43 protein-coding genes and 1 pseudogene (1 of these 44 running past the window's edge) are annotated in these 57671 nt (G+C 73.2%); 36 read left to right on the forward strand and 8 right to left on the reverse strand.

Going from position 1 to position 57671, the window contains the following annotated elements:
* The first annotated feature begins 153 nt into the window (after positions 1 to 153).
* Positions 154 to 852: a hypothetical protein gene (locus tag ACFXHB_RS17870; protein WP_380575264.1), complete on the forward strand. Its 699-nt coding sequence runs from the start codon at positions 154 to 156 to the stop codon at positions 850 to 852.
* Between the two features lie 15 nt (positions 853 to 867).
* Here the strand turns inward: ACFXHB_RS17870 and ACFXHB_RS17875 are convergent, their stop codons facing one another.
* A complete protein-coding gene (locus ACFXHB_RS17875; RefSeq protein ID WP_380575266.1) occupies positions 868 to 1176 on the reverse strand; it encodes an antitoxin in 309 nt (102 codons plus the stop codon).
* A gap of 116 nt (positions 1177 to 1292) precedes the next feature.
* Here ACFXHB_RS17875 and miaA point away from each other — a divergent pair, with 116 nt between their 5' ends.
* From miaA to hflX, 5 genes are all read left to right on the forward strand, one after another.
* The gene (gene miaA / locus ACFXHB_RS17880; protein ID WP_380575267.1) at positions 1293 to 2258 is read left to right on the forward strand and encodes a tRNA (adenosine(37)-N6)-dimethylallyltransferase MiaA; all 966 of its coding nucleotides are present in this window, start codon (positions 1293 to 1295) and stop codon (positions 2256 to 2258) included.
* 230 nt (positions 2259 to 2488) lie between these two features.
* Entirely contained in the window at positions 2489 to 2998 is a 510-nt protein-coding gene (locus ACFXHB_RS17885) for a hypothetical protein (RefSeq protein WP_380575269.1), read from the forward strand.
* Between the two features lie 81 nt (positions 2999 to 3079).
* Positions 3080 to 3988, forward strand: coding sequence for a diaminopimelate epimerase (gene dapF / locus ACFXHB_RS17890; protein ID WP_380575270.1), 909 nt, complete (start codon positions 3080 to 3082; stop codon positions 3986 to 3988).
* A 153-nt stretch (positions 3989 to 4141) separates the two neighbouring features.
* Positions 4142 to 6445, forward strand: a complete 2304-nt coding sequence (locus tag ACFXHB_RS17895; RefSeq protein WP_380575271.1) for a RelA/SpoT family protein — start codon at positions 4142 to 4144, stop codon at positions 6443 to 6445.
* Between the two features lie 150 nt (positions 6446 to 6595).
* Positions 6596 to 8104, forward strand: coding sequence for a GTPase HflX (gene hflX, locus ACFXHB_RS17900; RefSeq protein WP_380575273.1), 1509 nt, complete (start codon positions 6596 to 6598; stop codon positions 8102 to 8104).
* Between the two features lie 92 nt (positions 8105 to 8196).
* On the opposite strand, the gene ACFXHB_RS17905 is transcribed toward hflX, so the two are convergent.
* Positions 8197 to 9351 (reverse strand): trypsin-like serine peptidase, encoded by a 1155-nt coding sequence (locus ACFXHB_RS17905; protein ID WP_380575275.1) that lies wholly within the window; start codon positions 9349 to 9351, stop codon positions 8197 to 8199.
* Between the two features lie 56 nt (positions 9352 to 9407).
* Positions 9408 to 10580 carry a trypsin-like serine peptidase gene (locus tag ACFXHB_RS17910; protein ID WP_380575276.1) on the reverse strand — a complete coding sequence of 391 codons (1173 nt, stop codon included), beginning with the start codon at positions 10578 to 10580 and terminating at the stop codon, positions 9408 to 9410.
* Positions 10581 to 10920: 340 nt separating this feature from the next.
* On the opposite strand from ACFXHB_RS17910, the gene ACFXHB_RS17915 reads away from it, so the two are divergent.
* From ACFXHB_RS17915 to ACFXHB_RS17935, 5 genes are all read left to right on the forward strand, one after another.
* Positions 10921 to 12900, forward strand: a complete 1980-nt coding sequence (locus ACFXHB_RS17915; protein ID WP_380575277.1) for an IucA/IucC family protein — start codon at positions 10921 to 10923, stop codon at positions 12898 to 12900.
* Positions 12792 to 13520, forward strand: coding sequence for a GNAT family N-acetyltransferase (locus ACFXHB_RS17920; protein WP_380575368.1), 729 nt, complete (start codon positions 12792 to 12794; stop codon positions 13518 to 13520). The genes ACFXHB_RS17915 and ACFXHB_RS17920 overlap by 109 nt, the downstream gene beginning before the upstream one ends.
* 138 nt (positions 13521 to 13658) lie before the next feature.
* A complete protein-coding gene (locus ACFXHB_RS17925; RefSeq protein WP_380575279.1) occupies positions 13659 to 15110 on the forward strand; it encodes a lysine N(6)-hydroxylase/L-ornithine N(5)-oxygenase family protein in 1452 nt (483 codons plus the stop codon).
* Positions 15088 to 16911 carry an IucA/IucC family protein gene (locus ACFXHB_RS17930; RefSeq protein WP_380575280.1) on the forward strand — a complete coding sequence of 608 codons (1824 nt, stop codon included), beginning with the start codon at positions 15088 to 15090 and terminating at the stop codon, positions 16909 to 16911. The genes ACFXHB_RS17925 and ACFXHB_RS17930 overlap by 23 nt, the downstream gene beginning before the upstream one ends.
* A 12-nt stretch (positions 16912 to 16923) precedes the next feature.
* Positions 16924 to 19044 (forward strand): ATP-dependent DNA helicase, encoded by a 2121-nt coding sequence (locus tag ACFXHB_RS17935; RefSeq protein ID WP_380575281.1) that lies wholly within the window; start codon positions 16924 to 16926, stop codon positions 19042 to 19044.
* Between the two features lie 169 nt (positions 19045 to 19213).
* Here ACFXHB_RS17935 and lexA read toward each other — a convergent pair whose 3' ends face one another.
* Positions 19214 to 19876, reverse strand: a complete 663-nt coding sequence (lexA, locus tag ACFXHB_RS17940) for a transcriptional repressor LexA (protein ID WP_224281048.1) — start codon at positions 19874 to 19876, stop codon at positions 19214 to 19216.
* Between the two features lie 560 nt (positions 19877 to 20436).
* Between lexA and nrdR the strand changes: the two genes are divergently transcribed.
* From nrdR to ACFXHB_RS18040, 20 genes and pseudogenes are all read left to right on the forward strand, one after another.
* On the forward strand, positions 20437 to 20934 hold the full coding sequence (nrdR, locus tag ACFXHB_RS17945; protein ID WP_380575283.1) for a transcriptional regulator NrdR: 498 nt from the start codon (positions 20437 to 20439) through the stop codon (positions 20932 to 20934).
* A 233-nt stretch (positions 20935 to 21167) separates the two neighbouring features.
* The gene (locus ACFXHB_RS17950; RefSeq protein ID WP_380575284.1) at positions 21168 to 24059 is read left to right on the forward strand and encodes a vitamin B12-dependent ribonucleotide reductase; all 2892 of its coding nucleotides are present in this window, start codon (positions 21168 to 21170) and stop codon (positions 24057 to 24059) included.
* A 277-nt stretch (positions 24060 to 24336) separates the two neighbouring features.
* Positions 24337 to 24603, forward strand: coding sequence for a hypothetical protein (locus tag ACFXHB_RS17955; protein ID WP_380575285.1), 267 nt, complete (start codon positions 24337 to 24339; stop codon positions 24601 to 24603).
* A gap of 433 nt (positions 24604 to 25036) precedes the next feature.
* Positions 25037 to 25882: a tyrosine-type recombinase/integrase gene (locus tag ACFXHB_RS17960; RefSeq protein WP_380575287.1), complete on the forward strand. Its 846-nt coding sequence runs from the start codon at positions 25037 to 25039 to the stop codon at positions 25880 to 25882.
* Positions 25879 to 26149, forward strand: a pseudogene (locus tag ACFXHB_RS17965) (helix-turn-helix domain-containing protein). Before ACFXHB_RS17960 ends, ACFXHB_RS17965 begins: the two are co-directional and overlap by 4 nt.
* 146 nt (positions 26150 to 26295) lie before the next feature.
* Entirely contained in the window at positions 26296 to 28503 is a 2208-nt protein-coding gene (locus ACFXHB_RS17970) for a hypothetical protein (protein WP_380575288.1), read from the forward strand.
* 26 nt (positions 28504 to 28529) lie between these two features.
* Complete coding sequence (locus ACFXHB_RS17975) at positions 28530 to 29393, forward strand: DUF4238 domain-containing protein (RefSeq protein ID WP_380575289.1); 864 nt, start codon at positions 28530 to 28532, stop codon at positions 29391 to 29393.
* Positions 29394 to 29657: 264 nt separating this feature from the next.
* The gene (locus tag ACFXHB_RS17980) at positions 29658 to 29903 is read left to right on the forward strand and encodes an RNA polymerase subunit sigma-70 (protein ID WP_380575291.1); all 246 of its coding nucleotides are present in this window, start codon (positions 29658 to 29660) and stop codon (positions 29901 to 29903) included.
* Positions 29904 to 29906: 3 nt separating this feature from the next.
* The gene (locus ACFXHB_RS17985; protein WP_380575293.1) at positions 29907 to 30473 is read left to right on the forward strand and encodes a Clp protease N-terminal domain-containing protein; all 567 of its coding nucleotides are present in this window, start codon (positions 29907 to 29909) and stop codon (positions 30471 to 30473) included.
* Between the two features lie 228 nt (positions 30474 to 30701).
* A complete protein-coding gene (locus tag ACFXHB_RS17990) occupies positions 30702 to 32459 on the forward strand; it encodes an ATP-binding protein (RefSeq protein ID WP_380575295.1) in 1758 nt (585 codons plus the stop codon).
* Complete coding sequence (locus ACFXHB_RS17995) at positions 32459 to 32911, forward strand: roadblock/LC7 domain-containing protein (RefSeq protein ID WP_380575296.1); 453 nt, start codon at positions 32459 to 32461, stop codon at positions 32909 to 32911. Before ACFXHB_RS17990 ends, ACFXHB_RS17995 begins: the two co-directional genes overlap by 1 nt.
* Complete coding sequence (locus tag ACFXHB_RS18000; RefSeq protein ID WP_380575297.1) at positions 32908 to 33276, forward strand: DUF742 domain-containing protein; 369 nt, start codon at positions 32908 to 32910, stop codon at positions 33274 to 33276. The genes ACFXHB_RS17995 and ACFXHB_RS18000 overlap by 4 nt, the downstream gene beginning before the upstream one ends.
* On the forward strand, positions 33257 to 33973 hold the full coding sequence (locus ACFXHB_RS18005; RefSeq protein ID WP_380575298.1) for an ATP/GTP-binding protein: 717 nt from the start codon (positions 33257 to 33259) through the stop codon (positions 33971 to 33973). Before ACFXHB_RS18000 ends, ACFXHB_RS18005 begins: the two co-directional genes overlap by 20 nt.
* Positions 33970 to 35214 (forward strand): cytochrome P450, encoded by a 1245-nt coding sequence (locus tag ACFXHB_RS18010; RefSeq protein ID WP_380575299.1) that lies wholly within the window; start codon positions 33970 to 33972, stop codon positions 35212 to 35214. Before ACFXHB_RS18005 ends, ACFXHB_RS18010 begins: the two co-directional genes overlap by 4 nt.
* Before the next feature lie 108 nt (positions 35215 to 35322).
* Positions 35323 to 36528 carry a cytochrome P450 gene (locus ACFXHB_RS18015; protein WP_380575300.1) on the forward strand — a complete coding sequence of 402 codons (1206 nt, stop codon included), beginning with the start codon at positions 35323 to 35325 and terminating at the stop codon, positions 36526 to 36528.
* Positions 36529 to 36811: 283 nt separating this feature from the next.
* Positions 36812 to 38194 (forward strand): ABC transporter substrate-binding protein, encoded by a 1383-nt coding sequence (locus ACFXHB_RS18020; RefSeq protein ID WP_380575301.1) that lies wholly within the window; start codon positions 36812 to 36814, stop codon positions 38192 to 38194.
* A 103-nt stretch (positions 38195 to 38297) separates the two neighbouring features.
* On the forward strand, positions 38298 to 39305 hold the full coding sequence (locus ACFXHB_RS18025; RefSeq protein ID WP_380575302.1) for a carbohydrate ABC transporter permease: 1008 nt from the start codon (positions 38298 to 38300) through the stop codon (positions 39303 to 39305).
* Positions 39302 to 40369 carry a carbohydrate ABC transporter permease gene (locus ACFXHB_RS18030; RefSeq protein WP_380575303.1) on the forward strand — a complete coding sequence of 356 codons (1068 nt, stop codon included), beginning with the start codon at positions 39302 to 39304 and terminating at the stop codon, positions 40367 to 40369. The genes ACFXHB_RS18025 and ACFXHB_RS18030 overlap by 4 nt, the downstream gene beginning before the upstream one ends.
* A gap of 97 nt (positions 40370 to 40466) precedes the next feature.
* Entirely contained in the window at positions 40467 to 43613 is a 3147-nt protein-coding gene (locus ACFXHB_RS18035; RefSeq protein ID WP_380575304.1) for an Ig-like domain-containing protein, read from the forward strand.
* Positions 43614 to 43821: 208 nt separating this feature from the next.
* Positions 43822 to 45624 (forward strand): DUF4153 domain-containing protein, encoded by a 1803-nt coding sequence (locus ACFXHB_RS18040; protein WP_380575305.1) that lies wholly within the window; start codon positions 43822 to 43824, stop codon positions 45622 to 45624.
* Between the two features lie 179 nt (positions 45625 to 45803).
* Here the strand turns inward: ACFXHB_RS18040 and ACFXHB_RS18045 are convergent, their stop codons facing one another.
* The gene (locus ACFXHB_RS18045) at positions 45804 to 47351 is read right to left on the reverse strand and encodes an MFS transporter (RefSeq protein WP_380575306.1); all 1548 of its coding nucleotides are present in this window, start codon (positions 47349 to 47351) and stop codon (positions 45804 to 45806) included.
* A gap of 172 nt (positions 47352 to 47523) precedes the next feature.
* Here ACFXHB_RS18045 and ACFXHB_RS18050 point away from each other — a divergent pair, with 172 nt between their 5' ends.
* The 3 genes from ACFXHB_RS18050 (at position 47524) to ACFXHB_RS18060 (ending at position 50010) form a co-directional block, all read left to right on the forward strand.
* Entirely contained in the window at positions 47524 to 48318 is a 795-nt protein-coding gene (locus ACFXHB_RS18050; protein ID WP_380575308.1) for a TetR/AcrR family transcriptional regulator, read from the forward strand.
* A 196-nt stretch (positions 48319 to 48514) separates the two neighbouring features.
* Positions 48515 to 49225, forward strand: a complete 711-nt coding sequence (locus ACFXHB_RS18055) for a ribonuclease HII (protein ID WP_380575309.1) — start codon at positions 48515 to 48517, stop codon at positions 49223 to 49225.
* 101 nt (positions 49226 to 49326) lie between these two features.
* Complete coding sequence (locus ACFXHB_RS18060; protein WP_380575310.1) at positions 49327 to 50010, forward strand: hypothetical protein; 684 nt, start codon at positions 49327 to 49329, stop codon at positions 50008 to 50010.
* Positions 50011 to 50198: 188 nt separating this feature from the next.
* Here the strand turns inward: ACFXHB_RS18060 and ACFXHB_RS18065 are convergent, their stop codons facing one another.
* Positions 50199 to 50798: a hypothetical protein gene (locus ACFXHB_RS18065; RefSeq protein ID WP_380575369.1), complete on the reverse strand. Its 600-nt coding sequence runs from the start codon at positions 50796 to 50798 to the stop codon at positions 50199 to 50201.
* 509 nt (positions 50799 to 51307) lie between these two features.
* Positions 51308 to 53542 carry a RecQ family ATP-dependent DNA helicase gene (locus tag ACFXHB_RS18070; RefSeq protein ID WP_380575311.1) on the reverse strand — a complete coding sequence of 745 codons (2235 nt, stop codon included), beginning with the start codon at positions 53540 to 53542 and terminating at the stop codon, positions 51308 to 51310.
* Positions 53543 to 53771: 229 nt separating this feature from the next.
* On the opposite strand from ACFXHB_RS18070, the gene ACFXHB_RS18075 reads away from it, so the two are divergent.
* Complete coding sequence (locus tag ACFXHB_RS18075) at positions 53772 to 55352, forward strand: DUF4192 domain-containing protein (protein WP_380575312.1); 1581 nt, start codon at positions 53772 to 53774, stop codon at positions 55350 to 55352.
* A 118-nt stretch (positions 55353 to 55470) separates the two neighbouring features.
* Here the strand turns inward: ACFXHB_RS18075 and ACFXHB_RS18080 are convergent, their stop codons facing one another.
* Positions 55471 to 56784: an alpha/beta fold hydrolase gene (locus ACFXHB_RS18080; RefSeq protein ID WP_380575313.1), complete on the reverse strand. Its 1314-nt coding sequence runs from the start codon at positions 56782 to 56784 to the stop codon at positions 55471 to 55473.
* A 757-nt stretch (positions 56785 to 57541) separates the two neighbouring features.
* On the opposite strand from ACFXHB_RS18080, the gene ACFXHB_RS18085 reads away from it, so the two are divergent.
* Positions 57542 to 57671: the 5' portion of a glycogen debranching N-terminal domain-containing protein gene (locus ACFXHB_RS18085; RefSeq protein WP_380575371.1), read on the forward strand. 2021 nt of this gene lie beyond the right edge of the window; only the first 130 of its 2151 coding nucleotides appear in the window; the start codon lies at positions 57542 to 57544; its stop codon lies beyond the right edge, outside the window.

Here is a 57671-nt window from a genome sequence, read left to right on the forward strand (position 1 = left end):
GGCGGGCGCCGGGGCGGGGCGCCCCCCCCGCGCGGGGGGCGCCGGGGCGCGGCCCCCCGGGCGTGCCGGCGCCGGGGGGGCGGGCGCGCCCCCCCCGCGGCCCCGCCCCCGTCCGCCGCCGAACGGCTCTCCCTCTTCGTTAGAGTGATCCACATGCTGGTTGCCGCTGCCGTCTGCCCCTGCCCGCCGCTGCTCGTCCCGGAGGTCGCCGCCGGCGCGGCCGCCGAGCTGGAGCCGCTGCGCGCGGCCTGCGACGAGGCGCTCGCCGCGCTGCTCGCGGCCGGGCCGGAGCTGGTCGTGGTGGTCGGTACCGGGACCGAGCCCGAGGTGTGGACCGAGGGCGGCGCGGGTTCGTTCCACCGGTACGGGGTGCCGCTGGTGGCGAAGCTGCCGTCCGGCCGGATCGAGGGGCCGGAGCTGTCCCCCTCGCTGACCGTCGGCGCCTGGCTGCTGGAGCGGGCCGGGGCGACCCTGCCGACGCACGCCTGCGCGGTGCCCGCCGACGCGCCCGCCGAGCGGATGCTCGGGCTGGGCCAGGGCCTGGCCGGGCTGGCCGACCGGGTCGGGCTGCTGGTGATGGGCGACGGCAGCGCCTGCCGCTCGGTGAAGGCACCGGGTTATCTGGACGAGCGGGCCGAGGGCTTCGACGCGGTCATCGCGGACGCGCTGGCCTCGGCGGACGTGGCGGCGCTGGCCGCCGTGGACCCGGGGCTGGCCGGCGAGCTGCTGGCCGAGGGCCGCGCCCCCTGGCAGGTGCTGGCCGGCGCCGCCGAGGGCGCCGGCCTCACCGCGCGGCTGGGCTACCGGGACGCGCCGTACGGGGTCGGGTACGTCGTCGCCTCCTGGAGCTGACGCCCGGAGCCCGGTTCAGGGCGTCGGGCCCTTTCCGGCGCCGCCGGTGCCGGGCTGACCGGGCTCGCCGGGCTTGTGGGCGAAGTCGTCCACCGCGCCCTTGGCCTTGCTGGCACCGTGCTCGATCTTCTCGCTGTACTTGCCCTTGGTCGCCTTGTCGATCGCGCCGCCGGCCTTGTCCACCACATTCTCGATCTGCCCGCTGTGCTTGCCGGCCAGTTCGCTCGCCTTCCCCTTGAGCTCCTCGGCCTTGCCCTTGAGGTTGTCCATCAGACCCATGGTGGTGTCACCGTTCCTCTCTGTTTCCTGCTCAACGTCCGTCACGGCCGAACCGTTCGCGGTCCGGCGAAAACATCCGCAATCGCTCATATCGTCGCTCCCCGGGGGCCGGGCGGACGGGGAGGTCACCGGCGCGGCGACGGTTTTGCGAGACTGGTCCGGTGAGCACCTCCCGTACCGTCCAGCCCCACGCCGCCCCGCCCCGTGTCGTCTCCGTGGTGGGCGCGACCGCCGCCGGCAAGTCCGACCTGGCCGTCGCCCTCGCCCGCGTGCTGGGCGGCGAAGTGATCAACACCGACTCGATGCAGCTCTACCGGGGCATGGACATCGGCACCGCCAAGCTCACCCCGCAGGAGCGCGGGGGCGTCCCGCACCACCTGCTGGACATCTGGGACGTCACCGAGGCCGCCAGCGTCGCCGAGTACCAGCGGCTGGCCCGGGCCGAGATCGACCGGCTGCTCGCGGCCGGCCGCACCCCGGTCCTGGTCGGGGGCTCCGGGCTCTACGTCCGGGCGGCGATCGACGAGATGGAGTTCCCCGGCACCGACCCCGAGGTCCGGGCCCGGCTGGAGGCCGAGCTGGAGCGGAGCGGCCCGTACGCCCTGCACCGGCGGCTGGCGGAGCTGGACCCGGCCGCCGCCGAGGCCATCCTGACCAGCAACGGCCGGCGGATCGTCCGGGCGCTGGAGGTCATCGAGATCACCGGGCAGCCGTTCACCGCCAACCTGCCGAGCAACACGGCCGTCTACGAGGCGGTCCAGATCGGCGTCGCGGTGCCCCGGCCCGAGCTGGACGAGCGGATCACCCTGCGGGTCGACCGGATGTGGCAGGCCGGACTCCCGGACGAGGTGCGGGAGCTGGAGAAGCTCGGCCTGCGCGAGGGCCGGACGGCCTCCCGGGCGCTCGGCTACCAGCAGGTGCTGGACCACTTCGCCGGTCTGTGCACCGAGGACGAGGCCCGGGCCGAGACGGTCCGGGCGACCAAGCGGTTCGCCCGCCGTCAGGAGTCCTGGTTCCGTCGCGACGACCGGATCCACTGGCTCTCCCGGCCGGCCGGTGCCGACCCGGCCGAGCTGCTCTCCCGCTCGCTGGAGCTGATCGACCGTCAGGAATCGGACGGGTCGTAGACCGTATCCGGCCAATCCGGCGGTGCACCTGCGCGCGCAGGTGGGCGTGCAGGACGAACCGGCGGTTACAGCCGGATCACGTGATGGCCACGGATCATTCGACGGCCCCGGTCAGGCCCGGAACGCTCCCCTGGACATGCCATCATCGATGCCATAAGGGTCGGCCCGGGCGGGTCGACCGTTGCCCGGCCGCGAGTCCGCACTCGTGTCGAACTGTCAGGGGAGGCCGCGTGTCGACGGGTACCGGCCCCGAAACCGGCCAGAGCGGGAGCACCACCGCCCAGGCCGACGGCCCCGACGCCTCGGCCCTGCCGGACCTGCCCGTACTGCCCGGCCTCGACGGTCCCACCTCCTACGCGCTCGCGCTGCCCGCGCTGGACACCAGCGCCCCGGCCGGCGCGGTGCACGAGCGGGAGATCCGGCCGCGCCGCCGGCTGCGCTGGTGGCAGACCCTGCCGATCGCGCTGCTGGCCACCGCCGGCTCGCTGATGTTCGCCTTCCCGCTCGCCTTCGCCTCGGCCGGGCCCGGCTCCGCGATGGTCGGCATGCTCGGCCTGCTGCTCACCGCGGCCTCGGTCGGCTGGGGCGCGATGGCCGCCCGGCACGCCGGGTACAAGTGGCCGGGCCTGCCGCGCCGGGGCTCCGGCCGGCGGGCCGGGTGGAAGGCGATCGTGATCTACACCGCGGTCGCGCTGGTCGCCTGCGCGCTGGCGCTGTGGCGGGTCGTCCACCTGCGCTGACCGTGCGGCGTCACCGCCCGGCGCGGTCCGCCCGCTGGTCCGCGGCGCTGCCGGGCGGGCCCGCTCAGTATCATCGGGAGGGTGAGCGACTCCTCCGTGACCCCCGCCGGCCTGCCCTTCCTGAAGGGGCACGGCACCCAGAACGACTTCATCATCGTGCCCGACCCGGACGGTCTGCTGACGATCGGTCCCGAGGCCGTCGCCGCGCTCTGCGACCGCCGGGCCGGCATCGGTGGCGACGGGCTGCTGCGGGTGGTGCGGTCGGCCGCCGACCCGGTCGCGGCCGACCAGGCGGACCGGGCCGAGTGGTTCATGGACTACCGCAACTCCGACGGTTCGATCGGCGAGATGTGCGGCAACGGCGTCCGGGTCTTCGCCCGCTACCTGGTCGAGGCCGGGCTGGCCGGGTCGGGCGAGCTGGCGGTCGCCACCCGGGCCGGGGTGCGGCGGGTGCGGGTGGGCGAGGACGCCGAGGACGGCACGCCCGGCGCGGTGACCGTGGACATGGGGCGCGCGGTGCTGCCCGGTCCGGACGGGATCGAGGTGGCGGTCGGCGCACGGCGCTGGCCGGCCCGCAACGTGAACATGGGCAACCCGCACGCGGTGGCCTTCGTGGACAGTCTCGACCAGGCCGGCGACCTGCTCGGCGCGCCGCTCACCAGCCCCGCGGACGCCTACCCGCAGGGCGTCAACGTCGAGTTCGTGGTGGACCGGGGGCCGCGCCACGTCGCGATGCGGGTGCACGAGCGCGGCTCGGGCGAGACCCGCTCCTGCGGCACCGGCGCCTGCGCGGTCGCGGTGGCCGCCGCCCGCCGGGACGGTGTCGACCCGGCCGTCACCGGCGAGGCCGTCACCTACACCGTGGACGTGCTGGGGGGCCGGCTGATGATCACCGAGTATCCGGACGGCCGGGTGGAGAAGACCGGTCCGGCGGTCATCGTGGCCCGCGGCGAACTCGACCCGCAGTGGCTCGCCACCGCCCAGCGGTAGCGGCCGGTTTGCCCATTTCGTACGGCGGCGAATCCCCCCGTTCGGGTGATCCCGATGACGGACGGGGAGCAGCGCGTCGCGGAACGTGCTCTGCTCGGTAGCATGGACCACCGGGTCGGCCAATGCTCCCGGTGACCGCTGCCGGAGGTGCCGATGACCATCGAAGCCGGGCAGCCCCTGGTGGGGCAGCCGACGTCCGCACGGCAGGCCGGGCCCAAGCGACCCCTGGGGGGCCTGGGCCGGGCCGCACTCGGCCGGGCCGGGCGGGCCGCCCTGCTGGCCACCGGCCGCACACCGGTGCCGGACGCGCTCGAACCACTGGTGCAGGCCCACCGCCGGCACCATCCGCAGGCCGACCTCGGCCTGCTCGGCCGGGCCTACCGGCTCGCCGAGGCGAGCCATCGCGGGCAGAAGCGGAAGAGCGGCGAGCCGTACATCACCCACCCGCTGGCCGTGACCATGATCCTGGCCCAACTCGGCGCCGGGACGACCACGTTGGTCGCCTCGATCCTGCACGACACCGTGGAGGACACCGAATTGACGCTGGAGCAGGTGGGGGCCGGGTTCGGGCCCGAAGTCGCCTACCTGGTCGACGGGGTGACGAAGCTGGAGAAGGTCGACTTCGGCGCGGCGGCCGAGGCGGAGACCTTCCGCAAGATGCTGGTCGCCACCGGGGACGACGTCCGGGTGATGGTCATCAAGCTCGCGGACCGGCTGCACAACATGCGCACCATCCGGCACATGAAGCCGGCCAGCCGGATCCGGATCGCCAAGGTCACCCGGGACGTGCTGATCCCGCTGGCCGAGCGGCTGGGCATCCAGGTGCTCAAGGCGGAGCTGGAGGACATCGTCTTCGCCACCCTGCACCCGGAGGAGTACGCCCGGACCAGGGCGCTGCTGGCCGGCCGCGAGGACCACCCCGACGCCCTGCTCGCCCCGTTCGCCCGGGCGCTGGCCCGCCAGCTCGCCGAGGCCGGGGTGGCCGCCGAGGTCACCGTCCGGCCGCGGCACTGCGTCTCGCTGCACCGGGTCCTGCTCAAGCGGGACGCCGCCGCCGGCCCGGACGGGCGGCCGCAGGGGCCCCAGCCCGCCGACTTCGGGCGGCTGCTCGTGGTGGTGGAGGAGAACGCGGACTGCTACGCCGTGCTCGGCGAGCTGCACACCTGCTGGACGCCGCTGCCGGGTGAGTTCAAGGACTTCGTGGCCGCCCCCAAGTTCAACCTCTACCAGTCGCTGCACACCGCGGTCGCCCTGGAGGGCGGCGAGGTGGTCGAGGTGCTGGTCCGCACCCGGCGGATGCACGAGGTGGCGGAGACCGGGGTGGTGGCCCTGGGCGATCCCCGCCAGCCCGGTACCGACCAGGGGAGGGACGAGCTGGACGGTACCGACCCGGCCCGGCCCGGATGGCTCAGCCGGCTGCTGGAGTGGCAGCAGGAGACGCCCGACCCGGACGCCTTCTGGTCCGCGCTGACCGCCGACCTCGCCGGGGACCGGGAGATCACCGTCGTCACCGAGGGCGGCGAAACGCTTCAGCTGCGGGCCGGTGCCAGCTGCGTCGACGCGGCCTACCAGCTCGGCGAGGAGACCGGCCACCGATGTATCGGCGCCCGGGTCAACGGCCGGCTGATCGCGCTGTCCACCGTGCTCCAGGACGGCGACCGGCTGGCCATCCTCACCGAGCAGGGAGACCCGGCCGCCCGCCCGTCCGGCCCGGCGCCCGAGTGGCTGGCGCACGCCCGTACACCGGCCGCCCGGCTGGCCATCGAGCGGTGGCTGGCGGACCACCCGCCGCGCGTCCCGGTGGTCCGCACCGGGCCCTCGGCCGGCCAGCCGGTGCCGCCCGCACACCGCACCGCCGAGCGCGGCGCGGCCCCGGTCGCGGTGGTCGGCCGGCCCGGCGCACCGGTCCGGCTGGCCCGCTGCTGCACCCCGGTGCCGCCGGACGAGGTCAGCGGCTTCGCGATCCGCGGCGGCGCGGTCGCCGTGCACCGCACCGGCTGCCCGGCGGGGGAGCGGATGCGGGCCGACGGGCGGGGCACACCGGAGATCCACTGGCAACCCGGCGGCGCGCCGCCGTCCGGCTACCGGGCCACCCTGCGGGCCGAGGCGCTGAACCGGCCCCGGCTGCTGGCGGACCTCACCGCGGCGATCTCGGAGCAGGGCGTCGGGATCGTCTCGGCCGAGGTGGAGCCGCCGCAGGAGCTGCGGGTCCGGCACACCTACACCGTCGAGCTGCCCGAGCCGGGCACGCTGCCCGCCGTGCTGCGGGCGATGCTGCGGGTCTCCGGGGTGTACGACGTGAGCCGGCCGCACGCCCCGGGCGGCGGCGGCGCCCGCACCCCGGCCGCCCGGCCCGGCGCGGCGCCCGCGGCGGGAAATGGGGATGACCGGTCCACATCCGGCGTGCGACCATCATGGGGAATTCACGGCCGGTCCGCGGCGTTCACTGGACACTGAACACCAGAGTCCCAGTGGGCTCCGTGGCCCTGCGGGGTAGCTCACCACTCGCCCGAGCGGTAGACGGGGCGGCAGCTGGGCAGACTCCGGGTGTGACCGTTCGCGCGGTCGCGCCCACAGGCCGTCCCACTCCTGCAGCCAAAGGACAGAATGACCTCCACGTCCGACACCCGCGACCACGCCGACGCCCCGCGCCGCTACGACGGTCCGCGGGCGGAAGCCCTCATGGACGAGGACCTCGCGGCCCGCGACGAGGACCTCGACCGCCACTACGACGGCGACCAGTACGACCGCAGTGAGCGAGCCGCCCTGCGTCGCGTCGCCGGCCTCTCCACCGAACTCCAGGACGTCACCGAGGTCGAGTACCGCCAGCTCCGTCTGGAGCGCGTGGTGCTCGTCGGCGTCTGGACCGACGGCACCGTCGAGGAGGCGGAGAACTCGCTGGCCGAGCTCGCCGCGCTCGCCGAGACCGCCGGCTCCGAGGTCCTGGACGGCGTCATCCAGCGCCGGGACAAGCCCGACGCCGCCACCTACATCGGCTCCGGCAAGGCCAAGGAGCTGCGCGACATCGTCGCGGCGACCGGCGCCGACACCGTGGTCTGCGACGGTGAGCTCACCCCGGGCCAGCTGATCCACCTGGAAGACGTGGTCAAGGTCAAGGTCGTCGACCGGACGGCCCTGATCCTGGACATCTTCGCCCAGCACGCCAAGTCCCGGGAGGGCAAGGCGCAGGTCTCGCTCGCGCAGATGCAGTACATGCTGCCGCGGCTGCGCGGCTGGGGTCAGTCGCTCTCCCGCCAGATGGGTGGTGGTGGCTCCGGCTCCTCCGGCGGCGGTATGGCCACCCGTGGCCCCGGTGAGACGAAGATCGAGACCGACCGGCGCCGGATCCGCGAGAAGATGGCGAAGCTCCGCCGGGAGATCGCCGACATGAAGAAGGGCCGCGACACCAAGCGCCAGGAGCGCAAGCGCCACCAGGTGCCGTCCGTGGCCATCGCCGGCTACACCAACGCCGGCAAGTCCTCGCTGCTCAACCGGCTCACCGGCGCGGGCGTGCTGGTGGAGAACTCGCTGTTCGCCACCCTGGACCCGACGGTGCGCCGGGCGCAGACCCCGAGCGGCCGGCTCTACACCCTGGCCGACACGGTCGGCTTCGTCCGGCACCTGCCGCACCACCTGGTCGAGGCGTTCCGCTCGACCATGGAGGAGGTCGCCGACGCGGACCTCATCCTGCACGTGGTGGACGGCTCGCACCCCGAGCCGGAGACGCAGCTGGCCGCCGTCCGCGAGGTGATCGTCTCGGTCGAGGCACAGAACGTGCCGGAGATCGTGGTGATCAACAAGGCCGACGCCGCCGACCCGCTGGTGCTGCAGCGCCTGCTGCGCCGCGAGCCGCACGCCATCGTGGTGTCGGCCCGCAGCGGCCTGGGCATCGAGGAGCTGCTGAAGCTCATCGACGACGAGCTGCCGCGCCCGGCGATCGAGGTGCACGTGCTGGTCCCGTACACCCAGGGCGGACTGGTCTCCCGGGTGCACGCCGAGGGCGAGCCGCTGTCCACCGAGCACACCGCCGAGGGCACCCTGCTGCACGCCAAGGTGCCGGCCGATCTGGCGGCCGAGCTGGAGCGCTACGCGGTGGCGCTGAGCGCGCGGAGCTGAGACAGGCGAGGCCGACGGGCCCCGGGCTTCCCCTCGCGGGGGAGCCCGGGGCCCGTCGTCGTCGCCGGTGGCCGGCCGAGCCGCGTGCCCGGTTACTTGGCGTTCTTGGAGAAGTAGTCGAACGCCTGCTTCGCCTGCTCCTGGAGCGAGGGGCCGGCCATGTACTCGGACGGGTTGCGGTTGCCGATCGAGTTGACGCTGATCAGGTTCGGCTTGCCGTCCTTGGTGATGAACCAGCCGCCGCCGCTGGACCCGCCGGTCATGGTGCAGCCGATCACGTACATCGGCGGGCGGGCCGGGTCGAAGGAGAGCCGGACCGGCCGGATCGCGGAGTCGCAGTGGTTGAGCTCCATACCGTCGAACGGCCGCTCGGCGGGGTAGCCGTAGGAGAAGGCCGAGGTGATCTGGTCCCGCGGGGCGTTGAACCAGACCGGGACGGAGCTGCCGACCGTCTCCTCCAGCGATCTGCCGGAGCCGTTCTCGTCGCGGACCCGGATGATCCCGTAGTCGAACTGGGAATTGGGGCCGACCCCGGTCTCCTTCACCCAGGTCGGCGGGACCAGGGCGCGCACCGCCGTCCACCGACCGTACGGGGAGACCTGCCGCTCGGTGTACGGCTTGCCCCGGCCGGCCTGGCCGTCCCGGTTGTAGCCGGGGACGAAGACGATGTTCTTCAGCCAGCTGCCGCCCTTGCCGTCGTGCAGGCAGTGCGCGGCGGTGTAGACGAGGTTGCTCCGGCCCGGGTTGGTGGGGTCGGAGACCACCGTGCCCGAGCACATCGAGTCGCCCTCGGGCGTGGACACGAAGATCTTGCCGACCACGGCGGTGGCCGGGGTGTAGGGGTGGGGCTGCGGCTTGGCCGCGATGGCCGTCGGCGGGTCGTCCCGCTGGACCGCGCTGCCCGTGCTGCCCGTGCTGCCCACCGCCTTGTGCGAGTACTCCGGGGTGGCCCGGCCCTTGGCGTTCTCCATCCTGGCGATCGACCAGAAGCCCTGGACGACCTCGTTGACGAACGCGTTGTCGCCGAGGAACCGTGCCCAGTCGTCGAGCTTCCAGTCGGCGAGTTCCTGCAGACTGCCGGGCAGCCCGGCGGCGGGCCTGCCGGTCGCGGGAGCGACGGTGGCGGCCGGGGTGGACGCGGCGTCGGTGCTGCCCGGGGTGTCCGGTCCGCAGGCGGTCGCGGCGAGGGCGAGCGCGGCGAGCACGGCGGCGGTGGCCGTCGCGGCGCGGCGCCTGGTCTGCTGCATGGTGATCGGTCCCGGTGTGCTCGTCGGCGCGGTGCCGGCCGCTTCCGCGGTGTCGGCTACTTCTGCTTCCTGGAGATGTAGTCCAGGGCCTGCTTGGCGACCGTCTCCAGGTACGGGCCGCTCAGCGAGGTGTGGTCCTGCGTGCCGATGGAGGTGTTGCTGACCAGGGCGGTCCGGCCGTCCGGCATCGGGGCGAACCAGCCGCCGCCGCTGGAACCCTGGGTCATGGTGCAGCCGATGGTGAGCATCGCCGGTCGCTTGGGGTCGAAGGAGAGCCGGGTGGGCTTCCCGCCCTCGCACTTGTACAACTCCTGCCCGTCGAAGGGCTTGTAGAGCGGGTAGCCCCAGGCCGCGGCGGAGATCCGGTCGCGCGGGGCGTCGAACCAGACCGGCACGGCCCCGCCGACCGTCTCCTCCAGCGACTTGCCGGTGTCGTTCTGGTTCTGCACCCGCATGACGGCGAAGTCGTACTGGCTGGCGGAGTCACCGGTGCCGCCGCCCTCGACCGTCCACTGCGGCGAGGTCACCACGTCCTTGGCCCACCAGGTGCCCAGCGGCGCCAGGTCCGCGAGCGGGGCCTTCCTGCCACCGCTGGAGGCACCGGAGTTGTTGTACGCGGGGACGAAGACGAGGTCCTTGTAGAAGGCCCCGCCCTTGCCCGGGTGCACGCAGTGTCCGGCCGTCCAGACCAGGTTGCTCTTTCCGGGGTGCGCCGGGTCGGCGACCACCGTGGCCGAGCAGTTGCCGCGGCCGCCGTCGGCGCTGAAGAACACCTTGCCGGACGGCTGCTTGGTGTACGGGCGGCCCACCGGAGTGGCCTTGACCGGCGCCGGCTCGGGATCGGTGACGCCGGCGTCACCGGTCGGCTTCGCGGTGGGCGGGGCCGGGTCGGCCGGCTTGGAGTCGCCCATCTTGTCCGGGTTCCAGAAGTCCTTGACCACCGGGTTGTTGAAGACGTGCTGGGAGGCCCAGTTGTCCCAGTCCTCGTACTTCCACTTCTTCAGGTCGTCCCAGCTCTTCGGCAGGCCCTCCAGCAGGCTGGTCGGGATGCCCGTGGGCAGGGTGATGCCGCCGATCACGCCACCGCCCCCGGTGGTGGCCGCGGTGGTGCTCGCCGAGGCCGGCGGCGGTGCGGCGGTGCCCTCGCCGGCGGGGCCGTCCGGCCCGCAGGCGGTCACGGCGAGCAGCGTTCCGGCGGCAAGGGCCGCGGCCATGGCTGACCGGTGCATCGATGACATGGTGTTCGCTTCCCCCTGATGGTCCTGCGCGGCGGCGGCCGGCCGCCTTGGAGTCTCCCACTGGCCATCAGGACGGCACCGGCCGACCCCCGGGTTGCGGCGCCGGCCGGAGGTCATCGATCTGTGACGTACGCGCGGCTGTCTCGTTGGCACGGCAGGTCCTCCCTCCTGAGTGTTGAACTATCACCGCTCTTCACCCGGACGAGTGAGCGGCTCTTGTGATCACCCGTCAGGGATAGGTAACCCTTACCTGACGCGACGGTGCGAGCGCCCGCCACACCCTCTCCACCATCAGCGCGCGTCCGCACCTCACGCGCCCCAAGGAGCAGCCTTGAGCACCGCCCTCACCGGAGCCCCGCCCGAAGCCCCGACGCGCCATCCCGCCCCGTCGCCGGCCGTCGCCGGCCCGGCCGTACTCGCCTCCGCCCAGCCCGGCCCGGCCGTACCCGCCTCCGCCCAGCCCGGCCCGGCCGTTCCCGTACTCGCCGCTGCCCAGCCCGGCCCGGCCGCACCCGTTCCCGTACCCGCCCCCGCGCAGCCCGGCCCGGCCCGGCCGGTCGCGGCCCGCCCGGCGCAGCCCGACCCGCTGCTCCACCCGGACCCGGCCGTCGCCGCGGAACAGGCCGGCCTGGAGGCCCTGTTGCGCTGCTGGGCCCGGGAGACCGGTGCCCTGCCCGGGGCGGACGGGCGGCTGCGGATCGCCGTCCTCGGCGGCGCCGCCCGACTGCTGGCCCCGGTCCGCTACTGGTCCCCGGCCGGCTGGCACCGCTTCGGTCCGGCGACCCTGGCGGTCGGCGAGGACACCGCCGCCACCCCGGTGGACGCCGTCACCGCCGCCGCCCTGCTCGCCGCCGCGGCCGCCACCCGACCCGACCCCGGCCAGGTCGCCGACCTCGCCGCCCGGGTCGCCGACTCGGTGGTCCGCACCGCCGACATCCTGGCCCACCGTCGCACCGCCGCCGCCCCCGGCGGTCCGGAGGGCTCGCAGTTCCTCGCCACCGAGCAGTCCCTGCTGCTCGGCCACCCGCTGCACCCCACCCCCAAGAGCCGTGACGGCCTCGGGCCCGCGCAGAGCGCCGCGTACTCGCCGGAACTCCACGGCTCCTTCCGGCTCCACTGGTACGCGGTCGACCGCGACCTGCTCGCCGCCGGCTCGGCCCTGACCGAGAGCGCCGACCGGATCACCGCCCAACTCCTCGGCGACCGCGACCTGCTGCCGCCCGGTACGGCCGCCCTGCCGCTGCACCCCTGGCAGGCCCGCGAGCTCGCGCTGCGTCCGACCGTCGCCGAACTGCTCGCCGACGGGCGGCTGCGCGACCTCGGCCCGGCCGGCGAGCCCTGGTACCCGACCTCCTCGGTGCGCACCGTCTACCGGCCCGGCACCCCCTGGATGCTGAAGCTCTCGCTCGGCCTGCGGATCACCAACTCCCGCCGGGAGAACCTTCGCAAGGAGCTCCACCGGGGCCTGGAGATGCACCGTCTGCTGGAGAGCGGCCTGGCGGCCGAGTGGCGGGCCGCCCACCCCGGCTTCGACATCGTCCGGGACCCGGCCTGGATCGGCCTCGACCACCCCGCGCTCGGCGACCCGGGAGGGCTGGACACCGTGCTGCGGGCCCAGCCCTTCGCCCCGGGCGACCGCGCCCTGTGCGTGGCCGGGTTGGTCGCCGAACAGCCGCTGGGCACCGGCGACACCGTGCCGTCGCGACTCGGCGACACCCTGCGCGCGCTCGCCGCGCGCTGCGACCGCCCGCTCGCCACGGTGGCCGCCGAATGGTTCCTGCGCTATCTGGACGCCGTCGTCCTGCCCGTCCTGTGGCTGGACGGACAGGCCGGCATCGCCCTGGAGGCGCACCAGCAGAACAGCCTCGTCCTGCTCGACGCCGACGGCTGGCCGCAGGGCGGCCGCTACCGCGACAACCAGGGCTTCTACTACCGGGAGAGCGCCGCCGACCGGCTCACCGCCCGGTTGCCCGGGCTCGGCGCCCGCAGTGACACCTTCCTCACCGACGAGGTGATCGACCACCACTTCGCCTACTACCTCGGCATCAACCACCTCCTCGGCCTGATCGGCGCCTTCGGCTCCCAGCGGCTGGCCGACGAGTCGGTGCTGCTGGCCGCCCTGCGCGGCTTCCTGTCCGGACCGCGCGCCGCGGCCACCGGCTCCACGCTGCCCGCGCTCCTGTTGGACGCCGCCACGCTGCCCTGCAAGGCCAACCTGCTCACCCGGATCAACGGCCTGGACGAACTGGTCGGGCCGGTGGCCACGCAGTCCGTCTACGTCGACATCCCCAACCCGGTGGCCGGCGCGTGACCTCCCCGGGGAGCGGCTCCGACGGCGGCCCCGACTGGGGGGCGATGCCCACCGGCGCCGGTGAGTTCCGGCTCCGCGCGGTCCGGCTGCCCGCCGACCTGGAGCTGCTCGCCGGGTGGATGAACGACCCCGAGACCGCCGCCTTCTGGGAGCTCGCCGGGTCGCCGGTCGTCACCGAACGGCATGTGCGCGCCCAACTCGCCGGCGACGGCCGCAGCCGGCCCTTCCTGGGACTGCTCGACGGCACCCCGATGAGCTACTGGGAGATCTACCGCGCCGACCTCGACCCGCTCGCCGCGCACTACCCCGCCCGGCCGCACGACACCGGACTCCACCTGCTGCTCGGCCCCGCCGACAGCCGGGGGCGGGGGCTGGGCGCCGTCCTGCTCGCCGCGCTGGCCGACCGCGTCCTGCGGGCCCGGCCGCGCTGCGAGCGGGTGGTCGCCGAACCCGACGTCCGGAACCTGCGCTCGGTCCGGGCGTTCGAGCGGGCCGGCTTCACCCGGGCCGCCGAACTCGACCTGCCGGACAAGCGCGCGGTGCTGATGGTCCGCGAGCGTGACCGGGACCGTCACCGTCCCCGGGACCGCGAGCCGTCGTGGCCGGCCCCTGCCGGCTGACCGCGCCCCTGCCGGCTGACCGCGCCCCTCCGTCCGACCCGTTCCCTCTGCTCCCCGCCCGCTCCCCGCCCGCCCGCTCCCCGCCCGCCCGCTCCCCGCCCGCCCGCGACCGACCCCGCCGAGGACACCTCCGACCCCATGGACACCCCAGCAGCCCGACCCGCGCCGTACGACCTGCTCGGCGTCGGCATCGGCCCGTTCAACCTCTCGCTCGCCGCACTGGCCGAGCCCGTCCCGGGCCTGCGCACGCTCTTCTGCGACCAGCGCCCGGAGTTCCGCTGGCACCCCGGGATACTGGTCGACGGGGCCCGGATGCAGGTCCCCTTCCTCGCCGACCTGGTCTCCCTGGTCGACCCGACCAACCGCTGGTCCTTCCTCAACTACCTGCGCGAGCAGGACCGGCTCTTCCCGTTCTACTTCGCCGAGCGCTTCCAGCTGGCCCGCCGCGAGTACGACCACTACTGCCGCTGGGCCGCCGAGCGGCTCGCCAACTGCCGCTTCGGCACCGAGGTCACCGCCCTGCACCGGGACGGCACGCTCTACCGGGCCGAGCTCCGCGACACCGCCACCGGCCGGCGCACCGAGGTGTACGCCCGCAACCTCGCGCTCGGCGTCGGCACCCGGCCGGTCCTGCCCGAGGCCTTCAGCGCCCTCGACGCGCACCCCCGGGCCTTCCACTCCGCCGACTACCTGGAGCGCCGGGGCGCCCTGGCCGGCGCCCGCGACATCACCGTGGTCGGCAGCGGGCAGTCCGGCGCCGAGGTCTTCCTCGACCTGCTGCGCAGCGCGGGGGAGGGCGTCCGGCTGCGCTGGCTCACCCGGACCCGTGCGCTGGCGCCGATGGAGTACTCCAAGCTCGGGCTGGAGCACTTCACGCCCGACTACACCCGCTACTTCCACGCCCTGCCCGGGGCCGTCCGGCAGACCCTGGTCGACGCCCAGTGGCAGTTGCACAAGGCGGCCAGCGCCGAGACGCTGGCCGCCATCCACGACCACCTGTACGAGCGGACCATCGGCCGGCCGATGGACGACACCCCGGTCGAGATCACCCCCGGAACCGCCGTCACCGACGCCCGGCCCGGCCCGTGCGGCGGTCTCGAACTCCGCTGCCGGCACACCGACTCCGGCGCCGAGCACGTGCTGCGCACCGATGCCGTGGTGCTCGCCACCGGGTACCGGGCGGCCCGCCCGGCCGCACTGGAGCCGCTCGCCCACCTGATCGACTGGGACGAGGCCGGGCGCTACCGGGTCGACCTCGACCACCGGGTCGCGACGCTCCCCGACCTCGTCGGCGGGCTGTACGTACAGAACGCCGAGTTGCACACTCATGGCGTCGGCACTCCCGATCTGGGCCTCGGTGCCCACCGGGCCGCCGTGATCCTCAACGCCGTCGCCGGCCGGACCGTCCACCGGCTGCCCGAACGCACCGCGTGGACCGGCTTCGCGCCTCCCACCGGCGCCGTCCCCGCTACCCCCGCCGTCCCCGCTACCCCCGCTCTCCCCGCCACGGGCGACGTCCCCGCCACCACGGACGCCCCCGCCGTTCCGCGACCCCAGGAGTGGACCCGTGCCGCAACCGCCGGCCGCTGAACCCCCGCTGTACCTGCCCCCGCAGCTCACCGCCGGGAACTGGCAGCGGGCCGGCCGCGCGCTGCTGGCCAAGATGCTCGGCGAGTTCGCCTACGAGGAGCTGATCACCCCCGTCCCCGACGGGCCCGGCAGTTACCTGCTCCGCCTCCCCGAGGCCGAGTACCGCTTCACGGCGGGCCGCGGCGCGTACGGCGGCTGGCAGGTCGTCCCGGACTCGGTGCGCTGCTCCCGGGCGGACGGCCTCGACCCGCTGCGCTTCCTCCCGTACGCCCGGCACACGCTGGGCCTGCGCGGCGACACCACCGGCCACCTGATCCGCGAGCTCACCGCCACCCTGATCGCCGACGCCCACCAGCTCGCCACCGCGCTCACCGCCGCCGAACTCGCCGACCTCGGCCACCCCGAGCTGGAGGGCCGGCAGAGCGGGCACCCCTGGATCGTCCCCAACAAGGGCCGGGTCGGGTTCTCCGCCACCGACGCCGCCCGCTGGGCCCCGGAGGCGCGCACCCCGCGGCCGCTGCCCTGGATCGCCGTCCACCGCCGGCTGGCGCGGTACCGCGGCGTCCCCGCGGTCGCCGAGCCCGAGCAGCTGTACGCCCGGGAACTCGACGACCCGGGCGCCCTGCGCGCCGTGCTCGGCCCGGACGCCGACGACTACCTGCTGCTCCCGGTGCACCCCTGGCAGTGGGACGAGACCGTCGTCCCGCTGTTCGCCCCCTGGATCGCGAGCGGCGAGATCGTGCCGCTGCCCACGGACGGTGACCTGCGGCTGCCCCAGCAGTCCATCCGCTCCTTCTTCAACCGGAGCCGGCCCGACCGCTGCACCGTCAAGCTGCCGCTGGCCATCCTCAACACCCTGGTCTGGCGCGGTCTGCCCACCGAGCGCACGCTGGCCGCGCCGGCCGTCACCGCCTGGATCCACGGGATCCGGCAGGCGGACCCCTTCCTGCGGGACGAGTGCCGGGTCGTGCTGCTCGGCGAGATCGCCTCGGTCACCGTCGACCACCCGCTCTACCGCGAGCTGCCGGAGGCGCCGTACCAGTACAAGGAGTTGCTGGGCGCGATCTGGCGCGAGCCGCTCGGCCCCTGCCTGGACGACGGCGAGCGCGCCCGCACCCTGGCGGCGCTGCTGCAGACCGGCTCCGACGGGCGGGCGCTGGCCGCCGAGCTGATCGCCCGCTCCGGTCTCACCCCCGCCGCGTGGACCGCCCGGCTGTTCGCCGCGATGCTGCCGCCGCTGCTGCACTTCCTCTACCGGTACGGCCTGGTCTTCTCCCCGCACGGCGAGAACGCCATCGTGGTCTTCGACGAACGGGAGGTCCCGGTCCGGCTCGCGGTCAAGGACTTCGTCGACGACGTCAACCTCAGCGACCAGGACCTGCCGGAACTGCGCGAGCTGCCCGCGGAGGTGGCCGAGGTGCTGCTGCGCGAGGATCCGCAGGGCCTCTGCCAGTTCCTGCACTCCGGTCTGTTCATCGGCGTCTACCGCTACCTCGCTCCGTTGCTGGAGGCGCAGACCGGGCTGCCCGAGGCCGAGTTCTGGGCCCTGCTGCGGGCCGAGATCCTCCGCCACCAGGAGCGTTTCCCCGAGCTGCGCGAGCGGTTCGAGCTGTTCGACCTGTTCCGGCCGCGGATCGACCGGCTCTGCCTCAACCGGAACCGGCTGCTGCTCGACGGCTACGGCGACCGTCCGCACCGCCCGCACGCGGCGCGGCACGGCACCGTCGCCAACGCGCTGGCCGTCGCGGGGGCCGTGGTGCCGCACGGCCGTCGGGACCGGATTGTCACCCCTGCCCCGTAGGCTGGGTGGGTCATGACGAACGACTCCGAATCCCAGCTCCCCGCCGACGACGAAGCCGACGAGTCGGCCGCCGACGGTGCGGTCGAGGCCGTCCCGCGGGCCCAGCTCCCCGAGCTGCTGCACGCCGCCGTGGCCGCCGTCGGCGGCGTCGAGCGCCCCGGCCAGGTCCGGATGGCCGAGGCCGTCGCCGACGCCGTCGACCACGGCGAGCACCTGCTGGTGCAGGCCGGCACCGGCACCGGCAAGTCCCTCGCCTACCTGGTGCCGGCCCTCGCCCACGGGGACCGCGTGGTGGTGGCCACGGCCACGCTGGCGCTCCAGCGCCAGCTGGTCGAGCGGGACTTGCCGCGGACGGTGGACGCGCTGCACCCGGTGCTGCGCCGCCGCCCGCTGTTCGCGATGCTCAAGGGCCGCTCCAACTACCTCTGCCTGCACCGGGCCAACGAGGGCACCCCGAGCGAGGAGGGCGAGGGCCTGTTCGACCCGGTGGACGCCCTCGGCGGCCCCACCGGCAAGCTCGGCCAGGACGTCCTGCGGCTGCGCGACTGGGCGGACGAGACGGAGACCGGCGACCGGGACGACCTCAGCCCCGGCGTTTCCGACAAGGCCTGGGCCCAGCTCGCGGTCACCTCCAAGGAGTGCCTGGGCGCCACCCGCTGCGCGTACGGGCAGGAGTGCTTCGCCGAGAAGGCCCGCGAACGGGCCAAGCTGGCGGACGTGGTCGTGACCAACCACGCGATGCTGGCGATCGACGCCATCGAGGGCGCCCCGGTGCTGCCCGAGCACGGGCTGCTGATCGTGGACGAGGCGCACGAGCTGGTCAACCGGGTCACCGGCGCGGCCACCGCGGAGCTGACCGTCGGCGCGGTGAACCGGGCGGTGAAGCGCGCGGCCAGGCTGGCCAACGAGAAGGCGGTGGACGCCCTCCAGGGGGCCGCGGAGAACTTCCACGGCCTGATGGAGACCGCCCAGCCCGGCCGGGTGGAGGAGCTGCCCGAGTACCTGGCGTACGCGGTCACGGCGATCCGGGACGCCAGCCGGCAGGTGATCACCTCGCTCGGCGAGACGCGGGACAAGGCGCTCACCGACGAGGACGCCGTGCGCAAGCAGGCGATGGCCTCCGCCGAGGCGCTCCACGAGACGGCCGAGCGGCTGCTGGCGGACTCCGAGTACGACGTGGTCTGGATCGAGCGCAGTGACCGGTACGGCCTGGGCACCGCCTCGCTGCGGGTCGCCCCGCTGAGCGTCTCCGGGCTGCTCCGGGAGGGCCTCTACAAGGAGCGTTCGGTGGTGCTCACCTCGGCCACGTTGAAGCTCGGCGGGGACTTCACCGGCGTCGCCGCCTCGGTGGGCCTGCCCTCCGAGGCCCGGCTGCCGGACGAGCGTGCCGCGGGCGACACCCCCGAGGCCGGCTTCGGGGAGGACCCGGTGCCGCACTGGCGCGGTATCGACGTCGGCTCGCCGTTCAAGTACCCCAAGCAGGGCATCCTCTACGTCGCACGGCACCTGGCAGAGCCGGGGCGGGACCCGGAGCGTCCCGACATGCTGGCCGAGCTGGCCGAGCTGATCGGCGCGGCCGGCGGGCGGACGCTCGGCCTGTTCTCCTCGATGCGCGGCGCGCAGGCCGCCGCCGAGGCGATGCGCGAGCGGCTGGACAACCGGATCCTGCTCCAGGGGGAGGACACCCTGGGCGAGTTGATCCGCGAGTTCGCCACGGACGCGACCACCTGTCTGTTCGGCACGCTCTCGCTCTGGCAGGGCGTGGACGTGCCCGGCTCGGCCTGTCAGCTGGTGGTGATGGACCGGGTCCCGTTCCCGCGCCCCGACGACCCGTTGATGAGCGCCCGGCAGCGGGACGTCGAGCAGCGCGGCGGGAACGGCTTCATGGCCGTCGCGGCCACCCATGCGGCGCTGCTGATGGCGCAGGGCGCGGGCCGGCTGGTGCGTGCGGCGGACGACCGCGGGGTGGTGGCGGTGCTGGACCCGCGGGTGGAGACGAAGCGGTACGGGAGCTTCTTCCGCTCCTCGATGCCGGAGTTCTGGTACACCACCGACCGCAACCAGGTGCGGCGCTCGCTGGCGGCGATCGACGCCTCGGCGGAGCCGGTCCGGCCGGTGGCCAAGCGGGGCTGAGCCGGTCACCCGGTCGCCGGCCGCCGGGTCGTGGCCGGTTCGCCGCCGGTCACCCGGTCGCGGCCGGTCCGGTCCGCGGCTCTTGGCGACGGGCACCGGCCCGGACACGCCGGAGGGGCTCCCCGCACCGTGCGGTGGAGCCCCTTCCCGGTGTGCGCCTACCGGGCGCTCAGAGGCGGCGCAGGACCGCGACGACCTTGCCCAGGATGGTCGCGTTGTCGCCGTTGATCGGCTCGTACGCCGGGTTGTGCGGCATCAGCCAGATCCGGCCGTCCTCGCGCTTGAGGCGCTTCACGGTGGCCTCGCCGTCGATCATCGCGGCCACGATGTCGCCGTTCTCGGCGACCGGCTGCCGGCGGACGGTCACCCAGTCGCCGTCGCAGATGGCGGCCTCGATCATCGAGTCGCCGCGCACGGTGAGCGCGAACAGCTCGCCCTCGCCGACCAGCTGGCGCGGCAGCGGGAAGACGTCCTCGACCGTCTGCTCGGCCAGGATCGGCCCGCCGGCCGCGATCCGCCCGACCAGCGGCACGTACGAGGTGGACGGGCGCCCGGCCGTCTCGGCGGTGTTGGGGCGGGCCACCTCGACGCCGCGGACCTCGTAGGCGCGCGGGCGGTGCGGATCCCGGCGGAGGAAGCCCTTGCGCTCCAGCGCCATCAGCTGGTGCGCGACCGAGGAGGTGCTGGACAGGCCGACGGCCTGGCCGATCTCCCGCATGGACGGCGGGTAGCCCCGGCGCTGGACCGAATCCCGGATGACCTCGATCACCCGCCGCTGGCGCTCGGTCAGCCCGGCCTCGTCGGTCCGGATGCCGGGCGGGCGGCCGGGCATCGAGCGGGTGGGGACCGGGTGGCTGTCGTCCAGCACGGGGGCGTGCTCGATCGCTTGGTCGGGCACGCGGCCCGGGTGGGAAACGGCCTGGCCGGAGAGGCGGTGTTCTTCGCTACGGTCCATGCTGTCCACACTCTGCTGATTCGTGGTGCGCTGCCCCACCTTGAGCTGGGAGTGTTCCTGCACCGGGATGGTGTTGCTTTCGATCGTGTTCACGGCTGCCCCTCTCGACGGCTGTCCTCTCCCCTTTTCCAGCCCAACGGCACCTCCTATCGAAAGGTTGCGCCAAACACACGTTCGAGTGAATTATTCGGGAGTTGGCTGACTCGATCAAGGCTTTGTTGTACATCGATTAAATGTTCGACCGTAAGTCGGCTCCGGCAGTCTAATCGGCGCCGACACGCCAGGGGTGTCGCTTCCCCCGAAGACCTACATGTAGTGGCTACAGTCCTCTCCGTGCCCAGTACTAGTGGTCACGTCGGATGATCGGCTTGGCGGTCCCGGGTCCTCATCGCATAGACTCGACTCGTCCGCACGTCCTGCCCGGGAGGGATCTTCAGGTGCACTGCCCCTTCTGCCGGCACTCCGACAGCCGCGTCGTCGACAGCCGGACCACCGAAGACGGCAGCTCGATCCGCCGTCGTCGGCAGTGCCCGGACTGCGGTCGCCGCTTCACCACGGTGGAGACGGCCGCGCTGATGGTCATCAAGCGAAGCGGTGTCACCGAGCCGTTCTCCCGGGAGAAGGTCATCTCCGGAGTCCGCAAGGCCTGTCAGGGCCGCCCGGTCACCGAGGACGCCCTCGCCCAGCTCGGCCAGAAGGTCGAGGAGTGCGTGCGGGCCACCGGCAAGTCCGAGCTCACCGCCCACGACGTGGGTCTGGCCATACTCGGACCGCTCAAGCAGCTCGACGTCGTCGCCTTCCTGCGCTTCGCCAGCGTCTACCAGGCGTACGACGGACTGGAGGACTTCGAGGCCGCCATCGCGGAGCTCCGCGCCGAGCGGCCCGCCCCCGAGGCGGACGGCACCTGTGTGCCCGTCCCCGCCGCCGCGCCCTAGGAGGCCCGGCTCAGCACCACCGGTCCCCCGGGGCCGACCGCACCACCGGCCCTTCGGGGCCGACGGCCGCAGTGACCCTTCGGGGCCGACGTGTGCCCGGAAACGGCGCACAGAACACCAAAAACCGTGCGGGAACAGGCATCTCGTCGCCTGTCCGCACCACGGAAGACGAACCAGCGGTGCCCGGACTTTTCGGGGCACTTTGGGCGTTCGCCCAGGAGGAGGAGCGAGAAGTGACAGACACCACGAGCGGTTCCGCACGCGGGTCGAAGTCCGACAAGACCGCGACCAAGGGTGCCGGCAAGGCCCCCAAGGGCGGTCTGCGGATCGAGCGCATCCACACCACCCCTGGCGTCCACCCCTACGACGAGGTCCGCTGGGAGCGGCGCGACGTCGTCATGACCAACTGGCGCGACGGCTCGATCAACTTCGAGCAGCACGGCGTGGAGTTCCCCGACTTCTGGTCGGTCAACGCCGTCAACATCGTCACGTCCAAGTACTTCCGCGGCGCCGTCGGTACCCCGCAGCGCGAGTGGAGTCTCAAGCAGATCATCGACCGCGTGGTGCTCACCTACCGCGCCGCCGGCGAGAAGAACGGTTACTTCACCACCCCCGGTGACGCCGAGGTCTTCGAGCACGAGCTGACCTACGCCCTCCTCCACCAGGTGTTCAGCTTCAACTCGCCGGTCTGGTTCAACGTCGGCACCAAGCAGCCCCAGCAGGTCAGCGCCTGCTTCATCCTGGCCGTCGACGACTCCATGGAGTCGATCCTCGACTGGTACAAGGAGGAGGGCATGATCTTCAAGGGCGGTTCGGGTGCCGGCCTCAACCTCTCCCGGATCCGTTCCTCCAAGGAACTGCTCTCCTCCGGCGGCAACGCCTCCGGCCCGGTCTCCTTCATGCGCGGCGCCGACGCCTCCGCCGGCACCATCAAGTCCGGCGGCGCCACCCGCCGGGCGGCCAAGATGGTCGTGCTGGACGTCGACCACCCCGACGTCGAGGCCTTCATCGAGACCAAGGTGAAGGAGGAGGAGAAGATCCGCGCCCTGCGCGACGCGGGTTTCGACATGGACCTCGGCGGCGACGACATCGCCTCCGTCCAGTACCAGAACGCCAACAACTCGGTCCGGGTCAACGACGAGTTCATGACCGCCGTCGAGAACGGCACCGAGTTCGGCCTGCGGGCCCGGATGACCGGCGAGATCATCGAGACCGTCGACGCGAAGAAGCTCTTCCGCAAGATGGCCGAGGCCGCCTGGGCCTGCGCCGACCCGGGCATCCAGTACGACAGCACCATCAACCGCTGGCACACCTGCCCGGAGTCCGGCCGCATCAACGCGTCCAACCCCTGCTCCGAGTACATGCACCTGGACAACTCCAGCTGCAACCTCGCCTCGCTCAACCTGATGAAGTTCCTGCGCGACGACGACTCGTTCGACGCCGAGCGCTTCGCCAAGGTCGTCGAGCTGGTCATCACCGCGATGGACATCTCCATCTGCTTCGCCGACTTCCCCACCGAGAAGATCGGCGAGACCACCCGCGCGTACCGCCAGCTCGGCATCGGCTACGCCAACCTCGGCGCCCTGCTGATGGCCACCGGCCACGCGTACGACAGCGTGGGCGGCCGCGCCCTGGCCGGCGCCATCACCTCGCTGATGACCGGTACCGCCTACCGCCGCGGCGCCGAACTCGCCGGTGTCGTCGGCCCGTACGACGGCTACGCCCGCAACGCCGCCCCGCACCGGCAGGTCATGAAGCAGCACGCGGACGCCTCGGTCGCCGCCGTCGCGGTCGACGAGCTGGACGCCCCGGTCTGGGCCGCCGCCACCGAGACCTGGCAGGACGTCCTGCGCCTCGGCGAGCAGAACGGCTTCCGCAACGCCCAGGCGTCGGTGCTCGCGCCGACCGGCACCATCGGTCTGATGATGGACTGCGACACCACCGGTGTGGAGCCCGACCTGGCGCTGGTCAAGTTCAAGAAGCTCGTCGGCGGCGGCTCCATGCAGATCGTCAACGGCACCGTGCCGCGCGCCCTGAAGCGGCTCGGCTACCAGGACGAGCAGATCGAGGCGATCGTCGCCCACATCGCCGAGCACGGCAACGTGGTGGACGCGCCCGGCCTGAAGGCCGAGCACTACGAGGTCTTCGACTGCGCGATGGGCGAGCGCGTCATCTCGGCCATGGGTCACGTGCGGATGATGGCGGCGATCCAGCCCTGGATCTCCGGTGCCATCTCCAAGACGGTCAACATGCCGGAGAGCGCGACGGTCGAGGAGATCGAGGAGATCTACTTCGAGGCCTGGAAGATGGGGGTCAAGGCGCTCGCCATCTACCGCGACAACTGCAAGGTCGGTCAGCCGCTGTCGGCCAAGAAGAAGTCCGGCGACGAGGTCAGGGCCGAGCGGCAGGCCCCGGCCGCCGCGGTCGAGAAGGTCGTCGAGTACCGCCCGGTCCGCAAGCGCCTGCCGAAGGGCCGCCCGGGCATCACCACCTCCTTCACGGTCGGTGGCGCCGAGGGTTACATGACGGCCAACTCCTACCCGGACGACGGCCTCGGCGAGGTCTTCCTGAAGATGTCCAAGCAGGGCTCGACCCTCGCGGGCATGATGGACGCCTTCTCCATCGCCGTCTCGGTCGGCCTGCAGTACGGCGTTCCGCTGGAGACCTACGTCTCGAAGTTCACCAACATGCGCTTCGAGCCGGCCGGTCTGACCGACGACCCGGACGTGCGGATGGCGCAGTCGATCGTCGACTACATCTTCCGTCGCCTGGCGCTGGACTTCCTGCCGTTCGAGACCCGCTCCGCGCTCGGCATCCACTCGGTCGAGGAGCGTCAGCGTCACCTGGAGACCGGCTCCTACGAGCCGCTGGAGGCCGAGGAGCTGGACACCGAGGCCCTGGCGCAGTCCGCGCCGGTCGCTCCGGCGGCCCCGGTCGTTCCGGTCGCCAAGCCCGCACCCGCCGTCGAGGCGCCGCGGAAGGCCCACAACTCGACGGAGCTGCTGGAGATCCAGCTCGGCCTCAACGCCGACGCGCCGCTCTGCTTCTCCTGCGGCACCAAGATGCGCCGCGCCGGCAGCTGCTACCTCTGCGAGGGCTGCGGTTCCACCAGCGGCTGCAGCTGATTTTGGGCCAAGTTGCATCGGATGCTATGGGCTAATAGTCCGTCGTAGGGGGCAGGTCGGCTCGGTTGGACGTGGCGTCCCCTGACTTCTTAGCCGGAGTCAGGGGTCCACCCAAGTTCGTCTCAGCCGCTGTGCGTTGGTGGCTGAAACGGCGAACGCCCAGCCTTGTAGGGGCCAGGCGTTCGTTGCGGCACCGAACTGATGTCAATGCGCTGGGTGAGATCACGCATGAGATCAGCTTCCGGGTCGCGATGCAACTTTGACCCGGAGGGGGGTGTTGATCATTTCAAAGAATCCTCGTCAGACTGGCGCGAAGGCCGCTTCGGCCGCTGCCAAGACTCTGACCAGCAAGAACGCGACCAAGGCGGAGAAGTCCGCTGCGGCGAGCGCACTGTCGCAGGCGCCCAAGAGCACCGGCCAGACCGGTGCGAAGGCTGCCTCGGCAGCCGGCAAGACGTTGGCCAGCAAGGGGGCGACCAAGGCGGAGAAGTCCGCTGCAGCCAGTGCGCTGGCGCAGACGCCGCCTCGCCCCAAGAAGAAGTGATGCGCGGATGCCCGGGGCCTACACCCGGGCATCCGCCCCGCCTACTGCTGTGCTCGGTGGCTGCCCTGCAGGGGCCGAAGCTTGCTAGGCCGTTGCCCTCCAACCGCATCAGCCTCAACAATATTGCAGTGAATGCAACGGGGGCTCGTGGGGGCCAAGACGGTAGCTTGGCTGGCTCTGCACGCCTGGAGATGGTCGACGGAGTCGTTCATCTCGACCCCGAGGGGGCGATGTTGGAGGCCGTGCTTCGGGGCTGGGCCCGGCAGCAACGCACCCGGTTCCTGAACGAGGCCGGGACGATCAAGCCGCGCCTGGCGATGGTCCGGCGACTGGTCGACTTCACCAACCTGATACCCCTGGCAGTGGCAACCCGCCGACGCCGAGGCGTTCATCTCCCATCTGCGGTCGCCCAAATCGCAGCCGGCCGATCGTCATGTCGACCGGCCGCGGCTACGAGACCACGCTCGCCCTGTTTATGAGCTTCGTCACCGACCGCCGATACGGCTGGTCGGCCGAGTGCCTGGAGCGGTTCGGGCAGGCACCGCAGCAGATCTTCCATGAGGACAATCGCGTCGCCCACGTCGCCGAGTACGGGGGCCAGCCCGACCGGCGGCCGCTGACCTACGACGAGATCCAGGCCCTGTTCGATGCCGCCGACGGCCGGGTCGAAGAGGCCCAGGGCCGAGGCCGCAAGGGCGCGTTGACTGCCATGCGGGACTCGGCCCTGCTCAAGACGGTCTACGCCTATGGGCTGCGGCGCAACGAGTCCCAGATGCTCGACCTCCCCGATCTGCGGCGGGCCCCGAAGCGACCGCAGTACGGCAGGTATGGCGGCCTCTACGTTCGCTACGGAAAGGCATCCAAGGGCAGCCCGCCCAAGCGCCGCACCGTGCTGACGGTCAAGGAGTTCGACTGGATCACCGACGTGCTGGATCACTGGGTCACCAAGGTCCGGCCCGCCTTCTCGCCCGGCAAACTTGCCGCCCTCTTCGTCACCGAACGCTCCGGCCGGATGTCCCTGCGAGGCGTCAACAAGGCGTTCACCACGGCCAGAGACGCCGCTGGCCTGCCGCCCGAACTCGACCTGCACTGCCTCCGGCATTCGAACATCACGCACCTCGTGGAGTGCGACTATCCCGAGAAGTTCGTGTCCATGCAGGCCGGCCACAACTACGCCAGCACGACCGCGATATACACCGGCGTGTCCGACGAGTACCGCAACTGTGTCGTCCAGCGCGCGCTGAAAGGCCGCCACCCCGACCTCTGGGAGACCGAATGATCAAGAAGATGGGGACCACCTGGAACCTGCGCAAGCTCATGGCCAGCCACGACATGTTCCAGACCACCGACCTGGTCCCCCTGCTCGCCGAACGCGGAGTCCACCTCTCCCGCGAACAGGTCTTCCGGCTGGTCACCCAGCCCCCGCAGCGGCTGTCGATGGACACCCTTGCCGCGCTCTGCGACATCCTGCAGTGCACCCGTCGGCGACACCGTCCGACCCCTGCCTCAGGTCCGGCGGACCACCATCCGGCGCCCCGGCCAGTGAGCCGCGCGAGCTACGAGCGCAGGGCCGAGGAACGCCACGAACGCCGGAGTCGGATCACCACACTGATCACCGCCTTCTTGCCCGGCTTGGATACGGAGGCCATCTCGACAGCGCTACTGGCAGCCAGGGCCGACCGCGGTGTCGCCTTGCGGGAGCTCGACGACCACCTGGCCGCCCACCCTGACGCGCTCACCTCCGGTGACCCGCGCTGCCCGGCCGCGATCGTCCGCCTCGCCCAGGCCCTGACCGTCGCCGGTCACGCCGGGGCCACCTTGCCCAGCTGCTCGGACTGCCGACGGGCCGGCATTCCGCTGCCCCGCAGCGGCCCGGGCGGCCGGATCTGCCAGGCATGCGCCGCCCGAAGCCCCCGCAACAAGAAACCGTGCGCCCGCTGCGGCCGCACCGCCCGGATCTTCGCCCGCCGCGACGAAGGCGGCATCTGCTACTCCTGCTACCGCACGGACCCGCAGGTCACCGAGAACTGCGCTGGCTGCGAACGGCTGCGGATGCCCGTCACCCGCTGCCCGGACGGCCAGCCGCTCTGCGAAGCCTGCTGGACCTCGCCCGCGCATACCTGCACCGCCTGCGGAACCATCGGCCAGGCTCACTCCCTCGGCCCGGCCGGAGCACTCTGCAAAACCTGCTACCGCCGCCTCGCCCAGCCCCGCCGGACCTGCGGCAACTGCGGCAAAATCCAGCAGATCGTGCGCCGGGCCACGACCCACAGCCCGGACCTGTGCTGGAACTGCGCGACCCCGGCCGCCGTCCAGTGCTCCGTCTGCGGTCAGGTCCGCCCCTGCACCAAGAACGCCGAGGGTCGACTTCTCTGCCGCACCTGCCGGCCCCGTGCCACCCACCCATGCTCGGCCTGCGGGCAGGATCGCCCCGTCCAGGCACACTGGCCGCGCGGGTCGGTCTGCGGCGCCTGCTACGTCCGCATCCTCGACCACCCCGAGCAGTGCCACCACTGTCGAGAACTCCAACCCCTGATTGCGCAGGACGAGGGCCGCCGTGGGATCTGCGGGCCATGCGCCGGACTGCCCGGCGTCTACACCTGCCCCGCTTGCGGCAAGGGCGGGCGGCTCTATGCCGATGGCCGCTGTCCTCGCTGCATCCTCGCGGCTCGGCTTGAAGAACACCTTGCCGGGCCAGACGGTCACGTCTCTGCTCAACTCCAGCCACTGGCAGGTGCGTTGTCGGCTGCCGACGACTCGCGCGGCGTCCTGTGCTGGCTGAAGCGAAGCCCGAACGCCCGCCTGCTCGGCGAACTGGCAGCCAGTGGCACGCCGGTCAGCCACGACGTCCTGGACGAGCTCCCACCCAGCCGCTACGAGCACTACGTTCGCCAGGCCCTTGTCCACACCGGCGTCCTGCCCGAGCACAACGACGACCTCGACCGGATCCCCGCCTGGCTGGACCAGCTCCTGGCCGACCACCCTGCCAGACACGCCACCCTGGTCCGCCCGTTCGTCCACTGGTTCTTGCTCAAGCGGGCCCGTCGCCGGGCCGCCCATCGGGGACGACCAGCCATGGCCGGCTCCTACGTCCGCACCCGGGTTCGCGTCGCCCTCGAACTGCTCACCTGGCTCGACGAGAGGCAGCTCGCGCTCGGCGATCTCACCCAGGATCGCCTCGACCAGTGGCTCGCGAACGGCAACACCCGCAACTACACCGTCCGCTACTTCCTCGGCTGGGCCACCCAGCGCGGCCTCCTGCCCGAGCTGACCGTCCCGCCCATTCCCCGCCAGGAGCCAACGCGGATCCTGGACGAGGACGAACGCTGGCAGCACCTCAGCCGCATGCTGAACGACTCCGCACTGCCCCTGGATGTCCGTGCCGCCGGCGCCCTGGTGCTGCTGTTCGGATTGCCGACCTCGCGGATCCGACACCTCCGCGTCGAGCACCTCCAAGACCACGACGGCCAGATGCACCTCGACATCGGCTCGCCGCCGGTGCTGGTCCCACCGAAGCTGGCCGTGCTGCTGCGTCAGCTCGCCGAGATGCCGGGCCGGCAGCCCAGGATCAACGCTGACGTCCCCGGACCGCGCTGGCTCTTCCCCGGTCTGCTGCCCGGCCGGCCAGTCGCATCGTCCGGGTTCAGCAGCGAGCTCCTCGACCACGGGATCGACGCCCGACGCGCGCGCAACGCGGCACTCATCGCGCTCTCGGAGGACGTCCCGCCCCCGATCCTGGCTGACCTCCTCGGCCTCCACATCATGACGGCCGTCCGCTGGGCCGACATCGCCCGGCGGGACTGGACCAACTACCTCGCCGCCCGCGATCAAGATACTGGGAGTTCACGATCAACCGACCCACCAAGCACAACCACCACACCGTCCCGCGCTTCTACCTGAACCGCTTCGCGAACGACACCAAGGAGGTGATCCGCACCACGATCCCGGAGGGCCGGAGCAAGCGCGTTTCCACCAAGAGCGCCACCGTCGTCGAGGACTTCTACATGGTGGAGGCCGCAGACGGAACGATGACTGACGAGATCGAGGAGATCCTGAGCCGGCTGGAGAGCGCCGCCGCTCCCGCCATCAAAACGCTCGTGGACCGGAGCGCCTGGCCCATCCCTCCCGAGACGCGCGAGGCAGTAGCGGCATGGGCGGCGATGCAGTACCTCCGCACACCGGCGGCACGGCAGGGCAACAACGAGGTCGCCGACGTGTCCTTGAAGCTGGAGATCGCGGCCAAGGGTCGGGGCGGCATGCGCGAGGCACTCGAAGCAGTCGAGGGCCGGGCAGTCTCGGAAGCTGAGGTCGATGAGGCATGGCAGCTGATGACCGATTTCGACGACTACGCGTTGGAGCCTCACCAGAACGATCACATCTCCATGATGGGCCGACTCTTCCGTGGAACCGCTTGGCAGTTCTACGGTCGGAGCTGGAACCTGATCCACTTCGAGCGGAAGGCGCTGGTCACCACCGACACCCCCGTCGTCCTCATGAAGCCCTTCGGTCAGGACCCTCAGCTGCCGATTGGTATGGCGACCGCCGGTGGAGCGCTCGTCGCCCTGGACCGCCGAGTCGGACTGATCATGACCAACGAACAACTCGGGGACGCCCAGATACCGGGAAGCACCACGCTCGCGAACTCACTCAACCAGAGGTTGGTCTGGGAAGCGCGCAGTCACATCTTCCATCACCCCGACGACAACCCGCTGCAGGGTCTGTCACTGCCCTTTCGCCGCGAGCGGGAGGTGGAGTTCACTGACCCTCGCCAGGCCCTCCCCGGGGAATAGTGCACCCCTCGAATAAGTGCACATCCCCAGTGCCTGGCTGGATACAGGACGGTTACCCCTGAGGGGTGACGTCCGGGGCGGGGCGAGGACCTTCACGGTCCTCGCCCCGCCCCTTTTCGCGTGGTGGGACCGATCCCGGGAGCCGGGGGTGTTCCGCGGGCTGTGAGGACGGGGCGCGCGGGGCCGGGAGGGGGCCCCGGGGGGCTTCGAGCGCGGATGTCAACTGGGGTTGACACTCGCGCGGCGTCAACCTACGTTGACCGCATGAGCGAGAACGGAGAACTCGCGGCAGCCGCGAGCAGCCGGGACCCGGCGGTCGGGCTCCGGTCGGTCCGGGCGCTGCGCGACCTGGCCGACCGGCTGGAGGGCCTGCAGGTCGGCAACGCCCGCGAGCAGGGGTGGTCCTGGCAGGACATCGCGGTCTGTCTCGGCGTGACCAGGCAGGCCGTGCACAAGAAGTACGCCCGGCGTGGTTCCGGGGGTTCCGGGAGCGAGAAGGACGGAGGCTGAGCCATGTTCGAGCGCTTCACCGACGATGCGCGCAGTGTGGTGGGCCGGGCGGGCCAGGAGGCGGCGCGGCTCGGACACGGGCGGATCGGGAGCGAGCACCTGCTGCTGGCCGTCGTCGCGATGCCGAGGGATCCGTCGGCGGCCGTGCTGGTCGAGGCGGGGCTGGACCACGCCGCCGTGCGGCGGGCGGTGCTCCGTCTGCGTGGCGGCGCCGACGACGCGGAGGCGCTGGCGGCGATCGGGGTGGATCTGGACGCCGTCCGGGAAGCCGTCGAGTCGGCGTTCGGGGAGGGTGCGCTGGATGCCCGGCCGGAGGAGGCCGGGGCCGGCCGGCGGGGCTGGTTCCGCTCCGACCCCAAGGGTGGGCGGGTGCCGTTCACGCCCCCGGCGAAGAAGGTGCTGGAACTGTCACTGCGCGAGTCGCTCCGGCTGAAGTCCGGCCACATCGCGGTCGGACACCTGCTGCTCGGGGTGGTCCGGGAGGGGGACGGGCTCGGTGCCAGGATCATCGCCGATCACGGGCTGGACGCCGCCGCGGTGCGCCGGGCGGTGGATGTCACCTTGAGTTGATCGAGGTGCGACGACCCGGTCGCCAATCGGTGCACAAGGCGTGAACGAACGGGACTGTCCGTCAACTCGCCGGTTGAGGGCAGTAGCTGAATGGATATGATCGGCCGAAAGCGTGAACCGATCAGCCGCCCGGAGACGTTTCTATACGTCGGCCGGGCGGTCGCACGTGAGCCCGCCCTGCTGTCGGCGTCCGCCCGTCGACGCCCGCCGCTGCCGAGGACCGCATCGATGAGAGAACGCACCAGCCCCGACGGCAGGGCGCGCCGACGCCCGGCCCCGCGTACCGCGGCCCTCACCGCCGCGGCCGTCCTGTTGGCAGGCGTCGCCGCCCCGGTGGCGGCAGGCCGGGCTCTGGCGGCGCACCAGCCGCTGACGGCCGCCGCGGTCTGCGCGGTCGCGGTGCTCTGGCTGATCGCGGTCGGGCTGGCGGCGACCGCGACCGAGCGCGCCCGCCGGCTGGCGGAGGAGCTCGCCGCCCAGCAGGACCGGACCGGTGCGGCGCTCGAACGGGCCGCCACCGCCGAGTCCGCCGAGGCGGCGGCCCACGCCCGGATCGCCGCCGCCGACACCGCGCGGAAGGCGGCCCGGGGCGAGCGGGCGGACGCCGAGGCCGAGGTCGGGACCGTGCGCGCCGAACTGGCCCGGGTGCGGGCCGAGCTGGAGACCGAGCAGGCCGCGCGCGCCGCGCTGGACCGGCTGGCCGGGGACGTCCTGCCCGAGGTGGTGAAGAAGCTCCGTGACGGCGCGTCCGTGGACAGCGCGCTCGCGGCACACCGTACGCACCCCCAGCACGCGCTGCTGCGCGCCCTCGCCGAGGAGATCGGCCGGGGCGAGCGGCTGCGGGCCGCCGCCCTCGCGGTCTGCGCGACCGCCGCCGGGCGGGTCCAGGCGCTCGCCACGAGCATGCACGCCGAGCTGCGCGAGATGCAGCACCGGCACGACGAGGAGGTCCTCGGCGACCTGCTGCGACTGGACCACTCCACGGCGCAGGCCGGCCGGATGGCCGACAGCATCGCGGTGCTCACCGGCGCCCGCTCGGGCCGGCGCTGGGCCAAGCCGATCGCGGTGGAGTCGGTGCTGCGCGGTGCGCTCGGCCGGATCGGCGCCTACCAGCGGGTCCGGCTGCACAACGCCAGCGCGGCCGCGGTCGCCGGGTTCGCCGCCGAGGGCGTGATGCACGCGCTCGCCGAACTGCTCGACAACGCCACCAACTTCTCCGCCCCGCCGGCCGAGGTGCACGTCTACGTCGAGGAGGTGCCGGCCGGGCTGGCCGTCACCGTCGAGGACAGCGGCCTCGGCCTGAGCGAGAGCTGGCTGCGCCGGGCCGAGCGGGCCGTCTCCGCCGAGCCGCTGGACCTCACCACGCTCACGGCCGGGACGCGGCTCGGCCTCGCGGTGGTCGGGGCGCTGGCCCGCAAGTACGGGCTGCAGATCTCCTTCCGGCCGTCGGCGCGCGGTGGCACGGGGGTGGTGATGCTCATCCCGCAGCAGTTGGTGACGCACCCCGCTCCGGAGCCCGCCGCGGCGCCCGCGCCCGTTCCGGCCCGGGTGACGACACCGGCGCGCCCGGCACTCACGCCGGCGCTCACACCTGCGCCCGCGCCCACGCTCGCGCCGACCCGCCCCCCGGTCCGGGCTGCCGCCCCGGGTGCCGAGACCTCCGCGCCGGCCCCGGCGCAGGTCACCGACAGCGGTTTGCCGCAGCGCCGCCGGGGGCAGACGCTCGCCGCCGCCGGTGCCACGACCACCGGGGTGCCCGCCGCCAAGCCCGGACGCGGCGACGCGGCGAGCGCCGCCGCCCGGTTCGGCGCCTTCCGGCGTGCCGCCCAGCAGGCCGGGAGCGGCAGCGCGCCGATGACCGACAGCGCACCCGGGACCGACAGAGCACCCGGGGCCGACAGCGCACCCGCCACCGCCACCCGGCCGACCACGGACACCACGGACACCACGCCCGACGCCTCCCCCGTCACCGAGAAGGACTCCTGATGAGCAGCGTTATCGACCGTGACCTCGACTGGCTGTTGGAGAACCTGCTGACCGCCACCCCCGGCGCCCGGCACGCCCTGGTGCTCTCGGCCGACGGCCTCCGGCTCTGTCACAGCGCCGGGCTGAGCGCCGACCAGGCCGACCAGCTGGCCGCGATCGCCTCCGGGATGCAGAGCCTGGCGCACGGCGCCTCGGTGGAGTTCGGCGACGGCAGCGGCGGTGTGCGGCAGTCGATGACCGAGTTCCACGGTGGCATCCTCTGCATCGTGGCCGCCGGTGAGGGCGCCCACCTCGCGGTCGTCACCGACGACGAGGCGGACGTGGGCGTGGTCGGCCACAACATGCACGGACTGATCGAGCAGATCGGTGCGCACCTCAGTGCCCCGGCCCGTGAGGACGCGGTGGTCGGGGCGGACACGGGCGCGGTGCCGCGAGAGAGCGCCGGGATATGAGCGGGCGGCCGGTCCTGCCGGGCCGCGACGACGACCCGGACCGCCTCTACACCATCACCCGGGGCCGCAGCCGTTCCCCGGAGAACGCCTTCGACCTGGTCACCCTGATCGTCGCCGAGCGGGAGCCGGCCCCGGGCATGCAGTCGGAGCACGCGCGCATCCTGCGGCTGTGCGAGGCCCCGACGGCCGTCGTGGAGGTCGCCGCGGAGCTGGCGCTGCCGGTCTCGGTGGTGAAGATCCTCCTCGGCGACCTGCTGGAGACCGGGGCGGTCACCGCCCGGCACCCCCGGTTCGCCCCCCACAAGGCCCGGCTGCCCGATCTCGACACGCTGAAGCAGGTGTTGCATGGACTCCAACAGCTCTGAGACGCCCGCGGGCGGGCGCACCCCGCTGCGCGGTACCGCCGACAACGCGCTGAAGATCGTCGTGGTCGGCGGGTTCGGTGTCGGCAAGACGACCCTGGTCGGCGCGGTCAGCGAGATCCGTCCGCTGAACACCGAGGAGACCATGACCAAGGCGGGCGAGGGCATCGACGACCCCTCGGGTGCCTGGGGCAAGCGCTCCACCACGGTCGCGTTCGACTTCGGCCGGATCACCCTCTCCGCGAGCCAGGTGCTGTACCTGTTCGGCGCGCCCGGTCAGGAGCGCTTCTGGTTCCTCTGGGACCGCCTGTTCAGCGGCGCGCTCGGCGCGGTCGTCCTGGTGGACACCCGGCGGCTGGAGGAGTCCTGGTACGCCATCGACCGGCTGGAGCACCACGGCACGCCGTTCATCGTGGCCCGCAACAACTTCGGCGAGCCGGGTCACACGCTGGAGCAGGTGCGCGCGGCGCTCGACCTGCCCGCCGAGGTGCCGTTGGTGGACTGCGACGCGCGCGACCGGGAGTCGAGCAAGCAGGTGCTGATCGAGCTGGTCCGCCATCTGGCCGCCCGGGTGGAGGCCGGGGGCACGGCCGCGCCGGTCGGGGCCGGGCACCCGGACCGGGTGGCCGCGGCCACCCCGGTCGCGCTGTCCGCCGCCGGCCCCACCCACCCGTCCCCGTACGAGGAGAGCACCCCGTGACCGAGCCCGCCGCCACCCCGCCGCCGGGCTGCCCGGCGCACGCCGGTGCCACCCCGCTGTACGGGCCGCGCTTCCAGACCGACCCGTCCCAGCTCTACCGCGAGTTGCGGGCCGCGCACGGTCCGGTGGCCCCGGTCGAGCTGGCCGGCGGTGTCCCCGCCTGGCTGGTGATCGGCTACCGGGAGCTGCAGCTGGTGACCGGTCAGCCGCAGCTGTTCGGACGGGACTCCACCCGCTGGAACGCCTGGGGGAGCATCCCCGAGGACTGGCCGCTGAAGCCGATGATGGCCCCGGCGCCGTCGATGCTGTACACCGAGGGCGAGGAGCACGTGCGCCGCTCGCGGGCCGTCACGGACGCGCTGGCCGCCGTCGACCCGTACGAGCTGCGCAAGCACTGCGAGGAGATCGCGGACCGGCTGATCGACGGGTTCGCCGGGCGCGGTGAGGCCGACCTGGTCGCCGAGTACGCGCACCGGATGCCGCTGCTGGTGCTCTGCCGGCTGCTCGGGCTGAGCGAGGAGCAGGCGCCCGTCCTGATCGACGGGCTGCTGGCCATGCTGGACGGCGGGCCGGACGCTCCGGCGGGGGCGCAGCGGCTGCTCGGCGTGATGCTGGACGTGGTCCGGGAGAAGGCCGAGCACCCGTCCGACGACCTGGCCTCGCGGATGCTGTTGCACGAGGCGGGCCTGGACCACGACGAGGTGATGCGCGATCTGCGCGTCCTGCTGATCGCCGGTCACCAGCCCTGCTCGTACTGGATCTCCAACGCGCTGCGGCTGATGCTCACCGACGAGCGGTTCGCCGCCTCCCTCTCGGGTGGCCGGCGCAGCATCAACCAGGCGCTGAACGAGGCGCTCTGGGAGGACACTCCGACGCAGATCTTCGCCGGGCGCTGGGCGGTCCGGGACACCCTGCTCGGCGGCCAGCGGATCGCGGCGGGCGACATGATCCTGCTCGGCTTCGCGGGGGCGAACGCGGACCCGTCGGTGCGGCAGGCCGACGGCAGCCCGGCGGAGGGCAACCGGGCGCACATGAGCTACTCGTACGGCGAGCACGGCTGCCCGTTCCCGGCCCAGGAGGCCGCCGAGGTGATCGCCACCACCGCGATCGAGGTGTTGCTGGACCGGCTCCCGGACCTCCGGCTGGGGGTGGCCGAGCACGCGCTGGTGTGGCGGCCGTCGGCGTGGGTGCGCGGTCTGATGGCACTGCCGGTGTCGTTCGCACCGGGCTACGCGGTCTGACGGCACTGCCGGTGCCGTTCGCGCCGGGCCGGGCGGTCCGAGCCCGGCCGCTTGCCGTGCCCGACCGGACCGGAACCAGGAACCAGGAAACCAAGGAGAGTTGTGCGGATGACCGCCCCGATAGCGCTCGATCCGCTGGCGCGTGACAACGCCGCCGAGGGGGCGCTGCTGCGCGCCGCCGGCCCGGCGGTGGCGGTGGAGCTGCCCGGTGGCGTGGCCGCCTGGGCGGTGACCCGGCACGCGGCCGCGCGCGACCTGCTGACCGACGCCCGGCTGGTGAAGGACGCCGCGCACTGGGCGGCCTACCAGCGCGGCGACGTGCCCGGGACGTGGCCGCTGATCGGCCTGGCGGTACCCGGCCCCAGCATGGTGACCACCGACGGCGCCCAGCACCGCCGGCTGCGGACGCTGGTGGCGCAGGCGTTCACGCCGCGCCGGGTGGAGCTGATGCGCCCCCGCGTGGAGGCGATCACCCACGGCCTGCTGGACGCGCTGGCGGTGGGGGAGCGGCTGGTCGACCTCAAGTCGGTCTTCGCCTTTCCGCTGCCGATGACGGTGATCTGCTCGCTGTTGGGTGTCCCGGAGTCCGACCACGCCCTGCTGCGGGACCTCTACGAGCAGTTCTTCGGCATCCGGCCCAACCCGGACGGCATTCAGGCGACCATCGCCGGGTTGAACGCCTTCGTCAACGACCTGGTGGCGAAGCGCCGTTCGGAGCCCGGGGACGACCTGGCCAGCGCGCTGCTGGCGGCGGACACCGAGGGCGGGGCGCTGAGCGACGCGGAGGCGGCGGCCACCCTGCGAGTGATCATCGCGGCGGGCCACGAGACCACGGTCAACCTGATCGGCAACGCCGTCCGGGCGCTGCTCACCCACCCGGACCAGCTGGAGCTGGTCCGTGCGGGCACCGTGTCCTGGGACGCGGTGGTCGAGGAGTCGCTCCGGTGGACGCCGCCGACCAGCAACTTCCTGTTCCGGTTCACCACCGACGACGTCGAGGTCGGCGCCGTCGTGATCCCCAAGGGCGAGCCGGTGCTGATCTCCTACAACGCGATCGGCCGGGATCCGGCGCAGCACGGGGTGACCGCCGAACTGTTCGACATCACCAGGGACCCGAGCCGTCACCTGTCCTTCGGTCACGGTCCGCACGTCTGCCCGGGGTCCCCGCTGGCCCGGCTGGAAGCGGGGGTCGCGCTGCCGGCGCTGTTCGAGCGGTTCCCGGAGCTGGCCCTGGCGGTGCCGGACGAGGAGCTGCGGCCGAGTCCCTCGCTGGTGGTGAACTCGCTGCGGGAGCTGCCGGTCCGGCTCTTCTGAGACCCGGACCGGTCGGGGTCTCGGTCGGGGCCGGGGTCGGGGCCGTCGGTGTTCGACGGCGCGTCGGCCCGTTCGGCCCGTCCGGCCCGTCCGGCCCGGCCGCGCCCGGGTCACAACTGGGGCACTTGCCGATGAAGGTCGAACGCGGACCTTGGCGGAGGGGGGCTGCTGCGTTAACGTCGTCAAACCGGCCGCCCGCCGCGTCCATGTCGATCTCCGGTACAGCGCAATGTCGTTCTGTCGTACTGCCGGCGCTCCGTGCGCCCTGGCGAGGAGGACCGCATTGACCCCCACCCCGACCGCGCCGTCAGCGAGGTCCCGCCGTCTGGCCGTCGTGCCCGCCGTGCTGGCGGCGCTGGCGCTGACCGCGGCCTGCTCCAACAGTTCGAGCTCCGGCGGCGGTTCGGGTGGCGGGGGCGAGACCCTGGCCGGTGACTGCGCCAAGTACCAGCCCTACGCGGGGCATTCCGGCAGCACGGTGACGATCTTCGCCTCGATCCTCAGCCCGGAGTCGGACAATCTGGAGAAGTCCTGGGCCGAGTTCTCCAAGTGCACCGGTATCAAGATCAGTTATGAGGGCTCCAACGACTTCGAGTCCCAGCTGCCGGTCCGGGTGACCGGCGGCAACGCCCCGGACTTCGCGATCATCCCGCAGCCCGGCCTGCTGGCCCAGATGGTCAAGAGCGGCAAGGTGGCCAAGCCCCCCGCGCAGACCGTCGCCAACCAGGAGAAGTGGAGCCCGGTCTGGAAGAGCTACGGTTCGGTCAACGGCACCTTCTACGCGGCGCCGATGAGCGCCAACATGAAGTCGCTGGTCTGGTACTCGCCGAAGGCCTTCCAGCAGGCCGGCTACGCGGTGCCGCAGTCCTGGGCCGACCTGATGGCGCTCAGCGACCGGATCGCCAAGGCGGGCGCCGGCAAGCCCTGGTGCGGCGGGATCGCCTCCGGGACGGCCACCGGCTGGCCGGCCACCGACTGGCTGGAGGAGGTGGTGCTGGGCTCCTACGGCGGCGAGGTGTACGACCAGTGGGTCAGCCACAAGGTGAAGTTCTCCGACGAGAAGATCACCACCGCGATGAAGACCGTGGCGGACTGGATGCAGAACCCCGCCTGGGTCAACGGCGGCTACGGTGACGTGAAGTCGATCGCCACCACGACCTTCCAGGACGCGGGCGCCCCGATCCTCACCGGCAAGTGCTTCCTGCTCCAGCAGGCGTCCTTCTACAAGGCGCAGTGGCCCAAGGACACCAAGGTCGGCCCGGACGGCGACATCTTCGCCTTCCGGCTGCCGGCCGTGAACCCGCAGGTGCCCAGCCCGGTCGAGGGCGGCGGGGAGTTCCTGACGGCGTTCGCGAGCCGGCCCGAGGTGCAGGCGGTGCAGAACTACCTGTCCAGCTCGGACTGGGCGAGCAGCCGGGTGCGGACCGCGACCGGCTGGGTCTCCGCGAACCAGGGCGTGGACAAGGCCCTGTACACCGACCCGATCGACCGGCTCTCCGCCGCCGCGCTCACCGATCCGGCGGCCACCTTCCGCTTCGACGGTTCCGACCTGATGCCGGCCGCGGTCGGGGCCGGGCAGGAGTGGAAGTCGCTGACGGCCTGGTTCGCCGAGGGCCAGTCCATCCAGAAGACCGCCGCCGACATCGACGCGGCCTGGCCGCAGTAGCGGTTCCCACCGCACGGACCACCTGTCGAGGGCGGTGCGGGGCCACCCACCCGCACCGCCCGCCCCCTCCTCTCTGCCCGTGACAGGGAAAGGACGCGCAGCCATGTCCCGCACCGCCACCATGCTCGCCGACGGAGCCTGGGGCGACGCCGCAGTCAAGTTCGGCAACAGCTTCGGCGCCGTCGCCGGCTTCCTGGGCATCCTGCTGCTGGTCTTCCTGGTGGCAGGCCGGGCCTCCGGCCGGATCGCCCGGCCGCTCTCCGTCCTGGTCTTCCTCGGTCCGGCGGTCGTGCTGCTGCTCGTCGGCCTGGTCGCCCCGCTGGTCCGCACCGTCTACCTGAGCCTCTACAACGACGACAGCAGCCGGTTCGTCGGCGGTGAGAACTTCGGCTGGGCGCTCACCACCGATTCGGTGCAGAAGATCCTGGTGACCACCCTGCTCTGGCTGGTGGTCGCGCCGCTCGCCGCCACCGGCCTCGGGCTGGTCCTGGCGCTGCTGGTGGACCGGATGCGCGGCCAGGCCGTGTACAAGTCGCTGATCTTCATGCCGATGGCCATCTCACTGGTCGGCGCCTCGATCATCTTCAAGTTCGTCTACGAGTCGCGTGACGCCGCCCAGTCGCAGATCGGCCTGCTCAGCCAGCTCGCCGTCACGCTGGGCTGGGAGCACCCGCCGAACTGGATGCTCTCCCAGCCGCTCAACACCTTCCTGTTGATGGCGGTGATGGTCTGGGTGCAGACCGGTTTCGCGATGGTCGTCCTCTCGGCGGCGATCAAGGCGATCCCGGACGAGGTCACCGAGGCCGCGCGGCTGGACGGCGCGGGCGGGGTGCGGCTGTTCTGGTACGTCACGGTGCCGATGATCCGCACCACGGTGGTGGTGGTGCTCACCACGGTGATGATCACCACGCTCAAGGCCTTCGACATCGTCCGCACCATGACCGGCGGAAACTTCGGCACCCAGGTGCTGGCCAACGAGATGTACTCGCAGTCCTTCGTGCAGTTCAACACCGGGCGGGGCAGCGCGCTCGCGGTGATCCTCTTCCTCGCGGTGCTGCCGCTGGTGGCCTACAACATCGTCCAGCTGCGGAAGGAGCGCGGAGTCCGATGAGCGCGAACCGTCGGCCCGCCGACCGGCGTCGGGCCCCCTCCGACCGGCGTGCGTCCCCCTCCGACCGGCGTCCGCCGTCCTTCGACCGGCGTCGGTCGGGTGAGCGCCGGCGTCCGGCGTCCGAGCGCCGGTCGCCGGGCGGGCGCAGGCCGCTGGGCGAGCGCCGGGGCCCGGTCAGGCGGGCGTTCACCAGTCCGCTCGCCTCGGTCTTCGTGATCGCGGTGACGGTGCTGTGGACCGTCCCCACCCTCGGACTGCTCGCCACCTCGCTGCGCCCCAAGCAGGACGTCACCGCCGACGGCTGGTGGAACGTGTTCGTCCACCCCGACCTCGGTCTCTCGAACTACCACACCGTGCTGTTCGAGGGCGGTTCCGGCGTCTCCACCGGGCTGATGCCCTTCCTGGTCAACTCGCTGGCGATCAGCGTCCCGGCGACGCTCTTCCCGCTGGTGCTGGCGGCGATGGCCGCGTACGGCCTCGCCTGGGTGCGGTTCCGGGGCAGCGACACGGTGTTCTTCGTGGTGTTCGCGCTCCAGGTGGTGCCGATCCAGATGGCCCTGATCCCGCTGCTGCGACTGTTCTCCGGCGGTGCGCACCTGGGCTCGATGACGCTCCTCCCGGCGGTGGACCTGAAGGGCACCTACGCGCCGGTCTGGCTGGCGCACACCATGTTCGCGCTGCCCCTGGCGATCTTCCTGCTGCACAACTTCATCGCCCAGCTGCCGCGGGACCTGATGGAGGCGGCGGTGGTGGACGGCGCCTCGCACTTCAAGATCTTCCGCTCGATCGTGCTGCCGCTCTGCACGCCGGCGCTGGCCTCGTTCGCCATCTTCCAGTTCCTCTGGGTCTGGAACGACCTGCTGGTGGCGCTCACCTTCGCCGGCGGTACCCCCGAGGTGGCGCCGATGACCGTCCGGCTGGCACAGCTGTCCGGCTCCTTCGGCGGGCGCTGGGAACTGCTCACCGCCGGAGCGTTCCTGTCGATCATCGTGCCGCTGGCGGTCTTCTTCGGCCTCCAGCGGTACTTCGTCCGCGGCCTGCTGGCCGGTTCGGTCAAGGGTTAGTTCCGATCGGCGCGGGATGTGACGGTTTCGTGGACACGGTCGGCACCGAACCGGTACACCGATAGGGGCACTTGACCGAAGCGCATGGGGGGCGGCCATGGCAGGAGCAGGCATCCGCGCGGGCACCGGGTGGCGCGGCAGAGTCGGGGGCCTGCTGGTGGCCCTCACCACGGCGGCGGCGGTGGTCGCCGGTCCGGCGGCCGTTCCGGCGGCGGCCGCCACCGCGACCTTGGGCAGTACGGCCGTCGGTCCGTCCACCGACTCGGCGGACTCCAACTACCTGAACGCGTCCAGGTACGTGACCGGCGCGGCCGGCGGGACGGTCAGCAGCATGAGCGTCTACGTGGACGCGGTGGACGCGGCGCCGAACGACCGGTTCCAGGTGGCGGTCTACCGCGACAACGGGGGCAGCCCGGGTGCCCTGCTGGCGAGCAGCGCCGCGGCGACCCTGACCGCCGACAGCTGGAACACGGTGCCGCTGACCACGGCCCTCGCCGCCAACACCGCGTACTGGCTGGCCTACAACAGCAACGGGACGACCGCGGCCGTCAACAATCTGCGGTACAGCCCCGGCGGTACCAGCGTGTACGGCACCGGCGGCCGGGCGTACGGCAGTTGGCCGGCCGACTTCGGCCCGGTGACGTCCAGTGGTCTCAGCTTCTCGATCTACGCGACCTACACCGCGGAGCAGGCCCCGCCACCGCCGCCGCCGGGCGCCGGACCGGGTGGCGAGGGGCCGATCCTGCTGGTCACCAGCCAGGCCAATCCGTACACCCGCTACCTGGGCGAGATCCTCAAGGCCGAGGGGCTCAACTCCTACCGCATGGTGGACATCTCGGCGGTGACCGGCCCGCTGCTGGCCTCCGCGGACGTGGTGCTGCTGGGCGAGACGCCGCTCACCCCGGCCCAGGCGGCCCTGTTCACCACCTGGACCGGCGGCGGCGGCCGGCTGGTCGCGATGCGCCCCGACAAGCAGCTCGCACCGCTGTTCGGCCTCACCCCGGCCACCGGCACCCGGGCGGACGCCTACCTCAAGGTGGACACCTCCGCCGCCCCCGGCGCCGGGATCACCGGCGACACCATGGGCTACCACGGCGCCGCCGACCTCTACACGCTCAGCGGTGCCACCACCGTCGCCGCCCTGTACAGCGACGCCACCACGGCCACCGCCAACCCGGCCGTCACTCTGCGGACGGCGGGCAGTGGCCTGGCCGCCGCCTTCAGCTTCGACCTGGCCAGGTCGGTGGTGCAGACCCGCCAGGGCAACGCCGCCTGGGCCGGCCAGCAGCGGGACGGCACGGACGGGTACGAGGCCTCGGAGATGTTCTTCGGCACCGGGGGCCAGCCGGACTGGAACAACCTGGACAAGGCGCTGATCCCGATCGCCGACGAGCAGCAGCGGCTGCTGGCCAACCTGATCACCCTGGTCGACTCCACCCGCAAACCGCTGCCGCGCTTCTGGTACTTCCCGCGTGACGTCAAGGCCGTGGTGGTGATGACCGGCGACGACCACGGAGTCGGCGGCACGGCCGGCCGCTGGGACGGCTACATCGCGCAGAGTCCGCCCGGGTGCGACGTCGCCAACTGGGAGTGCGTCCGCGGCTCCTCGTACATCTACACCGACGATCCGCTGACCCCGGCGCAGGCCCAGGCCTACACCGACCAGGGCTTCGAGGTGGGCGTCCACGTCACCACCAACTGCCGCCCGTGGGGCAGCAGCTCCGCGCTGCAGGGCTACTACACCGACCAGTTGTCCGACTGGCGGGCCAAGTACCCGTCCCTGCCGGGCCCGTCGAGCAGCCGCACGCACTGCGTGGAGTGGGACGACTGGGCCACCCAGGCGAAGACCAAGCTGTCCAACGGCATCCGGCTGGACACCGACTACTACTTCTACCCGTCCACCTTCACCAAGGACCGCCCCGGTTACTTCAACGGCACCGCCCAGATCATGCGCTTCGCCGACACCGACGGCAGCGTGATCGACGAGTACCAGGCCACCACCCAGCTGACCGACGAGTCCGGCCAGTCCTACCCCGGCACCATCACCACGCTGCTCGACGCCGCCTACGGAGGCAAGGGCTACTACGCGGCCCTGACCGCGAACATCCACACCGACTTCGCCGCCTCCGCCGCCTCGGACGCGGTCATCGCCGCCGCGAAGGCGCGCGGCGTCCCGGTGGTCTCCGGCCGGCAGATGCTCACCTGGCTCGACGCGCGCAACGGCTCGGCCTTCGCCAAGCTGGCCTGGAGCGGCAGTGCGCTGACCTTCGACATCACCGGCGGGGCCAACGGGCTGCGGGCGATGCTGCCCGTCTCCGCCGCGTCCGGCACGCTCACCGGCATCTCCTCGGGCGGCCGGTCCGTCCCGTACCGGATCGAGACGATCAAGGGTGTGGCCTACGCGTTCTTCGACGGCGCGGTGGGCTCCTACACGGCCTCGTACGGCCGTGACACCACCCCGCCCGCCGTGACCGGGAGCAGCCCGGCCGGCGGTGCCACCGGCGTCGCACCGGGGACGGCGGTGCGCTTCTCGTTCGGTGAGCCGCTGGACCAGGCGAGCGTGACGGCCTCGGCCGTGACCGTGCGCACCGCGGGCGGCGCCGCCGTGGCCGGTGCGGTGACGTACGACGGCGCCGCCAACGGCGTGGTCTTCACACCGAGCACCCCCCTGGCGTTGACCACCGGCTACACCGCGAGCGTCCAAGGAGTGCGGGACACGTCCGGCAACGTGCTGGCGAGCCCGTACGCGATCTCCTTCACCACCGGGGGAGCGGCGCCCAGGACGCTCGGCAACACGGCGGTGGGCTCGCTGATCGACGACACCGACTCGCACCACCTGAACGGCAGCCGGATCACCACGGGGGCGTCGTCGGTGCCGCTCACCGCGCTCAGCGTGCACGTCGGCCCGGTCAGCGCGGCGCCGAACAACCAGTACCAGCTGGCCGTCTACGCCGATGCGGGCGGCTCGCCGGGCACGCTGGTCGCGGCGACCGGCAGCGGCACGCTCACCGCCAACGCCTGGAACTCGCTGCCCGTCGACCTCACGCTCACCGCCGGCACCGCGTACTGGCTGGTCTACAACAGCAACGGCACCGGCGCCTCGGTGAACAACATGAACTACTCCACCGGCCCGACCGGCTCGGGTGCCTACAGCAACGCGGTGGTGCCGTTCGGCAGCTGGCCCGCGGCGTTCGGGCCGGCGGTGAAGGACACGCTGCTGTACTCGCTCTACGGCTCCTACTGACCTCCTGACCGGCCCTCACGCCGGTCGCCGCCTGCTGGGAGGGCTCCCCGGAGGCCGCTGTCACAGCCTGGTGACAGTGGCCTCCCCGGTGTTTTTGAACTTGTTCAGAATGGTCTACAGTCGGCGTCAGTCGCGGCGCCCCGGCGCCTTCCGGCGGGCTGCCCCCTGGGCGGCTGCCGCATGCCCGCAGACCTTCGAGGGGGACCCCATGCCCGGCCACTCCACACCCGCCCCGGCCGGCGGCCCGTCCGGATCGGACCCGTACCGTGCGCCCGGTGGCCCGTCCGGATCGGACCCGTACCGTGCGCCCGGCGGCCCGTCCGGATCCGACCCGTACCGTGCGCCCGGTGGCCCGGGGGAGCAGCCGGCGGCGCCGGGCGCGCAGCCGCGGCACGACGCCTCCGCGCCGGGGCCGCAGAACCGGCCGGGCGAGCCCGGGCAGGACCGGGCCGGGGCGGCGGACCCCGACCCGAACCCCTACCGGGCGCCGGGCCGGCCGGCGCCGAAACCCTTCGCCTGGCTGTGCCCCAGCGACCCCGGCCCCAAGGCCCCGGTGACGCCCAGGACGCTCGCGGCCGCCCTGCTGACCGGCCTGCTGACGGCCTGGCTGCTCGACCGCGGCTTCGGCGTCAACCTGCTGATCTGCGGCACGGTCGCCGCCGTCGGCGCCGGCCTGGCCGCCCGCTCCGCCGGGCGCCGGCTGCGGGGCTGGACGCTGCTCTGGAGCGCGCTCGCGCTCGCTCTGCTCGTCGTCCCGGCACTCTCCGACGCCGGTTGGCCGACGGCGCTGGCCACGGTCGGCGCGCTGGCCCTGGCCTCGCTCGCGCTGCACGGCGGCCGGCGCTGGGCCGGCGTACTGCTCGCCCTGCCCGGCATCCTCTGGCAGCCGCTGCCCGGCCTGCGGTGGGCCCGCGCCGGCCTGCGCGGGATCGGCCTGCCCGCCCGCGGCAAGGTGGCACCGGTGTTCAAGGCGGTCCTGGTGACCGTCGTGCTGCTGGTCGTCTTCGGCCGGCTGTTCGCCAGCGCCGACGCCGGCATGGCCGAACTGCTGGAGAGCCTCAGCCCCAGCCTGGCCCCCGGTGAGATCCCGCTGCGCGTCGCGCTCTTCGCCCTCGGCGCGGTCACCGTCCTGGGCTTCGCCCACATCGCGGCGGGCCCGCGCCGCTGGGACCGCACGGTGGTCCGGCCGGGCCGCGAGCGCGGCCGGTTGGAGTGGGCGCTGCCGCTGGTCGCGCTCAACCTGATGTTCGGCGCCTTCGCCGTGATCCAGGCCGTGGTGGTGCTCGGCGGCCGCGACTCGATCATGCGGAACACCGGGATGAGCCGCTCCGAGTACGCCCGGCAGGGCTTCTGGCAGCTGACGGTCGTCACCGTGCTGACCCTCGTGGTGGTCGGCGTCGCCAAGCGCTGGGCGCCGCGCGGCACCGAGGCCGACCGCAGGCTCGCGCGCGTCCTGCTCGGTCTGCTCTGCCTGCTCACCCTCGTCGTGGTCGCCTCGGCCCTCGGCCGGATGTGGTTCTACGTCGACGCCTCCGGGCTGACCAGGCTCCGGCTCTGGGTCCTGGTGGTCGAGGTCTGGCTGGGCGTGGTCTTCGCGCTGCTGATCACGGCCGGGCTGGTCCGCTCGGCGGGGTGGCTGCCGCGTGTGGTCCTGCTCAGCGCCGTACTGATGGTGGCGGTCTACGGATTGATGGGGCCGGACGCGATCGTCGCCGAACAGAACGTGGCCCGCTTCGAGCGGACCGGGCAGATCGACCTGCGCAACGTCCGGGACCTCTCGCTCGACGCCGTCCCGGCCCTGGACCGGCTGCCGGCGGACTACCGGACCTGTGCGTTGGAGCTGATGCGGATCGATGCCGGTGAGCCCGAGCCCTGGTACGCGGCCAGTCTCGCCGCCGCCCGGGCGCGGAGCGTCTTCGCCGAGCGTCCCCTGGTGGACGAGGCCTCGGCGCGGGGGAGCGCCTGCGAGCGGGCGGGGCTGGGGGAGCGGGACGGGACCGAGCGGTACTGAGCCGCGCCGGGCCGGCCGGGGGCGCTGGTCGGGCCGGGGCGGGTGGGTCGGGGCCGTTCGCCTGGGCCGGTCGGGAGCGGTGCGGGCGGTCCTGGGGGTGACCCGATGCGTGAGGGCCGGCCGGGAGCTCGCTGCTCCCGGCCGGCCCTCACGGCGTCATGCCGGTCCGTCGCGTCGCGTCAGTGCATCGCGATGCCGGAGGTGTTCGACGACAGGTCCTCCGCCTTGGCCTTGATCACGAAGACCGCGACCAGCAGGGCGAGCCCGGCGAGCACCGCGCCCACGATGAAGCCGTGGGAAATGCCGTAGGCGAGCACCTGGTTGGCCGCGTCGGTGCCCTTGGGGAACTCCTTCTTCTCCAGGAACACCGCCTTCTGCTCCGGTGAGGCCGTGGCCAGGAAGCCGGGGAGCTGCAGCTTGGCCTCCGCGGTGGCGTAGTGGGCGAACACCGTGGTGAGGATCGACAGGCCCAGCGAGCCGCCGATCTGCTGCATCGAGTTGAGCAGGCCGGACGCCGCGCCGGTCTCCTCGCCGGCGACCCCGGCGACCGCGAGCAGCATCACCGGGACGAAGGTCAGACCCATGCCGAAGCCGAACACCACCGTGGGGCCGAGCACCCCGTCGAGGTAACTGCTGTCCGCGTCCATCTGGGTCAGCCAGGTGAGCCCGATGGTGACGAAGAGCGCGCCGCCGGCCATGAACGGCTTCGGGCCGTACTTGGCCTGGAGGGTGGAGGCCACCTGCGCGGCGATGATGATCGAGATGCTGATCGGCAGGAACGCGAAGCCGGCCTTCAGCGGGCTGTACCCGAGCGGTCCCTGTACGAAGAGCGTGACGTAGAAGAAGATGCCGAACATGGCCGCGGCCAGGCAGAGCATCATCACCAGGCCACCGGTGCGGTTGCGGTTGGCGAACAGGTGCAGCGGGGTGATCGGCTGCGCGGTGCGCTTCTCGATCACCAGGAACGCGGCCACCAGCAGGATGCCGGCCGCGAAGGAGCCGAGCGTCACGCTGTCCGTCCAGCCGTCCGACGCGGCCCGGATGAACCCGTAGACCAGGCCGATCAGGCCCAGCGTGGAGGTGAGTGCGCCGGGCAGGTCGAAGCGGCCCTCGTGGCGCTCCGACTCGGCGATGTAGCGCGGCGCGGCGATCGCGATCAGCACGGCGATCGGCACGTTGACGAAGAACACCCAGCGCCAGTCGAGGTACTCGGTGAGCACACCGCCGGCCAGCAGGCCGATGGCCGCACCCGAGCCGGCCACCGCCGAGAAGACGCCGAACGCCTTGTTGCGTTCGGGTCCCTCGTCGAAGTTGGTGGCGATCAGGGCGAAGGCGGTGGGCGAGCATATCGCGCCGCCGATGCCCTGGAGTGCGCGGGCGGCCAGCAGCATGCCGCCGTCCTGCGCGAAGCCGCCGAGCAGCGAGGCCAGCCCGAACAGCAGCGTGCCGGCGATGAACACCCGGCGGCGGCCGAGGATGTCGCCGGCGCGGCCGCCGAGCAGCAGCAGGCCACCGAAGGTCAGCGTGTAGGCGTTGATCACCCACGACAGGTTGGTGGTGGAGAAGTTCAGCGCGTCCCTGATCTGCGGCAGCGCGATGTTCACGATGGTGGCGTCGAGGACGACCATCAGCTGCGTGGCGGCGATGACGGTCAGGGTGATGCCCTTGTTCCTGCCCTGGCTGCCCTGCGATGGAGAGTTCTTGCTGAGTGTGTCGGAGATAGCCAAGTTAGTGCCCCCTGCTGGCTACTGCTTCGTATGCTGTGGACCCGAGGCCCCGCGCGGTCCCGCGGCGTCCCGCAGGCTATGAAGGAACGGGATCGTTCACTAGCCTGGACGATATCCTGGACAAGATTGTGAACGCAAGCGTTCCCTAAGGTTGGTGACGATGGATCAGTTGGTGCGACGCCAGAGGGCGGACCGGGCGGCCGGGCGGGTGGGCGAACGCCCGGTCGAGCGGCCGCGCGACCGGGCCGGGGACCTGGCGGGCGAGCAGCTCACAGGGCCGGCGGAGGGGCGGGTGGCGGAGGTTCCCGCCGTGCCCGCGCCGACGGCGGGCGTCCCGGTGGCCGGGCCCACGTCGCACTGTCCGGTGAAGGTGGCGGCCGAGGTGCTGTCCCGGCCGATGCGCCGTCGGGGCAAGGAGTTGGAAGGGGCGATCTTCGAGGCCGCGCTCGACCAACTCACCTCCGGCGGATTCGCACGGCTGACGATGGAGGGCATCGCCGGGGCCGCGCGGACCGGGAAGGCCGCGCTGTACCGGCGCTGGGCGTCCAAGGTCGAACTCGTCATCGACGCCCTGGACTCCACTCTGCCACGGCCCTCCGACACCCCCGACCTCGGGTCCGCCCGCAGTGAATTGCTGCTGCTCATCCAGGGTTTCACCGAGGCGATGAACTCCCGGTCGGGCGGCGCCATGCAGGCGCTGATGGCCGAGCTGGAGCATGAGCAGGCCGAGCTGTTCAAGGGCTTCATCGTCCAGCGGGTGGTCGAACCGACCAAGACCACCATCCTGGAGATCCTGCGGCGCGGTGTCGAGCGCGGCGACGTCCGGCCCGGCGCGGTCACCCCGCTGGTCGCCGACGTCGCTCCGGCGATGCTGATGTACCGGGTCAAGATCTGCGGTCGGCAGCTCTGGCCCGAGTTCGCCGTCGAGCTGGTGGATGAGGTGCTGGTGCCGCTGATCCGGAGCTGATCCGGGGCTGATCCGGGGCCGGCGTGGGGCCGGGGTGGGGCCGGTGCGGCGTCGGCCCGGGGTCGCGTCGCGGGCGGTGGCCGTCGGTTGGCGAGGGGTGGATGGTGGGCGGGGGGTCGGTGGTCGGGGTCACGTGGTCCGGGGCGGCGCCGGGCGGGGCTTACGCTGGAGGTTGCCCCAGCCGAAGGACTCCGCGATGCCCATCGTCCCGCCGACGCATTCCGTCGAGCGCTCGCTGCGCCGGGCCGGCGCCAAGATCGTTGTCGGTCTCGACGAGGTCGGGCGCGGTGCCTGGGCCGGACCGGTCACCGTCGGCGCGGCGGTCACCGGGCTGCGCAAGCCGCCGGAGGGCCTGACCGACTCCAAGCTGCTCACCGAACTCCGCCGCGAGGCGCTCGCCCCGGTCCTCGCCGACTGGGTCACCGCGTACGCGCTCGGTCACGCCTCCGCGCTGGAGTGCGACGAGCTGGGGATGACCGCGGCGCTGCGACTGGCCGCCGTACGTGCCCTGGAGGCACTGCCGGTGGAACCCGACGCGGTGATACTCGACGGCAAGCACGACTACCTGGGCGGCCCGTGGCGAGTGCGCACGGTCATCAAGGGCGACCAGTCCTGCATCTGCGTCTCGGCCGCCTCGGTGCTCGCCAAGGTCCACCGCGACGGTCTGATGGCCGAGCTGGGGGAGGCCTGTCCCGAGTACGGGTTCGCCGACAACGCCGGCTACCCGTCCCCGGTGCACCGCACCGCCCTGGAGGAGTTGGGGCCGACCGAGCAGCACCGGCTGTCCTGGGCCTATCTGGACGGGATGCCCAAGTGGCGCCATTTGAAGCGGACCCGGGCCGTCGTCGGCGTCGGCGGAGCGGGCTCGGCGGGCCCCGCGGATGAACAGCTGACGCTCGGTTTCTGACGTTTCGTCGGCCATTGTCCCGGGTGGGGGCGGAAGGCTCGTGGTGCCCAATGGGTGGGGCGCCCGTGCGCGCCCGACCGGCATTTGATAGATATCCGGGTATGCCTGTCTTCCCCGAGGAGCCGGAGATTCACGAGAGCCTCCCGGGCCCCGGCGTTCCCTTCCCCCGCGAGTCGGACGCACAAGCCCCCCGTACGCCTGCCTCCGGCAGCGCGACCCCTGCCACACCGTCGACCGTCACCGCTGCCCCGGCCCCGGTGCCGGGCCAGCGCCCCGCACCCGGGCGCTCGGCGCCGCCGGGTGCCGAGCGCCCGGGGCCGAAGCCCCGGCCGGCCGGGATCCCCAAGCCCGGCCCGCGTCGCCCGGCGCCCGCCGCACCGCAGGCCGCGGTCCAACAGCTCACCGCCACCGCCGCGCAGGCGCTGGACCGCGCCGACGAGGCGGTCGACCGGCTGCTGGAGTCCGGCCGTGACCCGGGTACCGTGCTGGTGCTGACGGTCGGCGAGCCGCACCCCTGGCAGCGGCACGAACTCTCCTTCGGCGAGGAGCGCTACTGGGCGCAACTCGCCGAGGGCGGTGACGTGTTCTACGCGGACGCCGCGCTGACCCGCCCGGCCCGCCGCGAGGTGGTCGTGCTGGTCGTCAACGGTGGCCCGGCCGACCGCGCCGCCAAGGCGTTCACCGAGGCCCGGGGCCGGGCGGCCGAGCTCCTGGTGGTCTGCGGAAACGCCGGCCCCGCCGCTGCCGCGGCCGCCGCGGCGGCCAGTCGTCCCGTGACCGCCTGATCCCTGTCGACCCCCGGGCCCGGCGCCACCTGGTGCCGGGCCCGACCCATGCCGTCCGCCGTCCCGGCGTGCCGCCGCGCCCGCGGCAGCGCCCGTCGTCGCCGGGCGACAGCGGCCGGGTAGGGGGCGGCCGAGCCGGGTAGGGCGGCCGCGCGACGGCGGACGGACCGCCCCCCCGGGCGGTCGCCTCAGCGGGTGCCGGTGCGCCGGCCCGGTTCGATCGCCGCGACCCGCGCGGGCGCCCAGGGGCGTTCGGCCTGGCGCAGCGGGCGCTGTCCGCGCGTGCCGTCCAGCGCCGAGCGGGGCGGCAGTTCGGTGACGGTGTGGACCGGCCCGTCGGCCCAGGACCCCGCGTGCGGATCGCGTCCGCCGCGGCCGTCGGCGAGGATCTGCCAGCCCGCCGGGGACAGGGTGATGTACGAACCGCAGCGCAGCCCGTGCAGGGCCGCCGCGTCCTGCAACGCCCACATCCAGGCGCCGTCCTGCGCCGTCCAGCCCGCCGCGCCCTCCCGGCAGCGCAGCAGCACGGCCGTCCGGACCGGGGCGGCCCGGCGCAGGTCGTGCGGGGTGACCTGGCGCAGGTGCGTCAGGATCGCGTTGCGGTGCTGCCAGCCGTCGGTGTGGCGGGGCCAGGGGGCGAAGGAGGCCGAGGCGTTCAGCCGGTGCGACGCGTCCAGTACGGCGATCACGACCGTGCCGGGCTGCGGCAGGTGGCGTTGGTGCAGCTCCAGGACGAACTCGCGCGGGTCGCGCAGCGCCGGGATCCCCGAGGCGGCCCACGTCTCCAGATCGCATACCCGTCTGGGCGCCGAACTCCGGGCGAGGGGATACTGACCTCGGCCGATACCGTTGATCACGATCCTCCTTCCCGACCCACGGGCGCGCGGGCACCTGCGTACGCCGAAGGCCTGGTCCAGCGGACCGGGCTCCGGGTACGGTCCAATTCTCAGGGCAGATGGGGTGGAGCGGCAACGATGAAATGATGAACGCCGCCCGAAAGCCAACGTTCTGCCGGATATATTCCACGGCGGCGCGAGTGCCACCCGGAGACGGCAGGATGGTGATCCGGGTCGCCCGAAGGCCTCCGCGGAGTGCTTTCCGCATGGTCACCCCTCTCTCCGCCCGACTGATGTCCCCGGCGCCGGCGAATCCTCCGGCTCGCACCTGCATTACTCCATTCGGGTGTACGTCGGCAGTGGAACCTCCCGCTCCGCGACCGGCTGTCCGACGGCGCCCCGATCGTGTCGCCCTGATCACGGCGCCCCGATCGGGTCCTCCCGGCTCGCCCCGCCCCCGCTCAGCCCTGCACGGCCAGGACCAGCGGCAGGACGGCGCTCGCGCCCGCCTTGCGCAGCAGCCGGGCGGCCACCGTGACCGTCCACCCGGAGTCGACCAGGTCGTCCACCAGCAGCACCGGTCCGCCGGCCGCCGCCACCGCGGCCTCCACCTCCGGTGGCAGGGCGAGCGCCCCCGCCAGCGCGTGCAACCGCTGGGCGCTGTTGCTGCGCGCGCCGTGCGGCGGCCGGCCGGTCGCGTACTCGATCCGCCCGAGCAGGGGCAGCCGGCCGATCTCGGCGATCCGGGCACCGAGGCTGCCGACCAGCTGCGGACGGGTCGACGAGGCCATGGTCACCACGCCGACCGGCCGGTCGAGCCGGGCGCCCTCCGTCGTCGCGGGCCCGGCCCAGCCGCCGGGGCCGCGCGCCCAGTCGCTCAGAACCGCCACCAGGGCGTCCACCGCCTCGCCGGGGACGGGCACGTCGGGGGCCTGGTCGGCCAGCAGGGTCCGCAGTCGGTTGCCCCACCCGATGTCGGACAGCCGGCCGAGGGCCCGGCCGGTCTCGGCCTGTTCGCCCGCCGGAATGCGTCCCTTGAGCGGCACCCCCAACGCGTCCATGCCGGTCGGCCAGAGCCGGCGCGGCTCGAAGCTGACGCCGGGCCGCCCGAGCGCGGCCCGCGCGGCGTCCAGCGCCGCGGTGGAGACCTCCGGGGTGTGCAGCGGCCCGGCGCAGTTGTCGCAGCGGCCGCACGGCTCGGCCTGTTCGTCGTCCAGCTGGCGCCGCAGGAACTCCATCCGGCAACCGGTGGCCGCCGCGTACTCGCGCATCGCCCGCTGCTCGGCCTCGCGCGAGGCGGCGACCTTGGCGTAGCGGGCGGTGTCGTACGCCCAGCTCTGCCCGGTGGCCGACCAGCCGCCCTTGACCCGTCGCACCGCCCCGTCCACGTCGAGGACCTTGAGCATGGTCTCCAGCCGGGCGCGGCGCAGGTCCACCCGGGGCTCCAGCGCGGCCGTGGAGAGCGGCCGGCCGGCCTCGGCGAGGGCGTCGATGGTGCGGCGGACCTGCTCCTCGGGCGGGAAGGCCAGCGAGGCGAAGTAGCGCCAGATCGCCTCGTCCTCGCGCCCGGGCAGCAGCAGCACCTCGGCCCGGTCGACGCCGCGGCCGGCCCGGCCGACCTGCTGGTAGTAGGCGATCGGCGAACTGGGTGAGCCCAGGTGCACCACGAAGCCGAGGTCGGGCTTGTCGAAGCCCATGCCGAGCGCGGAGGTGGCGACCAGCGCCTTGACCCGGTTGGCGAGCAGGTCCGCCTCGGCGGTGCGGCGCTCGGCGTCCTCGGTGCGGCCGGAGTAGGAGGCCACCGGGAAGCCCCGCTCGCGCAGGAAGGCCGTCACCTCGTCGGCGGCGGCGACCGTCAGGGTGTAGACGATGCCGGAGCCGGGCAGCCGGTCGAGGTGGTCGGCCAACCACGCCAGCCGGTGCGCCGGGTCGGGCAGCGTGAGGACCCCGAGGGTGAGGCTCTCGCGGTCGAGCGGCCCGCGCAGCACGAGGGCGTGCGCGTCCGTGGAGCCGGTGCCGAGCTGCTCGGCGACGTCGGCGGTGACCCGGGCGTTGGCCGTGGCGGTGGTGGCCAGCACCGGGACGCCCGGCGAGAGGTCGGCGAGCATGGTGCGCAGCCGGCGGTAGTCGGGGCGGAAGTCGTGGCCCCAGTCGGAGATGCAGTGGGCCTCGTCCACCACCAGCAGGCCGGTGGAGGCGGCGAGCTTGGGGAGCACCTGGTCGCGGAAGTCGGGGTTGTTCAGCCGCTCGGGGCTGACCAGCAGGATGTCCACCGCGCCCGCCGCGACCTCGGCCTGGATCGCGTCCCACTCGTCGGTGTTGGCCGAGTTGATGGTGCGGGCGTTGATGCCGGCCCGGGCCGCCGAATCGACCTGGTTGCGCATCAGGGCGAGCAGCGGGGACACGATCACCGTCGGACCGGCGCCGCGGGCCCGCAGCAGGGCGGTGGCGATGAAGTAGACGGCGGACTTGCCCCAGCCGGTGCGCTGCACCACGAGGGCCCGGCGGTGGTCGACGACCAGGGCCTCGATGGCCGTCCACTGGTCCTCGCGGAGCGTGGCGGTGGGCCCGGCGAGCTCGCGCAGGACGGCCTCGGCCCGCGCCCGGACCTCGGCGCGGTCGGCGGCTGTGGCGCTGCCGGTGCCGGCCGCGGTGGTGGCGTCGGTGGCGGTGGTGTGGTTCTGCGGCTGCTGCATGGCCCCCATGTAACCCCGTACCGCCGACAATGGGCGAACGGTGCTGCTCATGCGGGGGTGACCCGCGGGTGCATTTCATCGGCTCTTCCGCTGAACGGCCGCCGAATGTCACCCGGGAGAGTGGCTCGGAATACCCCGAACGAGGGACGTTTTATCCACAGGCGGGCTTTATCCACAGGAGAAAAGGAAATCTCCGGGGTGGCTCGCGGATTGCGGCAGTGTTCCGGCCATGAACAACGAACACGTCGCACTCCCCTTCGGCCCGGCCTCCGGCGGGCGGCCGGTCAGCATGCGGGGCCCGGCCGACATGGCCGAGCTGCTGCCCTACCTGTTGGGCTTCTTCCCCGACGACAGCATCGTGGCCGTCGGGCTCCAGGGCCCGGACCTCCATCAGGGCGGGGTGATCCGGCTGGACATCCCCGAGTCGCCGCGGCAGTGGCCGACGGCCGCCGGCGAGACGGCCTCGCTGCTCGTCGGTCTCTCCGAGCGGCGGGACCGCCGACCGGCCCAGGTCCTGCTGTACCTCTGTCAGGATCCGGACCGGGAGCACGGTCCGCCGGTGCTCGACCGGCTCGGACCGCTCGCGGCGGAGCTGCGGGCGGCCTTCGAGACCAGGGGAGTGGGGGTGAAGGAGTCGCTCTGCGTCTCCTCCGGCCGCTGGTGGTCCTTCCTCTGCCGCGGGGAGGGGTGCTGCGATCCGGCCGGCCACCCGATCCGGCCGGGCCCCGGGCCAGTGGCCGCGGCGGCCACGTTCGCCGGCCTCGCGCCGAGGGGCAGCCGCAAGGCGATCGTGGCGGGGCTGGCCCCGATCGGTCCGCCCGGAGCGGAGGTCCAGCGCCTGGCGCTGGCCCGGGCCGCGGCCGATGGGCGAGCCGGTCAGGCGTCGGCGCTCTCCCGGGAGCGGGGCGGTGCGCTGCTCGACCAGGCCGTGGCCGAGTTCATGGCCGGCGCGCGCGTCCTCGACGAGCACCGGACGGCGCGGCTGCTCGTCGCCCTCCAGGACCGCCGTACCCGGGACCGGGCCGCCGAGTACGTCCGGCCGGAGGAGCTCGCGCCCGCCCAGCGCCTCTGGCGCTTCCTCGCCAGGCGCTGCGTGCCGCCCCACACCGGCTACGCCCCGCCCCCGCTCACACTGCTGGCCTGGGCGTCCTGGGTCGCGGGGGACACCGCGACGGCCCGTGTCGTGCTCGCCCACACGCTGCGGCTCGCCCCGTCCTACCTGCTGGCCCAGCTGCTCTACGAGTCCCTGAACGGTGGGCTCGCCCCCGAGGAGCTGCTGGCGAGTGTGGCGGCCGAGCGCAGTCGCCGCTCCGGCGGGGCGCGGCGGGAGCGGCCGGCGCAGGGCCCGGTCGGGCCTGGCCCGGCGAACGGTCCCGGCGGGCCGCCGGAGAAGGGCCCGGTGGGTGGCCCGGAGCCCGTGCCGGAGCCCGTGTCAGAGCCCGCGCCGGAGGCGCCGGCCGGCCCGGCTCCGGCCAAGCCCCGTCGCCGGCGTGCCCGGAAGGCGCCGGCCGAGGTCCCCGACCCGGGGGCCACGGGGTACACAGCCGCCAGTACGGGGCCGCTCCCCGGTCATTCGAGCGGGGGCACGCCGAAGGGCGGCGAGGCCGGCCGGTCCGACGAGGGGCCGGGCGGTGGGCCGCCGGCGCTGATCTCCGGCCGCGAGGCGGGCCGTCCCTGTGCCAGGGCGCGCTCCGTGCGGAGGCCGCGGCTGGGCCGTGCGTCGCCCTGGGCGGCGCAGGCCACGGCGGTCGGGCGCGGTCGGTGCCGTGCTGCCCGCGGCTCGACGGGAAGGGCCCGGCATGCGAGGTGACCGCCCCCGGGGCCGGGCGCCCGGCCCCGTCCGTCCGGTCGGCCGGGGCAGCCGCCCCGGCCGACCGGTGCCGGCCCCGGTCGCGCCGCCCTCCCGGGGCGGCGGCCGACGCCGGCTGCTAGACCTCGCCGCGAGCCATCGCGATCAGGCGGTCGAGCACCTTGCCACCGCTCACCCGAAGGCCGTCGTGCTCCCACTCGTTGGTGACCCACGTCCGCAGGCCGCGGACGGACCGGGCGGTCTCCAGCGAGTCGGCGGTGTCGACGTACATGTCGTCGTGGTAGACCGCCGCCACCACCGGCACCTCGTTGACGGCCAACCGGGCCGGGTCGTACAGGTCGGCCCAGTCGGTGCGGGCGGCGAGCAGCTCCGCGGCCTCCTTCAGCGGGCGAAGCGCCGGGTCGGTGTCGAACATCCAGGGGTAGATCATCTCCCCGGTGAACAGCACCGGCGCCCCGGACTCCAGCGCGGCCGCGGCGTCGAACTCGGGGAACTCCTTGCGGACGCGCTCGGCCGACCAGCCGGTGCCCGCCCGGTCCACCGACCGCTGGCCGTAGATCGACTCGTGCAGCACGGCGTACAGCGGCCCCTCGGCGAAGGAGACCTTGGCCTGGACACCGGCCAGGAAGGTGTCGGACAGCTCGGGCCCGTCGGGGCCCTCCACCCAGGCCTCCTCCAGGAGGTAGTGCAGGCTCCCGGAGCCGCTGCCGGTGCCGAGCATCATGCCGAGGGCCTGGAACGCCTGGACGGTGAGCAGTCCGCCGTCGGGCAGGGGCGCGGGGGAGGCCGCCAGCCGGGCGGCGATCCGCCGGACGGCCTCGATGTCCTGCGGGAAGCGGGCGTAGTGCTCCTCGTTCTTGCGGACGACCCGGGGGTAGGCGGCCCGGTAGACCTCGTCGGCCGAGCTGCGCAGGCCCGCGAGCCCACCGGTGACGAAGGCTTCGCGCAGTCCCTCGGGCGCGATCGAGAGGTAGCTGAGGAGGCAGAACCCGCCAAAGCTCTGGCCGAGCACGCTCCAGCGCCGGTCGTCGCCGAGCAGCCGGCGGCGGATCGACTCGGCGTCCCGCACGATCGAGTCCGCGCGGAAGTGCGCCAGGTAGTCGGCCTGCTCCTGGGCGCCGCCGCGACGGGTGAGGGTCTGCCGGGTCGCGGGCGTGGACCGCCCGGTGCCGCGCTGGTCGAGCAGGAGCACCCGGTAGTCGTCCAGGGCGCGCTCCAGCCAGCCGTCCCGGCCGAGCGGGCGCCCTGCCTTGCCGCCCGGTCCGCCCTGGAGGAAGAGCAGCCAGGGCAGGTCGTCCTTCTCGCGGCGCGCGGCCACCACCTCGCGGGCGTACACCTCGATCTCCTCGCCCTGCGGGGCGGTGTGGTCGAGCGGCAGGCGGAAGACGTGGTCGGTCGTGACAATCCCGGGCAGCCGACTGGCGGTGGACATACAACTCCTCGGTATGTGTCTGGTTCACAGCGGTCACGGCGCCGCTCACGGGGTTGCCGGTGCGGGCTCCGCGCCCCCCGCACCGTATCCTGACGGCGGTCGGACACGGGTTCGACGGTCGCCGTTCATGACCGTCCGTCCGAGCAGGCGCGCGAGGCGGTACGACAGCCGCGGCACACGCGCTTCGGCCCGGAGCGGCACCGGCCCGAAGCAGCGGCGGTCGGCCGGTGACGGCGGTACGACTGCCCGGTACCCCGGCGCGGCGGGCCGAAGTGACAGAGCGAGCGTTACCTGCGACCGGTCGGCGGCGTTCACCCCGGGGGCACTGTGCCCGGCGGACACCGGGCTCCCCTGGACGGACAGCGCCGCGGCGCGCCCGGGTACCGGGCCGCCGCACGGCAGCGGCGGACGGGGCGCCGGACGGCGAAACGACCGGGGCGCCAACCGCCCGGCCGACAGGCGGTGGCCGCGCCCGTCGACGGCGGGCTTCGGTCGGGCACGCCGTCACCGGCGCGACCGGCCGAGGGCCATGACGAAGTGCCGGGCGCCAGGGCGTGCCCGGGAGAGCGCACCCGGCACCTCGGCGGTACCGGGCGTCGCATGGCACGGCCCGGCGACGGGTACGGCCAGACACGGCAGACACGCCGGCGGGAACCCCCACCGGCCAGGCACCATCAGTACGCGATCGAGCATGCTCGCGGCCCACCGGCCCCACCGGCCACCGGACCGCCGAGGGGAGGAGAGTCCGGTGACCGCCATGAGGCCACCACAGGCCATGCCGGCCGAGAGTGTGGTCGGTGCGCCGAGACCGGTCGGCCGCCCCGACCAGGTACCGCCGGGCATGCCCGCCGGCGGAGCCGTCGGCCCGGCCCGGCCGGCGTCGCCGC

Origin of the sequence: Kitasatospora sp. NPDC059327 (assembly GCF_042752535.1) — a bacterium.
Lineage (GTDB): Bacteria > Actinomycetota > Actinomycetes > Streptomycetales > Streptomycetaceae > Kitasatospora.

What these genes read in the sequence shown, in the direction of transcription:
- ACFXHB_RS17870 (WP_380575264.1), top strand. Translation starts at nt 154, where the DNA reads ATGCTGGTTGCCGCTGCCGTCTGCCCCTGCCCGCCGCTGCTCGTCCCG.
- ACFXHB_RS17895 (WP_380575271.1), top strand. Translation starts at nt 4,142, where the DNA reads ATGACCATCGAAGCCGGGCAGCCCCTGGTGGGGCAGCCGACGTCCGCA.
- hflX (WP_380575273.1), top strand. Translation starts at nt 6,596, where the DNA reads ATGACCTCCACGTCCGACACCCGCGACCACGCCGACGCCCCGCGCCGC.
- ACFXHB_RS17905 (WP_380575275.1), bottom strand. Translation starts at nt 9,351, where the DNA reads ATGCAGCAGACCAGGCGCCGCGCCGCGACGGCCACCGCCGCCGTGCTC.
- ACFXHB_RS17910 (WP_380575276.1), bottom strand. Translation starts at nt 10,580, where the DNA reads ATGCACCGGTCAGCCATGGCCGCGGCCCTTGCCGCCGGAACGCTGCTC.
- ACFXHB_RS17925 (WP_380575279.1), top strand. Translation starts at nt 13,659, where the DNA reads ATGGACACCCCAGCAGCCCGACCCGCGCCGTACGACCTGCTCGGCGTC.
- ACFXHB_RS17935 (WP_380575281.1), top strand. Translation starts at nt 16,924, where the DNA reads ATGACGAACGACTCCGAATCCCAGCTCCCCGCCGACGACGAAGCCGAC.
- lexA (WP_224281048.1), bottom strand. Translation starts at nt 19,876, where the DNA reads ATGCCCGGCCGCCCGCCCGGCATCCGGACCGACGAGGCCGGGCTGACC.
- ACFXHB_RS17960 (WP_380575287.1), top strand. Translation starts at nt 25,037, where the DNA reads ATGTCGACCGGCCGCGGCTACGAGACCACGCTCGCCCTGTTTATGAGC.
- ACFXHB_RS17980 (WP_380575291.1), top strand. Translation starts at nt 29,658, where the DNA reads ATGAGCGAGAACGGAGAACTCGCGGCAGCCGCGAGCAGCCGGGACCCG.
- ACFXHB_RS17985 (WP_380575293.1), top strand. Translation starts at nt 29,907, where the DNA reads ATGTTCGAGCGCTTCACCGACGATGCGCGCAGTGTGGTGGGCCGGGCG.
- ACFXHB_RS17990 (WP_380575295.1), top strand. Translation starts at nt 30,702, where the DNA reads ATGAGAGAACGCACCAGCCCCGACGGCAGGGCGCGCCGACGCCCGGCC.
- ACFXHB_RS17995 (WP_380575296.1), top strand. Translation starts at nt 32,459, where the DNA reads ATGAGCAGCGTTATCGACCGTGACCTCGACTGGCTGTTGGAGAACCTG.
- ACFXHB_RS18000 (WP_380575297.1), top strand. Translation starts at nt 32,908, where the DNA reads ATGAGCGGGCGGCCGGTCCTGCCGGGCCGCGACGACGACCCGGACCGC.
- ACFXHB_RS18005 (WP_380575298.1), top strand. Translation starts at nt 33,257, where the DNA reads ATGGACTCCAACAGCTCTGAGACGCCCGCGGGCGGGCGCACCCCGCTG.
- ACFXHB_RS18015 (WP_380575300.1), top strand. Translation starts at nt 35,323, where the DNA reads ATGACCGCCCCGATAGCGCTCGATCCGCTGGCGCGTGACAACGCCGCC.
- ACFXHB_RS18025 (WP_380575302.1), top strand. Translation starts at nt 38,298, where the DNA reads ATGTCCCGCACCGCCACCATGCTCGCCGACGGAGCCTGGGGCGACGCC.
- ACFXHB_RS18030 (WP_380575303.1), top strand. Translation starts at nt 39,302, where the DNA reads ATGAGCGCGAACCGTCGGCCCGCCGACCGGCGTCGGGCCCCCTCCGAC.
- ACFXHB_RS18035 (WP_380575304.1), top strand. Translation starts at nt 40,467, where the DNA reads ATGGCAGGAGCAGGCATCCGCGCGGGCACCGGGTGGCGCGGCAGAGTC.
- ACFXHB_RS18040 (WP_380575305.1), top strand. Translation starts at nt 43,822, where the DNA reads ATGCCCGGCCACTCCACACCCGCCCCGGCCGGCGGCCCGTCCGGATCG.
- ACFXHB_RS18055 (WP_380575309.1), top strand. Translation starts at nt 48,515, where the DNA reads ATGCCCATCGTCCCGCCGACGCATTCCGTCGAGCGCTCGCTGCGCCGG.
- ACFXHB_RS18060 (WP_380575310.1), top strand. Translation starts at nt 49,327, where the DNA reads ATGCCTGTCTTCCCCGAGGAGCCGGAGATTCACGAGAGCCTCCCGGGC.
- ACFXHB_RS18070 (WP_380575311.1), bottom strand. Translation starts at nt 53,542, where the DNA reads ATGCAGCAGCCGCAGAACCACACCACCGCCACCGACGCCACCACCGCG.
- ACFXHB_RS18075 (WP_380575312.1), top strand. Translation starts at nt 53,772, where the DNA reads ATGAACAACGAACACGTCGCACTCCCCTTCGGCCCGGCCTCCGGCGGG.
- ACFXHB_RS18080 (WP_380575313.1), bottom strand. Translation starts at nt 56,784, where the DNA reads ATGTCCACCGCCAGTCGGCTGCCCGGGATTGTCACGACCGACCACGTC.